This is a genomic window from Shewanella bicestrii, from assembly GCF_002216875.1.
Taxonomy (GTDB): domain Bacteria; phylum Pseudomonadota; class Gammaproteobacteria; order Enterobacterales; family Shewanellaceae; genus Shewanella; species Shewanella seohaensis.
Map to the genome: position 1 here is coordinate 2823728 of NZ_CP022358.1, position 57671 is coordinate 2881398.

The window sequence follows — 57671 nt, forward strand, 5'->3', positions numbered from 1 at the left end:
TAACACACCGTATACCCCGCCCCACTGAGCGCCAAAATACACAAATGGCACAGTGCCTAATGTGGCTTTACCGACGTTAAACAGGGTGGAATATTTGGCTTTGCCCAGATTATTAAACGAAGCATTGGCCACAAATAAAATGCCAGAGAAGGTAAAAAACACCGCGATGTAGCTACAGAAAAACTCGATAAGCGCCGCGCTATCACCTTTCATATCGAACAGGCTCACCACCTGCGATTTGAGCAAGAACAGTAGCAGCGACATCACTACCACATACAAGGTACAAAATTGAATCGCCTTGGTTAAACTTTCGCGCACCCGGTCGAATCGGCCCGCCCCAAAGTTTTGCCCAACAATCGGCCCAATGGCGCCGGATAACGCAAAAATCATCCCAAAGGTGACCGGGACTAACCTGCCAAGCACCGCCCAACCGGCCACATAGGCATCACCAAAATCCGCAATCGCGCGGGTCACAAAGGCGTTACCAATGGGCGTAGCGATATTCGTCAGCATGGCAGGCCCGGCTATGGCGAAAATCGGTTTGAGATCGGCAACAAAATAGCTGAAGTTAAATTTGCCCAGCAGTTGATGTTTTACCACTACACCGCGCCCGGCAATGATAAAGACCGCGATACGGGCAAGCACCGACGCCAGTGCCGCGCCTTCAATCCCCATGGCAAACAGGAAAATAAAAATCGGATCCAGCACCGCATTAACGCCGCCGCCCGCTAAGGTCGACATCATCGACAGCTTCGCATCCCCAACGGCACGCAGCGCGCCGCCAAGGGCCATCGCAAGGCAAATAAAGGGTAAAGAAGGCACCAAAATGTACAGATAACTCTCGGCAAGTTCCGCGGTATGGCCGCTCGCCCCTACCAAAGTCACTAATTCGGGGATAAAACAGGTCACCACCACACTCACAAAAAGGCTGATTAAGGTGGTCACCGCCGCACTATTGAGCAAGAGGCGTTTAGCCAGCTCCACATCCTTTGCACCAATCGAGCGGGAAACTAACGCCCCGAGCGCAATCGACAGGCCGATACCGATAGAGGTCGTAAAAAACGAAATACTGCCCGCATAGCCCACCGCCGCGGCCAGTTCATGTTCGCCGAGTAAACTTAAGAAGAAAATATCGAGTAAATCGACCACAAATAAGGCAGAAATCCCCACGGCGGCGGTCGAACTCATCACGAGGATATGACGAAGAATCGAACCTTCAACGAATTTGGCTTGGGTCATGGGGTTGTTTTACCTTGATCTATTGGATGGACTGACATCAAATCCAGTCTGCGGCTCTCGCCACTTAAGCAGTCTCTTGAGTAAGTAAGCCTACCATGAGGCAGCGCACATAATAAATCATTTAAACGATTTCGTTTGTTACGAATAACTTACACACTCAGGCCTTTGCTCTCACAATCAGCCTGTTTGGTACGACTGACTCCAAGCCATGTAACCCAGTCGTGCTTAAACCAAATCACTCACTCCAAACCACTTAAGCCCAATCACTTATTCCACATCCGTGGCTCTAGGTTATCGTGTCTAGCTTACTTGCTTAGCTTACTTGCTTAGCTTAGGTCGATGATAACCAGTGGATATCGACATCTCGTTTGGGGGAATTGCCAAACAGACGCGAGTATTCGCGGGAAAATTGCGATGGACTCTCATAGCCGACACGATAGGCGGCTGCGGCGGCATCTATGCTCTCGCTTAACATCAATCGGCGAGCCTCCATCAAACGTAACCGTTTTTGATATTGCAGCGGACTCATCGAGGTCAATTGGCGAAAATGATGGTGAAAGGTCGATTTACTCATTCGGGTCATATCGGCTAAATCATCAATGCTAAAATGCTGGGCAAAATTCACCTTCAGCCATTCGATAGAATGGGCGATGCGTAAACCATGGCTGCCCGCCGAGACTATTTGTCTTAAGCGCGCGCCCTGCTCACTGATAAGCACACGCCAGTAAATCTCTCTTTTAATCATAGGCGCGAGCACAGGAATCGACTCAGGCTCATCGAGTAAGGCGACTAACCGGCTGAAAGCATTCAACAAGTTTGGGGTGGAATGGCCTAAAATCATACCTTGATCGGTAACCGTATCCTTTTGCCTCGCCAAGGGCGTTTGCAACATTAAGTCACTCATCACCGCCAAATCGAGTTTTAGCACAACACCGAGGTAAGGTTTTTCAGCACTTGCCTCTAACACTTGCATGGTGGCGGGTAACTCTAAAGAAGTGATTAAGAATCGACTCGGATCGTAGATCAATACTTGCTCTCCCAAGGTCATGCTCTTCGTCCCTTGCACCACAACCGCAATACTTGGCTCGACAATACAGACCGAATTGGAGGTGGGCGCATTCTGCCGATAAAACTCGAGCCCCTCGACCTCAGACGATGCCCATTCGACGCCAAGGGTTCTTTTGGCCACATTGTCGGCAAGCCCTTGGGATAAACAGGCCATCATTTCTTCATCTTGCATCATTCGTTTTCCTCCAGTATCGCAAGGTATTAGTCCTTCTAATTTATCTTACTCGCAACTTATCGCGTTAGCATACGAAATGCCTAACTCTTGGAGAATTAGGCAAGCATTACCGACGAATGAACTACCCTGCGCGCCTGCAAGCGGCAAGAATAAAGGATCCGAATAAGTGATTTTTTAGCCATTGAATAAGGATGAATCGATGAAACCCATGCATTTTGGATTAGGCTCCCTGCTATTGTTAACGCTTGGCGTTCAGGCAGCTGAGTCAGTGCCAGCATCAGTGCCTGTATCAGGGACAAAGCCTAAAACCGTGATAGCTGCTGAGCAAATCAGTATTGCCCGCAATGGCACTCAACTCCCTGTGACAGGGCTCGAAGACTATTTTACCGGCCCAGTGCGCGTTGAGCCTTTATTCCAAGCCAAGGGCGAAGGTCGCGCATCTGGCGCCTTAGTCACCTTTGAGCCGGGCAGTCGCACCCATTGGCATACTCATCCCGTGGGGCAAACCTTAATCGTCACCTCTGGAATGGGTTGGGTACAGCAAGAAGGCCAAACACGCCTTGAAATTCACCCTGGGGATGTGGTGCAGATCCCTGCGAATGTCAAACATTGGCATGGCGCGACGAGCAACACGCCCATGACGCATATCGCCCTACAAGAAGCCAACGCGGGTAAGGTGGTCACATGGCTAGAAAGTGTCTCCCCAGCACAATACGACAAGCCCTGAATGAAGCTTAGCGACTCTTCGCCAAAGCAAGCTAAACCAAAGCAAGTTAAACCAAATCAAGCTAAAAACGCCATGACACAATCTAGGGAGACTTCGATGAACATTAGTGTGACCGCAAACGGTAAAGCGTATCGATTTACCCTCCTCGATAATCCAACGGCAAAGGATTTCTACGCCAGCTTACCCCTAAAGCTAACGCTTAAGGACTATGGCAATACAGAAAAAATCGCCATGCTCGAGCAAAAGCTCACCAAAACGCAGGCCCCCAAAGGCACCAGCGCTAAGCGTGGCGATATCACCTATTATGCCCCTTGGGGTAACTTAGCTCTGTTTTATAGGGACTATGGGTATGCCGATGGCTTAATACCGCTCGGCACTCTTAGTAACGAGACGAGTAAAGAGATGAGCAAAGCAATGAGTGAAGAATTTGTCGAACTGCTTAGCGGCAACGATCTCGATGTGGTGTTCGATAAACAGCCCTAACCATCAAAAGCACAACATCAAAAGCAAAAAAGGCGACACTGAGTTCGCCTTTTTATTTTGTTTTAATGTCGTGCACTTGCGCCAGTGATTAAGTTACTCGCCGACACTGCCGCCATTTAAGTACACAGTATCAGTAACGAGTTCAAACCAATCGACCGGTTTACCATCAAGCGCCTCTTGAACGGCCACATGCTGCATGGAAGATGATGCTGTTGCACCATGCCAATGGCGCTTACCACAATTACACCAAATCAAATCCCCTGGGCGAATGGTGGTGCGCTCCCCCCCTTCACACTGGGTCCAGCCTTCACCTTGGGTGACCAATAGCATTTGCCCGAGTGGATGGCTATGCCAATGGGTTCGCGCGCCCGCGGAAAAGTTCACTACGGCCATACCCACCCGCGCTGGTGGCGGCGCATTAAATAAGCTGCTGATCACCACCTCACCGGTAAACCATTCACTCGGTCCTTTAATCGGTTGTTGTGATCCCGCGGGGATCAGTGTCATGGATGCTGTTTCTAAGCTATTCATCAAAAACTCCTTTGCTAACGTTGTCTTAAGCTGATTTAAAACTGATGGCGGCATGTGGAATGGTCCGCAAACCGCCCTTTTAACAAATGAAATAATCTTCTTAAGCCTAGAAGGAAGATGCCTGCATATCGATCACAAATCGGTAATGCACGTCGGATTTCTCCAGACGCTCGAAGGCTTCATTAATCTGCTCCATTTTGATCATCTCGACCTCTGGCAAAATGTTCATTCGGCCGCAAAAATCGAGCATCTCTTGAGTCTCGGCAATGCCACCAATGAGTGAGGCGGCAATACGGCGACGTCCCATCACCATAGGCACAGTATTCACTTCGGCAATCGGTCCCACTTGACCGACTAAGGTGAGCGTGCCATCCACATTCAATAATGGCAGGTATGGGGTAATGTCATGCTTTGTTGGCACTGTATCGATGATAAGCTCGAAGCGATTGGCGGCTTGCTGCATGCGCTCAAGATCTGAAGAGATCAAAAAGTCACTCGCACCGAGTTCGAGCGCATCGCTACGCTTACTTTCCGAGCGGCTCAGTACAGTCACATGGGCGCCCATCGCGGCCGCAAGTTTGATCGCCATATGGCCTAAACCGCCCATACCAATAACAGTAACTTGACTGCCAGGCCCAACCTTCCAAGTTCTTAACGGCGAATAGGTGGTGATCCCCGCACAGAGTAAGGGCGCGACTTTAGCAAGGTCGAGCGATGCCGGAATACTCAGCACAAACTCTTGGCGCACTACGATATGCTTGGCATAGCCGCCCTTGGTAAGCTCTTGGGTATGCCTATCGGCACTGTTGTAGGTTTGGGTAAAACCCTGCTCACAGAATTGCTCTTCACCATGGTGACAGTGGGTACATTCCTGACAACTGTCGACCATACAGCCCACAGCGACATGATCGCCCACCTTGTATTTGTTCACTTGGCAGCCCACTTGCACCACGCGGCCAACGATTTCATGGCCTGGTACAGTAGGATAAACCGTCCAGCCCCAGTCGTTTTTCACTGTGTGTAAATCGCTATGGCAGACGCCGCTATAGAGAATTTCGATCGCGACATCGTTGTCCCGTAATTCACGGCACTCATAGTGATAAGGTTCTAGCGGGCTTTGCGCCGATGCTGCGGCATATCCAATGGTTTGCATATTTCATCCCCTGTGGATTGAGGCAGAAACGTAAAATGACACGCTTCTGCGAGAAATAATCAAGGCCAGCAAAAGCGCTGGCCCGTGAGCTAACTTACAGATATTGAGTGAAAAATTGCGTCAACTTATCGAAGGGGATCAGGTTCACTCTGTCATACAAGTCAACATGGCCAGCACCTTTTACCAGATAGAGTTCTTTAGGCTCCGCCGCTAGGCTGTAGGCTTCTTGGCTAAACTCCAGTGAGTGCGCTTCATCGCCAGCAACAAATAACAAGGGGCGCGGAGAAATAGACTCAATATCGTTAAATGGATAGAAATTCATAAACTTAGTGTTACTGCTCAGGGTCGGATGCGTCGTCAGCTCAGGCGATGATCCCGCTGGCGTAAACTCTCCCCTTGGGGTGCGATAGAAATCATAAAACTCCTTAGCAATGGGGTGAGAGTTTTCATCGATTTCATGGGGCGTGCCGCCGGTGTATTGGGTTTGACCGCCGCTAAACTCCACATAACGCTGCACGGCCGCCTCGGCGATCATGTGTTGGCGCTGCGCTAAGGTCAACGACTTGCCATAGAGATGACGGCTAAATCCGCCCATGTCATACATGCTGACGGTAGCAATGGCTTTCATGCGAGGATCGATTTTCGCGGCGCTAATGGCAAAACTACCGCTGCCACAGATCCCGAGCACGCCAATGCGCTCTCTGTCGGCAAACTCGCTAGTGCCCAGAAAGTCTACCGCAGCGCTAAAGTCTTCAGCGTACATGTCCGGCAGCACGGCATTACGTGGATTGCCCTCACTCTCACCCCAGAAGGATAAGTCGATGGCAAGAGTTACAAAACCACGATCGGCCAGTTGCTGGGCATAGAGCACCGCGCTTTGTTCTTTTACCGCACCCATAGGGTGGCCTACGATAATGGCGGCGCGTTTTTCGCCTGCCTTCATATCCTTAGGCAAATAAAGATTGCCCGTGACATTCATCTTGTATTGATTTGGAAAAGTTACTTTTTGCATAGTCAGGGTTTCACTCCGATAAAATTGTTAGCACCATGGGATAAATCACCATGATGGCCCGATGTTGCCGCAAAGGCCGGTAAGCTTGTATTTATCAACAATGCCGTTATCAGCCATGCCGCCAAAAACTGCGCGCCGTTTGATGCCTTCATATTCAGCCCTTAATAGGGAACAGACATGTCGCTTAAGCGAGATGAGTTAAGTGTCGCGGCAACTCATGCTGAAATTGTCGACAAAATGACCACGATGTTGAAGCCATGAAACTCGTGGTTACTTGCCTAAAACTCCAAAAATGCGGAAATCGCGCAATGAGAGATAAGGAAATGGTTGCCAGATAAGGCAGCAGAAATGTCGCGCTCGACTGTATGTATCGGTTTAACGCGAATACCCGCGAGGGCAAATTAGGTGTACAAAAAGGCCAACGGTAGTCGTTGGCCTAAGCGTTTATCAAATATTAAATCTATGGCGAAGAGCTGCGCCAACCAGCCTAGCAAACTACAGCGTCACGCAGCTCATCTGGGTTTGGTGATAACGCAACCGACCGATAGCTAAGGCGATTAATGCAAGGAGTGTTAATGATCCCATCACCACTCCCTGCCACTCGGCTTTATGCCAAAACAGCATCAGGTAAGGCCCGCCCAGCGCGGCGCCTAAGTAATAGCAACACAAATACAGCGAAGTCGCCTTAGCGCGGTCGCGGCTTGCGCGCATCGCCACAAAGGAGTTGCAGCAGCTGTGGGTTAAGAAGAAGCCACAGGCCGTCATCAAAAAGCCTAGGCTAATCGTGACTGGCGTATCGAACAGGGTCAATAAACTGCCCAGTAACATCAAGCACCAAGACCATTGGTATAACTTGTGCTGACCAAATTTTGCCAGCCACTTGGCGGTAAAATAAGAAGCCACGGTACCACTGGAATAACACAGGAAGATCAACGTCGCTTGGAAACGGCTCCACTCATAAGGCGCGGCCATCAAATGCAGCTGAATAAAGCTAAATTGATTCACCATCATCATAAAAGTGATCCCACCGATGGCATAGGCTAAACGCATTTGCGGATCGGTTAGGTGATGGCTAAAGCCATAAATATCCTGTAATAAACGTGCCCGTTTTGACAGTGTTGGCGAGGTGGTTTGTCCGCCCGATACCGCCTGCGCATCGGCGCCTGAAGGCAATAAATAACTGGTTAAGGCAACGCCCGCAAGCGTGACTAAAAACAGCAGCCACATGGACTCTTGCCAAGATAAAAACTGCGACATCACCCCGCCCAGTAACCGACCGACAATCCCGCCGATACTGTTGGCCATGATATAAATACCCGCGGCTTTGAGCATAGTGCTTGGCGAGAGTTGCTCCTTAAAATAGGCCATGGCAATGGCGGGCACCGCCGCTAACAGCACGCCCTGTAAAAAGCGGACGTAGACAAGAGCATTAAAATCCCCAGCCCAAATCAACAGCAGATTCGACAGCACCAGTAGCCAGAGACTCACGACAATCGGCGTGTGGCGGCCAATTCTGTCGGATACAACCGCATAAATTAACAGCGAAAACGCCAGCGAAAAGCTGGTGACCGAAAGGATAAGCGTAGCCTTAGAGCCAGATACCGCAAAATGCTCGGCGATCAGCGGTAACATACCCTGCATCAAATACAGATTGATATACACCACCACGGAAGCCACACACAGGGCCCACATCAGTCGGGTATCACGTTGTTTACTGTCGATAATAGTGTCTAACACGGCTTGCACTTTTGGCCTCGATAACGCATCACTCTCAGGATAGACAAAGATTAGCACTGGGCATAACATAACAATAATAGATAATTTATATTGAAATTATTGATTTTTGTTATAGCTAACAATTGCGATACGCCCTGTTATCGGTCAAACCATGCGAGATACGACAGGACTGGGTTGTGGCACATTGTTAATGCCCTTAAAGCACTGTGCCCTCAAGCATAAGTAGAATCGTGCATAAGTGCCCTTGAGCATAAGTACCATCCAGCATAAAAGACGAATCATCATGGACATACGCCAACTTAAACATTTAGATGCACTGGCCAATACCGGCAGTTTTACCGCCGCGGCCAAGAAGCTCAATATGGCGCAACCTGCCCTAAGCCAAAGCATTAAACGGCTCGAGCAGTCGCTTGGGGTGACACTGATTAATCGCACCAGCAATAAGAATGACAAGCACCTCGCGCTCACCGCCGAAGGCTTAGTACTGCATCAACATGCCACTTTGATCCTAAAACAAATCAAACAGGCCGAAGCGCAAATCCGCGCCATGGCGAATCTCACCTCAGGGGAAGTTAGGATCGCGGTGCCTGGCATGCTGGGCTCCTTCTATCTGCCCTCTCGACTTATGGCCTTTCGCCATCAATATCCCGAGCTAAAGCTGTCACTGTTTGAAGGCGGTACCCGTGACGCGCTACGGATGTTACAGCAGGAAGAAGTGGATATCGCCATCATTACCGCCCAAGATTTACAGAGTGACTTCGATAGCCAATTGTTGATCCGTGAGCAGATGGTGATCGCCATGGGCGCCGAGCACCCGCTCGCCGATCATCCTGCCGTCAGCCTCAACGACTTCTTTGACCATGAATTAGTGATGTTTAAAACTGGCTATTTCCACCGGGAATGGATCCTCTCTCAAGCCAAAGAATTGGGTAAAAAGCCCAATATTGCCTTTGAGACTAACCTGATTAACTTAATTAAACAGATTGTCTCCCAGGGATTTGGGATCACTAGCGTGCTCGAAATGGCCATCAGCCCAAAAGACGACATTCTCGCCAAACCCTTTGACCCACCGGTGTTTTTAAATCTGCATATCGCGTGGAAAAAGCAGCGCCCCGTCAGCCAAGCCGACCGCGCCTTTGTGGAATTTTTAATGAAAAACCGTTAACGCAAAGCAATAAAAAGGGCCGATTGCTCGGCCCTTTTAATGCGTCACCTAACGCTTAAGTTGAAATCATTTAACTCATCGCAAATTAACGCTGTTTACGGCGACCAAAGGCAAATGGCAGCAGTAATAAACTTAACCAGCCTAAAGCACCACCGTCACCCTTCTTCGGCGGAGTATCGGTAATCGATACCGACACTAAGCTCGAATCGCTGTTGCCGTGGTTATCGGATACCGTCAGTTGGAATGACACGGTTTGAGCCGCACCATTCACACTTGGCGCCACTAAGTTTAATTTGGCCGCTGCGGGATCAAAATTAAAGCTGGTGCCACCTAACTGAGTCCACTTGTAGGTCAGCGGATCATTGTTCGCATCCGATGATTTGCTCGCATCGATAAACAGCGGCTTACCTTCTTGGACTGTGGTTGGCGCGTCAACCTTAGCAACTGGCGCCACTTCAGACACATCAAACAGGTAACTTTGAGTCAGGGTTTCTGACGAGGCATTGTTGACCTTGTTTGTCAGACTTAACTGATTATCGACACTCGCCTTGCGTGGAACCAACTCAAAGCTGATGTCTTTCGCGTCAGCGCCCGATGGCATCTCGACCGTCCAAGTGATCTTATTACCATCTTGCTTACCGTCATGGCTGATGTTAGCCACTTCATGGCCTTCAGGCAGCATAGCTTCTAAGTTATACACACGTGTTTCTTGGGTTCTGTTGGCTTCGATGCGGGATTTCATCACCTTAGCCACGCCCGGTGTCAACTGACCACTTAGCGCATTGCCCAGAGGCGATAGCACATCATCACCGACACGTTCAAAGATAACGGGTAACTTCACTGGCGCCACTTTGTCATCACCCGTGGTGAGGGTCAGCATGGCTAAACCATCGTCACCCACTTTGAGCGCGTCCTTCCACGCCAGCTTGACGTCGAAGTCCTTAGTGTCGCCAGAAAGTGTCGCCGTTAGGTTATCCGCTGCGGTTTCATTGTTGTAGAAGGTCAATTGTTTCAAACCAAACACGTCATCGGCCGTCGCGGATGAGGCGCTGTAGTTTTGCACAATCACATAGTAACTGCCATTCACCGGATTATTGAGTAAGACACTTTCCTCTGAACCGTCTTTAGCCGATGAACCCACTCGCACAAGTTTGCTGCCATCGTTTTTATCGAGCAGCACATACATATCGAGATCAGGCGATGTGGTGTAACTAATTGAGGTACGGAAGAACAGTGCATTCTCATTCACGTCAAACTTAAACACTTTGACGCCATCGGCGAGATCATCAGTGTATGAGGCATTGTTTGAGTCTTGCTTCACGCTTGACTCAATGGTTTGGCTCAGCTTAAGGCCCGTCACTTCGGCGCCCACGCTGGCAAAATCTACCGCCTTTAAGCCTTCAAGATTGATTTCATCCGCATTACGGGTCGCTTCAATGTTCACTAAATTGGGCAGGTTACGCTTACCAATCTTAGCGGCAATCGGCATAGTCGCCGTTGGGAAGCTTGCCGACTCGAGCACTAAGTTGCCAAAGCCCCAATCTGCGCCCACTTGCGTCACATCGGCGGTCACGGTAATGGTTTGGCTCGCGCCTTTTTTCAGGGTAAAGCTTTCTGGCGACACTGTTAATGCTAACTTATCGGTCACCGCTTGGCCCTTCGCCGTCCAACTACCATCTTGGGTTGCAGTTACGGTGCGGGTCCAAGTACAGGTATTCACGCAGCGAGAATCGGCCATGCTGGGCACGTTTAACTTACGTGGGTCGCCGTTCACGACTGGGTTGGCTATTTCATAGTTCAGGGCACTTTCGTCCATCACTAAACCCGTTTTAGCCGCTAAATCCACACGTATACGGCCAGCACCCACGTCGAACGGATCGGCAACGGTTTTAGCATCGGCTTTTTTCATCGCCTGCGCAGTCGTAGCGGTCAGCATTAATGCGGAGCGGATATTGTCCGGTGTCCAATCCTTGTGCAGTGACTTTAACAGCGCGCCCGCACCCGCAACATGGGGGCTTGCCATTGAAGTGCCCGACATTAAGGTAAAGTCGGCAGGATTTGTACCCGATTTATCATGGCCAAATTGCTGATCAGCATAAGCAGCGTAAATGTCCGTACCCGGAGCAGCCACCGAAGGCACAATCACATCATTGGTCGCATTTGGGCCAATCAGTGAACTGGCAGATAACACATCGGCCTCACGGCTAATCGCTTGCGGTGTCGGGGTTAAAGTTAGCTCTACTGCAGGATTGGCGGCCATGGCCTCGAGTAAGGCTACGCCATCGGTATTACCAATAAATACCGCAGGGACATTTAACTTCTCCAATGCCGACATGGTTAAACGCGCATTGCCTTCACCATCGCGGTTGTACACGATAACCGCTTTAGCGCCCGCCGTTAATGCACCCGATACTTTAGTGGCGAAATCACATGAACCGCGTTTGATAACGGCAATTTTGTCTTTAAAGGCATCGGCAGGGAATACTTTACAGCCTTCGACATTGGTCGCATCAACTGCGCCTGCAAATACGGGCAGTCCTTTCACAACGTCGGTTTGCACAGGGCCAGAGCCAGGGGTGAATTCAAAGGTCTTGCCATTAAACTCCAGCTCACGTACCACTTCACGATTGTGAGTCGAGTTAGCCACCGAGGTATACCAAGGTGCGTTTTTAGACGATGAATAAGGCACCTGCGCGATGTTTGCCCGGGTGTTACCCGCCGCAACCGCAGCAAAAATACCCGCATTACGCGCCGCTAAGAAGCCCTGCTCAGTCGCGCTGTTCCATGGATTGCCGCCACCACTGATGGAGAAGTTGATCACGTCCACGCCATCTTTAATCGCATCATCAATCGCCTTTAAAATCGGCGCCGTTGAACAGCCATTGTAAGTATCTTCTTGATCGCCAGGCTTACAGACTTGATAGGCAATAATGTTTGCGTGGGGAGCCACGCCGGACATTTGCGCAAACGTTAAGCCGGTCGGGATCCCCGAACCTTCGAGTTTACCGACTTCTCCCTCAACATAAGGTACATTGAGCAGAATGTTGCCTGCCGCAGTGCTGGCAACGTGGGAGCCATGACCACCGTAATCTTCGCCGTTTTTAGCGGGCGGTGTCGCACCGAAAACCTTTTCATCATCATAGACATCAGTGATTTCAGGGTAGCTGCGCACACCAATCAGCTTGTCGTTACACATGCTGGCAAAATCGGTTTTACAGTCACCAACATAAATCCCTTGACCTAAGGGGTTGGTGTGATCGTAACCATCTTCACCCACATCGGCGAAAGAAGCGTGATCAGAGTTAATCCCTGAGTCGATAATCGCCACAATTACGCCTTCACCCATAGCCTTAGTGCCCGTTGCACTACCGTCCCACACCTTTGGGGAGCCGATCAATGCCTGACTCACATCGGTTTCGAGCTGTTCGACTTTCTCGCGCTCGATATAAACCACTTCAGGTAATTCGGCCAGTTTGATGGCTTGCGCCTGAGTCATACGCACGGCAACACCGTTGATGGCGTATTGGTAAGTGGTCAGCGGCTCAAGACGGGTACCAATGGCCGCGCTGGCACTTGTTAAAAAGCGCTCTTGCTTGACCTTGAGGAAACTGACGTAATTTTTGACTTCAGGTGCGGCGGCATTAAGTTTGACATTACCTGTCTTACCTGTGCTTTTTGCCTGCGAGGTCGACTGTACATGTTGTGGGCTGGTGGCCTTAAAGCCTGGAATATCCCCCTGATAATTCGCGACCGCGCTGTCACGTAATCTCACGATATAGGTATATTCTCCCTCGGCTAAATCTGGCTCAGGAATAAATTTTACATCTTGGTTGTTAACCGCGGTTAATTGACCTCGGGTCGAATCATTTGATAATTCCGCTGGAATATCTAACTGTAACGTTTCACCAGTTGGCGATAATACGGTTTGCGCATTTGCCGCAGCCGACAGCAATGCCATAGACACCGCTAGTGCAATTTTTGTTTTCATGTTCGCTTCCTTCGCTATATTAAAATTACTGCCGAAAGTTCCTTTTTTAATATTTATTCAGTACAGCAATATCATAAAATGACTGTAACTGAGAGAACTTTACCGCAGCGTTTTAACACGCAATGATACATATTGAAACACCTTATTAGCCGAATAATTACCCATAAAATCAATTAATAAGAATAGCGTACCCAATAAACATTCATCGCTTACCGGTTAACGGAATGTAAGCTGGTTTATGCTAAGAAAGGGAGTTTTAGCAAGTGCTTAAAAAGCAAATAAAATTTATTATCACTCATTAATAAATCCTTTTATTAATTGATAATTAACAGTATGAGAAACTGATAAATAAAGATGAAAACGGATCATATTTAAATGAAATAATTTCAAGCAGACATAATTTCTCACAATTAAGGCTGTGATGAGTTAGATAATTTATTGGACAAATAACCGGCATATTATTTAACGAATGTCGTACTTATTTATCTAAGTCACAGTCATACGAAACGCAATGTACGTAATACTCTGTACGAAATACGCAGTATGGCCACCCAATAATTGTAAGACCGCCGGATAATAGAACTGAAAAAATAGCTGGGCAAAAAACAAGCAATAAAAAAGGGGATTAACTCCCCTTTTCGATAAAATGCAATCGCGCATCCTGCCAATAGGCTTTAAAACATTCAGCCTACTGTTCAGTGCGAACCGCTTTCATCAATACTTCAGTGGTGTATTTATCATTGTTAATCACAGGGAAGCGGTCATAGGTTTGAAAAATCACCTTATCCTGATACTTGATCATCGCCACCACGCCGTAATTAATGCGTTTATCGATAGATTTCGCCGGTAATAAGAACTTAAACGGCACAGGCGCCCTAGCGATATTAAAGCTCTTTTGGGCAATGATGACGCCGGGCGTGTTCAAATCGATAATCGCAATGGTAATTTCACTGCCTTGGGGCAGGAGAATTTTTTCCAAATAGCCCGCAGCCCCATTAACCACCACCGGAGGATCGGGTTGAACCGTCACGCAGCCACTTAAGGCAAATGTCACCAGTAAAAATGAAATAAACAACTTTATTTTCATCAACATATTAACTTCCTTTTACCATACGGATCAGCCCCTCTTGAGTCGTCGAGGCGACAAGCTCACCCTGCTGATTAAAAAATTGGCCTCGTACATAACCTCGTCCACCGCTGGCGGTTGGACTGTCGATACTGTAGAGCAACCATTCTCCCATATTAATTGGACGATGGAACCACATAGCATGATCGATTGTTGCCATGCGGATCCCCGGCGTTAAAAACGACACGCCATGGGGCTGAGCCGCCGTGACTAAAAAGTTAAAGTCAGAGGCGTAGGCCAGCAAATACTCGTGAATATGGGCATCCGTTGGCATTGGCCCATTCGCCCTTAGCCACACATAGCGATAGGGTTCGGTTTCTTTGGGCGCGAAGGGATGCAAAGGATTGACTAACCGCATCTCGATCGGCGCGTCTTCCATAAACTTTTCCAGAATGCGCGCAGGCACTTTATCCCTTAAGGTCATCGCCAGCTCGTTTTGATTCAATAATCCTTCAGGACCCGGCACCTCAGGCATTTTGGCCTGATGGTCAAAGCCCGCCTCGGGTTCTTGGAAGGAGCAGGTCATATGAAAAATCGGCCGCCCCTTTTGTATTGCACTCACGCGTCTGGCACTGAAACTGCCGCCATCGCGCATATTTTCCACTTCATAGACTATGGGGAGTTTCTCATCCCCTGCGCGTAAAAAATAAGAGTGTAGCGAATGCACTTTACGCTCGGCTGGCACAGTTTGCTTAGCGGCGCTCAGGGCCTGCCCCATCACTTGGCCACCAAACACATGCCCAAATCCTAAGTCTTGGCTTTGACCACGAAACAGCCCGATTTCAATTTGCTCGAGGGATAATAATGATAAGAGATCGTCTAATACCTGACTCATGGGATCCTACTGAAAATTAGCAACTAATGCCCAAGGGTAACTCAGTTAGACTAGGGCTGACCAGTAGAGAGTCGATAGCTTATTGTATCTTGTGGCTTCTGCACGCCCAAAGCACTACTCAATCTTAATATGATGCTCAAGGGCACTCTGTTTTGACCAAGCCAACACTTTATCTTCGCCGCAGGTATGCAAATTAATCGGAAAGGCATAATGCAACTCGGGCCAGTACTTGACCAGTTTATCGGGTGTACACAGCCCCTCACTAAAATAGATGGACTGAAATTCGGCAAACATCCCATGACTCACACTGCCCGCCCCCGCGAGCAGATGCTGGCCATTAGGTGCGGCACGACTGACTAAAAATGCCATAGTCGCTGTGACCGTATCAAAGGAAAATAGCGGTTGGATCGCTGGGGCTAAGTGTTTATCTGTCATGGCCGTGAGCGCCTGCGGGCACAGGCTATTGATATGGATGTTAAACTGCTCGCCCTCTAAGGAAAGGCTATTCACCATACCGACGAGGGCCATCTTGGCGGCGCTGAACGGAACCTGATGTAAGTCGCCAAACAACGCCGACACCCCAGTGGTCATCAAAATTCGGCCATAGCCATGGGCCTTCATCAGCGGCCACAGGGCTTGGGTAAGATAAAAACTGCCGTTCACATCCACATCAAACTGTCGCTGCCAGTCGGCTTGTTGGATATGCTCGAAGGAGCACGCGCCGTAAACCCCGGCGTTATTGATCAAAATATCCACGCGTTGCCAATCTTGCTGTAGGCGATTCACCATCGCCTTGACGTCATCCTGCTGGCTAACATCCAGTTCAAAATACAGGCATTCGGCCCCGAGCTTTAAAATGGCCTGATGGGTTTGCTGCAGCTCTGCGTTAGTTGCATGAGCTAAGTTAGAAGAGCTAGTTGCCCCCAATGCCTCACCTTGGGATGAACTTCCCTTAGGTTGGTCAACTAATACCAATTTGGCGCCCCGCTCAGCCAACATAATGGCATAGGCTCTCCCTAGCCCAGAGCCTGCTCCCGTTACCAACGCCACTTGATTATCGAAACGCATCCTATCGTATCCTTATCATTGACATTAACGCTAAACGCCACACTAAACCTTTCACCTCACAGCTCTGGTTATTGCAAAAATAGGGGTGAAGTTCATCGGCTTAACCGATGTTTGGCTGTGGATCACAGGGGATATAAAAACACAGGCATAGTGGATTTTCTTTGAACTTGACGACAAATCTTTCCCCTGAAAGCGAAACATCTGTGCGCCAATTCAAACTCTATTACATGCGTGTATTAGATAGTACTCACTTTAACGCAAATTCTTGTTATGCTATGAGGCTGTTCACTACCCAATTCTTTTCTTAGATAACGACTGGACATCATGAATCCTTGGATTTTAGCCATCAGGCCCCGCACCTTACCCGCGGCAATCGGTCCCCTATTAATCGGTAATATTCTGGCACTGCACCTTGAGCGTTTTAGCTGGTTAATTGCCGCCACCTCGATGTTGTGCGCCATCCTATTGCAGATCGCCGTCAACCTCGCCAATGACTACTTTGACTTTAAAAACGGCATCGATACCGCCGAACGGCTCGGTCCGGTTCGCGTCACCCAGAGTGGTATGATCCCCCCCCATAAAGTACGTAATGCCATGATCCTATGCTTAGTGCTGGCATTAACCGTGGGCTCGTATTTGATTTGGCACGGAGGCTGGCCGATTGCGATTTTAGCGGCGGCGGCCATTTTAGGCGCCCTCGGCTACAGCGGCGGCCCGTATCCTCTGGCATCACACGGGCTAGGTGAAGTCGCCGCTTTTGTGTTTTTTGGTTTAGTGGCCGTGGTCGGCAGTTATTATCTGCAGGCGGGTGATACCAATATGAATGCCTGGCTACTTGGCTGTGCCATTGGCTTATTTAACGCCGCCATTATGTTGGTGAACAACACCCGCGATATTCGCACCGACACCCAAGCGGGCAAACATACGCTCGCGGTGAGGATTGGCGAGGCGCAGGCCAAAGTTTTGTATCAAGCCTTAATTTACTTGCCCTTTGGTTTAGTGATCGCAGGATTCTTACTGGGTATTCTGCCGGGCTTACCGGTACTGCTCGCGGGCTTATCCCTGCTTATCGCCCGTAAACTCAGCAGCGATTTCTATGCCGTATCGGGTGAAGCACTGAATCCACTATTGGGACGCACGGCAAAACTCACCATGATATTCAGTACCCTATTCAGTGTGGGACTGGTGTTTACCGCATAAACGGGAATATCAAGGTTTCGGGATTGCCCCAAAGTTGAGTGAAAAACCAGCCCACAAGGCGGCTAGGTTAAAAAAGACAAGGCTTTAAATACAAAAAGGTTCGTCACGATGCGTTTAATACGCAACATGACGAACCTTTTGCTTTTAGAGGCTGATTAGGACCAGAGGTAACCCGATATTGCTGTGTTAAATAACAGGCCACTAAATTGATGTGTGGCTTTTGGCGTCTGCAAATGCGCCGCCCCAAAACACACATGCAAAGGAATTAAGTGCTCTTCCCTTGGGTGGCTAAAACGTGCCTCCGGCGCCGATTGCCAATCGATTAATTGTGCCTTGGCCTGGCTATCGCCAGATGTCACGACATCGGTTAACCAAGTATCAAACCCTTGGCTGCGAGGCAACACCTTAGGATCGCTGGAGAAAAACGCCCGCATATTATGAAACGACATGCCAGACCCCACAATCAACACCCCTTGCGCGCGCAATGTCGCAAGAGCCTCGCCGATAGCGATATGGGCGCTCGGGTCGAGGTGCTGCACTAAGGACATTTGCACCACAGGAATATTCGCCTCCGGATACATCAACTTAAGTGGCACAAAGGTGCCGTGATCGAATGCGCGCTGATTGTCGAGCCGCACCTCAATTCCACTTGCCTTGAGCAAACCAGCAATGGTTTCGGCAAGCAGTGGCTCACCGGGCGCGGGATAAGAAAGCGTATAGGCCTCAGGTGGAAAACCATAGTAATCAAACAACATGCCTGGATGGGGATGGCTCGACAGTGTCACCTGTGCCTCTTCCCAGTGTGCCGTCACCAATACAATGGCCTTGGGTGTTGGGATAGTATCCGAAACCTTAGATAAAAATGCCCTTAACTCCAGATGATTTGCATCATTGAGTAGCGGTAATGGCCCGCCACCATGGGGAACAAATAACACTGGCATTAAAGCGGAATTCGCGTGCGTCATAATAAACTTCTCTTGATGAAACCGTTAGTTGTCACTTGTAAATCAGACTTTGCCAGCCTTGTGGCTAAGATTAAAAAGCTGCTTTCATGTCCACCAGCTGACGTTGAAAACGCACCAATCTATCAACGGTTTCATCGAGCTTGATGATTAAAAACAACAGCGCAGATAAAGACAGTGCGGGTAACGCGCTCAGGGTGGTTTCGTAATTAAAGTGGTAGTAAATGGCGCCCATCATCACCGACAGTAATGCCGTCGCCGACAGGACTCGGTATTCACGCCAGCCAATGCCAATGGCGCCCAGCACTTCAATCACCCCGATAAAATAGCCAAAACCCGTTGGCAAATTCATCACGCTAAAGGGCACATGGAAAAACGGCACGCTGAGTAACTTGCCCATGCCCGAGAATAAAAACACTATGCTCATCGCAAGTGTCACCACCACCGCCGCACGATTTAAGGTATTGGCACAGATAAAGAGTTTTTGAGGGTCAGTCTCGGCCACGGTTTTATCTGCATTGCCTTTGGCTAAACATAATTGATTTATCGACATAACTACCTCATTACTCATCTCTTTTTGACTCAGTTCAGCGTGAACCCTCGCTAAACGGCACCCTAAACGCAAAGTAGTGGACTCGCATTGAGCCCACTACTGTCATATGGCGGAATTATGCGCCCACAAAAAATAAATAAATATGGAATAATATCTAACATCTCCTAAAATAATTCTTTATTTGTTTAAGAGTCTTGCCATGACCTTAGAACAACTGCTGATGTTCAATACCGTCGCCCTCGCCGGCTCGCTAAAGGCCGCCAGTGATAAACTCCATAAGACCCAACCGGCGATCAGTCAGAGCATTAAACAGCTGGAATCCCAGTTAGATTTAGTGCTGTTCGACCGCCAAGGATATCGCTTGACGCTCACCCAAGAGGGACGAAAGCTGCTGCAATACGCCCAGCGCGTACTGAATGAAGCGCAGGAGATGCGACAAGTCGCTAAGCATTTGGCTAAAGGTAACGAGGCCAGTATCACCTTGGCCTTCGAAGCCTCCTTTAACCTTACCCGCATCTTGCCGATGCTGGAGCGAACACAAAATGAATTTCCGCACACTCAAATCATTCTTAAACAAGAATATTTAACCGGCGCACTCGAAGCCTTAAATCAAGGCGAAGCCGATATTGCGATTTCAGCGGGCGGCATTGATCCTGTCCGTTCCAGCCATTTTGAGCTGGCCTACTTATTTTCAGGCAGTCTGTTAGATGTGGCCTCGCCGCGTTTACTGAGTCGGCACCCCACCCTGAGCCATGTGCGCGAATTGGTGAACGAGTACCAAATTGTGATCCAAGATACTGGCACTGGCACCGCCAATATCGAATTTGGAGTGCAAGCAGGGCAACGCCGTTGGTACGTTAATGATTTTTATACAAAGAGAATGCTCATTCAGAGCGGCATGGGTTGGGGAAAATTACCACATTATTTGGTGGAACAAGCCCTTGCGGATGGAAGTTTACTGCCACTGGAGCTACGGGAAAGGCAAAATCTTATCCAACTCGATTACTATGTAATGCGCCCGCCCCACTCGCCCTTAGGCCCTGTGGCGCAGGCACTGTGGGAAAACTTAGTCCAATTAGCCGCAAAGCAAAGCGTCTAAGCAATCTATCTAGGTAACACACGCTCAAGATATGTCGACTGAATAAGCCTTTATGGAGCAGCCGCGCAATTGTTGAGTTAATGACGGAGCAAATTCAACCATTCTTGGGAATTGGCCAAAATAAATTGATACACGCTGCCATCATCCAAGGTGATTTTTATCGCATCAGAAGTCACTGGTAAAATGCCGCCGCCCTTACCCCAACAGGATTCAACCTTGGCGATAGCCTTTCTTTGCAGTTGATATGGCCCAAGTCCTAAGGTTTTATTGTAGGGGGAAAAACAAACCATCTGATCGGTGACAGTTAACTGGCCATCGGCTCGTGCCACACCATCTTGCGCCGTCGCGATAGCAGATCTGATTAGGTTTTCTTGCATAGCTTCACTCCATTGAATAGTGCTAACAGCATAATTTCCAATCTACCAAACACTGCGGCTATGTCAAGTTTAAGGGCAATCCTGTCATCTGCGGCCACTGTGACCTAATTTGTCCCAAATCACGCTCAGTTATGCCTACACTGCGAATACATTCGCTCAGCATTGATAATAAACAATTGACCAAAAATCAAACTGTTCACCTTTGGCGGCGCACCAATCCGGAAAAGGCTCATCCCCAGCAAGCGTGGAATACTCCTCCCAGCAATTAACCATCGACAGGTAATAATCATGCCTGTTTTGCAGCCTTGATTTACGCTCAATCGTCGGTAATCGCGCAATTAATGCTTGTGCTGACGCTAGCGAGTCTTTTGCCCGTGATATATCACCCAGCAACACAGATTCCGATAGATGGTGGGTCTGAAAATCGACACTGTTTAAGTGAGACAACGCGACTTGAGTGAGGCAAATTTCATCGGTAGGCTCGAGCGCTAACGCTCTTTCATAGGAATCGGTATCCCCAGCAATATAGCCTAACCATTTGTAGGGGATGGGATTGTTGGGCTCATCTAACGTCCATTGGATGAGCACGCCTTTTAGTAGAACGATGAGGGGATAAGCGAGTAATTGGTGTGTTTCACGATGCCAAAAGCCTAAGGAGGATAGCTCCTCTGCGATGTGCCTCTGCTCTGCCAAGGACAGGCTCTTACAGTGCGACACGAATTGGTTTACCGTCGCAATTGCTTGCTTCTTTAGCCCTTGCTCTTTTTGCAGGCAATATTGACCAAAAAGTTCATACCCCTTCAAGGCCGAATACTGAGTCCCTATCGCCTTTAATCCTTCAAAGTTATCGCTATTCCAGTAGTTCATAGAGGTGTTTAAGTTAAGCGCTTGAGTTAGGAGTTTAAGTTAGGTGCTTGAGCTGCGTGATCTTCAGCCGCAAGGTATTGGCTGCAGTCAGTAAAAACATAAGCCTTAAGAGCTGATTGTAATCACCAAGCCCGCCTAGAACCACATGATTTACCATTAAGCAGTTAACTATCCAAGGTTTTATCTCAACTTGCTCAACTTTATCACTTCTATTGAGCAGGCCATCAGAATAATAAAGGGCCTTGCGGCCCTTTATTCGATGTTAACCTAACAAGATGATTATTGGATTTCTTGCTTGGCGAGTGCGCGGTCAAGTTTGGCGCGCTCAACCTCAGGAGAGGCTTTAACCGCTTGGATTAAACCGAGCAGATCTGTGCCCTCTTCGGCAGCAAGCAACAATAAGTTGTTGTTATTTTGCCAATCTACTTTTAGACCATGGGCCTTAGCAAAATCAGCAGCCGACACACCAGGTTTTAACTTAACCACTAATTTACCGGTCATTTCGGCAAAGGCCTTACCCGATTGGGTCACCACTTTTTGCCCTTTGACCAACTGCTTAGCCTGCTTAACCCCTGACTCAGTTTTTACAAAGTAAGGAGTATCCAAACCTAAAAACTCGGCACGGCTAACCTGAACACCTTTAGACTCGGTTTGAGGCTCAGTAAATTCGACTTTGTCATGCGCCATCGCCTGCACCGACAGTGAAAGGGCCACAGCCACTAACGATAAATTTAACGCTTTCATTGATTACTCCTTAAGATGCAGACTTGGCAGCATGGCCATGGAAACGAATTGACCAACCTTCCAGCTTGCCATCGGCTTCGTTAGGGATAGAGATATAGCCCTGATCGTATTTAACAAATCGGTAGCTACCGCTATTCACATCAATCAGCTTGATTGTCCATTCACCCTTTGATGATTCGCCATAGAAGGCATTCGATAACATAGGTGTTGCATCGTAGCCAGTAACGAGATCTTCAGGGTTATTTTTGTCCATCACACCTTGGTAAACTAAACCGTTATAAGGTGTCATCAACACACTCTTAGTGCCCGAAGGTGAAATCAGCTCGACCGCTAAATCAGGTAGACGCAGATGGTCGGCCGTCAGCTCAATTTGCACGGCTTCAATGACTAAATCGTCTGCAACCACTTGGGTATCAGTCACACCGTTAACATCCGCATCAGGAATCGCCTTAGTGAGCTCGGGGCTTGCTTGCCACTCAGTGACCACATAGTCACCTAAATCTTCGGCATAGGATTTAGCCAGTTTAACGGCTTCGGTAAGATCCACACGACCAAAACCATAGAGGTTATGGAAAGAGAACCCGGCCGCGTTTTGCAACCAGCCAGGGATAGCCGTATACACTGGAGCGGCTTCGCCCTCACCTATGGTCACCGTTTTCGGCGCAATATCCGCATCCACTTTGGTAGCTGTCTTGGCAAGAATATAGCGAACATCACGCCAAGAGAGATCTGGATTCGCACTCATGATCACCGCCACTGCACCCGAGGTATTTGGCGCCGCAGACGAGGTGCCATTCATGGTCGATGTGTAATCACAGTTAGGATTTAATGGGTTCAACCCACCGTGGAATGGCGTGCTTGGTCTATCTTCTGCAATCGCGGAACCATTCTCACAGCCCATACGGTCGGTGGTCACAATCGCTGGATCGTCATCACCATATTCACCACCCGGTGCGGTGACGAAAATGTTCGACCCCACTGATGAGTAGCTAGAAAGCTCGCCCTTAGCGTTAATTGCGCTGACCACTAAGTTATAAACGTTAGCATTGTCAGAGGACATGTTGGAGTTATGGAAAGGTAAGCCATGGTTAGCTGGATTTTCCGCCGTTGCAGTGAAGTAATCCCCTGGCAACCAGAAGGTACGGTAACGGTAGTAGTTATAGCCGTTGCCAGCAGATTTCACGAAAATACTGCCTTTACCATCGAAACTTTGCGTTGCAATATCTTGATAAACTTCGGTTTCATCCTCATCAAAACCATGGGGGAATGGCACACTGTAGCCATAGCTTTGGTTAAAGACTCGCGCGCTATCACTATAGGCACTGGCACCATGTGATTTAGCAAAGTTTTCAAATGTTTGAACGTTCTCGACTTTACCCGTTGGGTCTTGATCTAAAAAGTTAAAGCCGATCAATTTAGCCTTAGGTGCAACACCCCGACCGCCGATACCATTCCAGCCCTCGGCCGCGATAATCCCACCAACAGCAGTACCGTGGCCCGATTCACCCGAGAAAGGCGTTGGATCCACTGTGCCAGTAATCAAATTGTAAGAACCGCCATTGACCGTGTTGTTCATCAAATCTGGGTGCGCAATCTCTAAGCCATCGTCCACCACAGCAACGGTAATGCCCTGTCCCATGGCTTGAGCAGACATAGCCCCGCTTACATTCATATCTTCACCGGCAACACCGCGATGAGCCGCAAAGGCATTCTGTCCGGTGTTTTTTAAATGCCATTGGTAGGTAAAGAGTGGATCGCCATGCTTGATATTGATTGTCAGATTGGCTTCAGCCTGTAATTGGCCGTCGGATACTTTAAACCGAACCACTTCGGTGCCTTCACTGGCATCGGATGCATAGGTAAATTCGCCAGTGTTTTTATTCACTAGCGTAAAGGTGCCCAATTTAAGATCGGCCGGGTCAACCAATGAATAAGTCAAACCACCTTCGGCATCACTCGCTTCCAGTTTTCCAGTAAACAGAATTGACTGTGACACATCAACAGTCATATCCGCCGTGGTCGGGGCTGTATTCACTTTAGGCACAGGTGCCGGAGCCTTCTTATCATCGCTCCCACAGCCAGCCAATAAGGCCGCCGTGATGCTCAATGCAACAATGGACATACGCATAGTAGACATTCCTTCTTGTCATTACTTATTGCAACTTAATTTGGCGTGATAATTGTGATTAATCTTATTCCGCATTAAGTTCTGTTATTTTAGTTATTCCCTATGATTCCCGATAAAACACAAGCACCAAATAGGAAGCAAAGATTTAACACAGAAGAAATAATTGTGAAAAGAAATATAAATAGAATGGCAGACCGATTAAATGTTGGCGGTTATTTTATCGACAAGAAATAAAAGAAATCAGGATAAACAAAATCTAAACGAAGCAACATAAAGATTAAACAAAACAACAAATTGTATGAGATTTAATTATCTACTTTTTACAGTACGGCAAATCATTAAATACACATACTTTTTTACATTTTTAAATTTTCAAACTCTTTTCTGATGTTACATTTAAAAAATTAACCATTCTATAAATGCAGTAAATATTATAAATTAGCAGCACAAAAATTAACATTAATACAACATTGTTATTTGTAAAAATAATTCTAGGCAATAAAAAGCCCCTATTTAGGGGCCTTTGTACTATTTATTTAGAGTTTGATTAATACCCGATTTGGGGCACTCCAATCTAAATGATATTTCTCGCCAGCGGGCTTATCTAAGCGCTCAAAGGTGTGGGCACCGAAAAAGTCCCTTTGACCTTGAAGCAAGTTTGCTGGTAGGGTTTCGCTGCGGTAACTGTCGTAATAGGCCAATGCCGAACTAATACAAGGCACGGGGATCCCTTGCATCACAGCCGCCGCCACCGCACTGCGCCACTCGGTTTGTTTTTCCGACAAGGTAGTTGCAAAGGTGTCGGCCATCAATAAACAGCTTAAGTCCGCATTCGCTTGATAAGCTTGAGTGATAGATTGCAAGAAGGTGGCACGAATAATACAACCCGCACGCCAAATCTTCGCGATTTCAGCAAAATCGAGCTGCCATTTTTGCTCCTGCGCCGTCATCGCCATGAGTTGGAAACCCTGGGCGTAGCAACACACTTTAGCGCAATAGAGCGCACTCTCTAAGGCATCGATTAAGACGGCTTTTTGAGCATCATCCATCGCCACAGAGGCAGGACCTGCGAGCTTTTTACTAAGCTCTACACGGAGGGATTTTTGGGTGCTCACTGCGCGCGCATAAACCGCTTCGGCAATAGTGGGAGCCGGACAACCAATTTGCAAACTGCTTACAGCAGTCCAAAGGCCTGTGCCCTTTTGCCCTGCTTTATCGAGGATCATCTCAACTAACGGTTTACCCGTTAGCGGATCCGCCTGTTTGAGCACCTCGGCGCTGATCCCCATCAGATAGCTGTTTAAACTGCCCTTATTCCAGCGTTCAAACACCTCACCCACTTGTGCTGCACTCATGCCTAAGCCATCGTGCATTAACTGATAGGCTTCGCAAATCAGCTGCATATCGGCGTATTCAATCCCGTTATGCACCATTTTCACATAATGTCCGGCGCCAGCAGGACCAATATAGGTCGTGCAAGGCTCACCTTCGGTCACGGGATTACCCGGCTCAAACCGCTCAATCGGCAGCCCTGTTTGAGGATCAACCTTAGCGGCAATGGCCTTCCAAATCGGCGCCACATGCTGCCAAGCACCAAGATCGCCACTTGGCATTAATGAAGGGCCAAAACGAGCACCCACTTCCCCGCCCGAAACCGCCGAGCTAAAGAAGATAAATTTCCCTTGGTAACGCTTTTCGCGCTCAACGGTATCCGTCCAAAGACTGTTGCCTGTATCGATAACGATGTCGTCCGCTTCGATACCGGCAGAAATCAAGGCATGACATACTCCATCCACAGGCGCACCCGCTGGGACAGACAGCACGAGAATACGGGGTTGAGCGAGGCTTGCTAACATTTCTGAAAGATTAGCACAGCCTGTAATACGCAGATCCTGTCCTACACGTTCTTGTTTTTCTTGCTGTAAAACACCGTTGACTTTAACAGGATCGAGGTCGAAGGCACTGACGCGATATTGATTGTCGGCAATGTTTAGCGCGAGGTTTTTGCCCATCACGCCAAGGCCAATCACGCCAATGTCATTAAGATTGCTGTGGTTTTGCATTATATAATTCCCACGGGTCACAGAGGTTAGAAATAACCAATTTGGAGGTGTAATTATATCGGGCTTTGTAACTTAATTACCAGAGACAATAGACGATGCATACGATTGGCAATCTCGATTACCGTCTAAGATGCGTTGTTTTTTCAGGAGAATATTCCTAGATTTCATCAAACATCTTTACCAATCGTATACATCTGGGGCGAGCGCTTCCTTGGGGAAGTGAATTGATTAATGAGCGAGTTTTAAACCAAGAACACCAAGCAAAATGAGGATTAAACTGACGATTTTCAGCAGGCTCACCCCTTCGCCTAAGAGAATAATACCCGCAATCGCGGTGCCCATGGCACCGATGCCGACCCAAACCCCATAGGCCGTGCCTATCGGCAGCTGTTTAACCGCCAGCCCCAATAACAGCACACTCACCGTCATGGAGAACACAGTAAAGACGCTCGGCCACAGGCGGCTAAATCCGTCGGTGTACTTAAGCCCGATGGCCCAACCAATCTCAAATAGCCCAGCAAGAATTAATAGAAACCAGCTCATAGAGAACTCCCATACCGGGTCGTCCCCAAATTGATATCGGCGTATTTAGGGTCGTCCCTAAGCCGTTGTGAAGTATGTTTACATCGAATGTTTATTTAGATCGAAGTTTGTTTAGATCGAAAGTTTGTTTGGATCTAAAGCATTGAGGCAGACAAAGGTGCCTGATGAGGAAGCTAAGATCCAATGTCCTAAACGCCCAATGCCAAAGCAGAACCTTTAGGATGCGGGCTAGACTAGCAAATAGTGATGTATAAGAGCAAGCCTTGGACTTTAGCGATTTCATCCAAAATAAAAGCGATAGTCTGATGGGACTCTCTCATCAGACTATTGCTTTATCTTGGCTTTACGGCCCCTATTCAAGGACGCTCACGACTACCTAGTCAGATTACCCCACGAGAGCATCGGCATAACCCATCCTAGTTAAGGTCGTGCGGACTAAATCGAGGGTCTGCGGATCTTCAATGGTCGCTGGCGCCGTATATTGCTGATTATCGGCAATTTTACGCATAGTGCCGCGCAGGATTTTGCCCGAGCGGGTTTTCGGCAGCTTTTGAATCGCACTCACTAACCTAAAGGACGCGACGGGACCAATTTCTTGGCGAACGAGGGCAATTAACTGTTTATGCAGCTCCTCGTCCGTAATGGTCACGCCCTTTTTTAGCACCACTAAGCCCAAGGGCACTTGGCCTTTGAGTTTATCGTCGACACCAATCACGGCCGCTTCGGCCACATCGGGATGCTGGCACAACACCTCTTCAAACCGCCCGGTGGAGAGTCGATGGCCAGCTACGTTAATAATGTCATCGATACGGCTCATGATATACAGATAGCCATCCTCATCCATATAACCCGCATCCCCCGTAAGGTAATAACCTGGGTACATAGATAAGTAACTATCTTGATAGCGTTTATTATTTTGCCAGAGTGTAGTGAGTGTGCCCGGTGGCAGCGGCAATTTGATGACCACATTACCAGAGACATTCGCCGCCACTTTGGCGCCCATCTCATCGACCACATCGACCTCATACCCTGGGACGGGTCTGCCAGGCGATCCCGCTTTAACGGCAATCGGTGCCACACCCATCAGGTTTGCCGCCACTGGCCAGCCCGTTTCAGTTTGCCACCAATGGTCGATAACCGGTTTATGCAGTTTGGCTTCGGCCCAGTGCAAAGTATCGGGATCGCAACGCTCCCCTGCCAAAAAGACATTCTTCAAGTAGCTTAAATCGACACCTTGGATAAATTCGCCGTCGGGATCTTCACGCTTAATGGCGCGGATCGCCGTGGGCGCGGTGAAAAAGCTTTTGACTCGATACTTAGCAATCGTGCGCCAAAAGGCGCCGGGATCCGGCGTACCTACGGGTTTTCCTTCGTATAACAAGGTTGTCGCCCCAACAAGCAGCGGACCATAGACAATATAGGAGTGTCCCACAACCCAGCCCACATCCGATGCAGCCCAAAACACATCCCCTTGGGCAATATCATAAATATTGGCCATGGACCAAGCCAATGCCACCGCATGGCCGCCATTGTCTCGCACCACGCCCTTGGGTTGACCCGTGGTTCCTGAGGTATAAAGCACATACAGGGGATCGGTGGCTTTTACCGTCACACAATCGGCACTATCGCTAGTACATAAGGCGGTTTGCCAATCCTTATCGCGCCCCGTTTGCATCTGCGCTTCATATTGGGGGCGATTTAAAATCAAGCAGTGCTCAACTTTGTGAACAGCTTCATTTAATGCTTTGTCCAGTAAGGGTTTATAGGGCACCACGCCTGAAGGCTCAATCCCGCAGGAGGCAGACATGACCAACTTTGGTTTGGCATCATTGATCCGGGTCGCCAGCTCATTGGCCGCAAAGCCGCCGAAGACCACCGAATGAATAGCGCCAATGCGCGCGCAGGCAAGCATGGCATAGGCGGTCTCGGGCACCATGGGCATGTAGATGACCACACGGTCTCCCTTAGTCACGCCAACACTTTGCAAATAGCCCGCAAGCCTTGCCACTTGGGCCTGCAACTCACGGTAAGTAATGCTGTATTCGGTTTCCGTCACCGGGCTCACGTAATGAATAGCAATTTGCTCACCACGCCCCGCCAACACATGCCTGTCCACCGCGTTGTAGCAAGTGTTTAACTCGCCATCGCTGAACCAGTGATAAAACGGTGCCTCGCTTTCATCTAATATTTGTTTGCTCGGCGTCACCCAGTCTAAGGCCTTGGCTGCTTGTTGCCAAAATGCCTGTTTATTCGCAATAGATGTCTGATGTAATTGTTGTCCAACATCTGTCATAAGGCCTCCCATCATGACACTCACCCGTGTCACCACAGATGAAACTCTCCCCTTCCTTCCCTCAGGGATTATGACCTGCCCTGCGCTATTCCCCCATTAGACTAAGGGATATAACCGCTAAAATTGTTAAACATGTTGGATAATTGTACATCTCGCTTGCTGTGCGAAATGATTCAACATAGTCTTATGTCTTTAATGGTTTTTTTCATGGAAAGAAATACTCATTATGATGCGCTTCAAACAATTCAAACCTGCCTTACTCCTGATCCTCAGTCTCGTTAGCGCGAGCAGCTTTGCATCAACCCAACAGCTAGAGACTTTACTCGAACCCTTATCTATTGGTGAGCGAGCCAAAGTCGACAACACTCAGGTGATTAGTGCCAAGTTGCTGTCGCGGGTCTACCAAGTGCGTCAATATCAGCCGCTTTGGCAAGACAGAGACTACGCGGGCACTATGCTCGATGTGATAAAAAGTGCCGATGATGAAGGGTTGTCGAAGGAAGATTATCACTACTCCAAGCTAGTCGAACTTTACCAACAGCTCAGTGCCTCGAGTTGGCAGGATGAATACCGCAGCAATGTATTTGAAGTGCTGCTCAGCGATGGGATCATCACCTACGCCATTCATTTACTGAATGGCAAAGTGAACCCCAGCATGCTAGGCAAAACTTGGAATTATGATGAAACCCATCTCGATTTCGACACCACATTAAAGCAGCTCGAAGAACACATTAAAGCGCACACTGTGGCTGACGCTATTGCAGGTTTAGCGCCTAAGATTGCGCCCTATCACCAACTTAAACAGTATCTTGCTCAGTACAAAGACTTAGCGGCGCGTTATCCTTTTAGCCCAATTCCCTATACGGAAGTCATCAAACCGGGTAGTACTTCCCCCTCGGTACAAGGCATTGCCACACGGCTAACCGAGTTAGGTTACTTAGCTGCAAGCGCGCCAGCGGACAATAGCGCCGCCGTGAACCAGCCCTTAACGTACGACAGCACACTTGAAGCCGCGGTGCGTCAATTCCAAACCGACCACAGTCTCAAAGCCGATGGAGTGATTGGTGCGGGTACTATGGCGGCACTCAATGTGCCCTACTCGCAAAGGGTCGATCAGATCCGTATTAACCTTGAGCGTGCGCGCTGGTTATCGGCAAACTTGCCCGCCAATTACCTGATCGTCAACTTAGCAGGATACGAGCTGTTACTCTTTAAAGACAACAGCTTAAGCTGGCGAACCGACATTATCATCGGCAAAATTAACGCTAAAACGCCGCTGTTTAAATCCAAGCTAAAATACGTGGTCGTTAATCCGACTTGGACTGTGCCCCGCAGCATCTCCACTGAGATCATCAATCACTTACGTAAAGATCCCGATTATTTACAGAAGAAACACTTTAAAGTGGTCGAAGGCTCTGGTACGCCCGTGGATGCAAGCGGTATCGATTGGCATAGCATGACGCGCAAAAACTTCCCCTACTGGTTTGTGCAAGACCCGGGTGAAGATAACTCACTGGGTCTAGTTAAGTTTATCTTCCCTAACCAATACTCGATTTATCTGCACGATACACCAGCTAAAAGTCTGTTTGAACAAACGGATAGAGCCTTCAGTCATGGCTGTATTCGAGTCAAAGATCCACTCGTGCTGGCGGATAAATTGCTGAGTGCCAATGCCAATTGGTCAAGTAACACGCTCAGTAGCAAATTGAGTGAGGGAAAAACGGAAAACCTGTTCTTAGATGAACCCTTAGACATTTTAATCATGTATTGGACCGTCACCTTAAAGGACGGGAAAATCAAGTTTTACAATGACATATATAAACGCGATCCGGTACTTATTGAGGCGTTAAACCGCCCAACCTATGAGGGTGTATTAGCCGATGATGGTTTACTCAACACCATGGAGTAAGCGCTAATAATCGCGGCATTTGATACAAGTTGTTTGCTCAATCCACTGCGCTGCGTTGCCCAATAGTAAGACGAAGGCAACGCGGCACTTCCCCGCTTCACCTAAGCCTTTTACTCTCGCGCTTACATCATTAATATCAATAGTTTGAACTGATGCCGCTCGAGCGAGTGGCAACAAGAATTGACAAAAAAATCAGACTAACCACGCCGCAATCTTTACCTTTACGTAAACTTCATATATCTTGCATAAAAATGATTAACTAAGGTGCCTGAATGAGCGCAACTAACACGCCACAAACGACTTATTCGATCAGTGATCTCTCCAAAGAGTTTGATATCACGACCCGAAGCATTCGTTTTTACGAAGACCAAGGCTTACTTAAGCCAAAACGTCGCGGTCAAACCCGTATTTACAGTCTCAAAGACAGGGTTCGACTCAAACTAATTCTGCGCGGCAAGCGCCTTGGGTTTTCTCTCGCAGAAACCCGTCGCCTGTTCGAACTCTACGATGCCGACAAGAGCAGCACTACCCAGCTCAATACCATGCTTGCCCTAGTGGAAGAGAAAAAATCCGCACTGCAGCAACAAATGGACGACATTAAAGTGGTACTGATGGAGCTGAATTCGGCCGAGCAGCAATGCCGCCTCGCCCTAGAAGAAAGCAAGGCCAAGGCCTAATTCCTTCGAGGCTTGCGAGCATAGCATTAATCACCACCTCAGTTGGTACGACCGCGTGACAGGGATAAATCACGCACTGTAAGACGGTTTTAAAGACTCAAGCACCTAATAATCATAAAAATATAAATTAGAACCTAAGATAGGACACAAGCAATGAACTCACTCTACACCAGTCTCAATTTTGGCCTAGGCGAAGAAGTCGATATGCTGCGCGATGCGGTGCAAGATTTCGCTAAACACGAAATCGCTCCCATTGCCGCTAAAGTCGACCACGACAACGCCTTCCCTAACGAAATTTGGCCCGTGCTCGGTGGAATGGGACTCTTAGGTGTCACAGTGCCTGAGGAATACGGCGGAGCAAATATGGGCTATCTTGCCCACGTGGTCGCCATGGAAGAGATTTCCCGTGCCTCGGCCTCTATCGGATTAAGTTACGGCGCCCACTCTAACCTGTGCGTCAATCAAATTAACCGCAACGGTAATGCTGAGCAAAAAGCCAAGTATTTACCAAAGCTGGTCAGCGGTGAGCATATCGGCGCACTGGCGATGAGTGAACCCAATGCAGGCTCAGATGTGGTTTCAATGAAGCTGCACGCCCGTAAAGAAGGCGACCGTTACATCCTTAATGGCAACAAGATGTGGATCACTAATGGTCCCGATGCCAATACCTATGTGATTTATGCCAAAACCGACTTAACCAAAGGCGCACACGGTATCACGGCCTTTATCGTTGAGCGTGGTTTTAAAGGTTTCAGCCAAGCGCAAAAACTCGACAAATTAGGCATGCGCGGTTCAAACACCTGTGAACTGGTGTTTGAAGATGTCGAAGTGCCAGAGGAAAACATTCTCGGCGGCCTCAACAATGGCGTCAAAGTGCTGATGAGCGGCTTAGATTACGAACGCGTCGTGCTGTCAGGCGGCCCGCTGGGGATCATGAACGCCTGTATGGACATCGTCGTGCCTTATATCCACGAGCGTGAGCAATTTGGCAAATCCATCGGTGAATTCCAATTAGTACAAGGCAAATTAGCCGATATGTACACCGGCATGAACGCCGCTAAAGCCTATGTGTATAGCGTGGCGAAATCCTGCGATCGCGGTGAAACCACCCGCAAAGACGCCGCGGGCGCCATTCTCTACAGCGCGGAGCTGGCGACCAAAATGGCACTGGATGCCATTCAATTGCTCGGCGGTAACGGTTACGTCAACGAGTATGCGACTGGCCGCTTACTGCGCGATGCCAAACTCTATGAGATTGGTGCTGGCACCTCAGAAATTCGCCGTATGCTGATTGGCCGCGAGCTCTTTAACGAATCGAAATAAGCAGCCTAGGGCGAGAGGCGCATGATGAGCTTTTGCCTTTCATGCCCCTCGCCCACCGAGCCAACTGATACTGAGTTACCGCTTTATAAGGACAATCAAAGTGACGCAATTAAGCAGTCGTATCAACGCCCGTAGTGATGAATTTAAAGCCAAATCCGACGATATGGCCGCCCTCGTGGCCGATCTCAAAACTAAACTCGCCAAAATTGAGCTCGGCGGCGGCCCCGTTGCCCTTGAGCGCCATTTAGCCCGCGGTAAACTCCTGCCCCGTCAACGGGTTGAGAAACTCCTCGACGCAGGTTCGCCCTTTTTAGAATTGTCGCAATTTGCTGCATTTGAAGTCTATGACGAAGAAGTGCCCGCCGCAGGGATTATCGCCGGTATCGGCCGAGTGAGCGGCGTAGAATGCATGATTATCGCCAACGATGCCACGGTCAAAGGCGGCACTTACTACCCTATCACGGTTAAAAAACACTTAAGGGCACAAGAAATTGCCAGCCGCTGCCATCTGCCCTGTATCTATCTAGTCGACTCGGGCGGCGCTAACTTGCCCCGTCAGGATGAAGTGTTCCCAGATCGCGACCATTTCGGCCGGATTTTCTACAACCAAGCGCAAATGTCTGCCAAGGGTATTCCGCAAATTGCGGTGGTGATGGGTCTGTGTACCGCGGGCGGCGCCTATGTTCCTGCCATGGCCGATGAATCGATTATCGTTAAAGAACAAGGTACTATCTTCTTAGCGGGTCCGCCGTTAGTGAAAGCTGCGACTGGTGAAGAAGTCAGTGCCGAAGAACTCGGCGGCGCCGACGTACACACTAAAATTTCAGGTGTGGCGGACCACTTAGCCCAAAACGATGAGCATGCCTTAGAGCTTGCCCGCCGCGCAGTGCTGCGTCTGAATCATCAAAAACAAATCAACAGTTTACTGAGCCCGGTTAAGCCACCTAAGTTTGATATCAGCGAACTCTACGGCATCGTCGGCACCGATCTGAAAAAGCCCTTCGATGTGAAAGAAGTGATCGCCCGCATTGTTGACGACTCCGATTTCGATGAGTTTAAGGCCAATTATGGCGCGACTTTGGTCTGTGGTTTTGCCCGTATTCACGGCTATCCCGTAGGGATTGTGGCTAACAACGGCATTTTATTCTCAGAATCAGCCCAAAAAGGCGCGCACTTTATCGAGCTGTGCTGCCAGCGCAAGATCCCGCTGCTGTTCCTGCAAAACATCACCGGCTTTATGGTGGGTAAAAAGTACGAACACGAAGGTATCGCTAAGCACGGTGCCAAGATGGTGACCGCAGTCTCCTGCGCCAATGTGCCTAAATTCACTGTGATTATCGGTGGCAGCTACGGCGCGGGTAACTACGGCATGTGCGGCCGCGCCTTCGAACCGACCATGATGTGGATGTGGCCCAATGCGCGCATCTCTGTGATGGGTGGCGAGCAAGCCGCTGGCGTATTAGCCACAGTACGCCGCGACGGTTTAGCCCGTAAAGGTGAAGAATGGTCTGCTGAGAATGAAAAAGCCTTTAAAGCACCGATTATTGCCCAATACGATAAAGAGGGTCATCCCTACCATGCCAGCGCCCGCCTGTGGGATGACGGCATTATCGACCCGGCGCAAACCCGTGATGTGGTGGGCCTTGCCCTGTCAGCCGCATTAAATGCCCCTATCGAAGACACCCGCTTCGGCGTCTTCCGTATGTAACGCAGCTTGCGATGCCTTACGTATCACTCATAGAGGGAATTACTATGACGGGAATAATAATGACTGACACACAACACCAGAACACTAGCACTCAATCCTTAGCTCATTTGCAGCACGTCAGCTATGCGCTGAATAATGGCGTGGGCGAGTTAATCCTTAACCGCGCTGAAGTGCACAACGCCTTCGATGAGGTGATGATCAGCGAAATGATCGCCGTCCTCGGTTATTTTGCCGAGCACAAAGACTGCAAACTGCTGGTATTAAAAGCCAATGGCAAAAACTTCAGCGCAGGCGCCGACTTAAACTGGATGCGCAAACAAGCCAAGATGGATTTTGATCAAAACCTGAATGACGCCAAGGCGCTGGCTAAGCTGATGCAGGATTTAGATACCTTTCCAAAACCCACTATCGCCTTAGTCCAAGGGGCAGCCTTTGGCGGCGCACTTGGGTTAATCTGCGCCAGTGATATTGCCATCGCCACCGAGCGCGCAAGCTTCTGCTTAAGCGAAGTCAAACTTGGGCTGATCCCTGCGGTGATTAGCCCCTACGTTGCCCGCGCCATGGGTAATCGCGCCTCACGCCGCTATATGCTGACCGCGGAGCGTTTTGATGCGCAAACGGCGCTCAAACTCAATGTTATCCATGAGATAAACGACGATTTAGCGGCCGCAGCAAAGCCCATTATCACCGCGCTGCTCGCCAATAGTCCGCAGGGAATGGCATGGGTGAAGACCCTACTCGCCCGCCTCGAAGATGGCGTGATAGACCAAGATACGATTGATTACACCAGCGAGCGCATCGCCCGCATTCGGGTATCTGATGAAGGCCAAGAAGGTTTAAACGCCTTCTTCGAAAAACGTCAGCCGAACTGGCACACGCCAACAGATACTCAAGGAGTTCTTTGATGTTGACTAACAGCATGTTCACTAAGCTTTTAATTGCTAACCGTGGTGAAATTGCCTGCCGCATTATCAAAACCGCGCAGGCCATGGGCGTTCGCACCGTAGCCTTATATTCCGATGCCGATAAAAACGCGCGCCATGTTGCCATGGCTGACGAATCGTTTTACTTAGGTGGCAGCGCCCCAGCAGATTCTTACCTCAAGGGCGACTTGATTATTGAAATCGCCAAAAAAGCTCAGGCGCAAGCCATTCACCCAGGTTATGGCTTCTTATCGGAAAACGCCGACTTTGCCCGCAAGTGTGAGGCGGCCGGAATCGTGTTTGTTGGCCCTGGCAGCGATGCTATCGATGCTATGGGTAGCAAGAGCGCCGCCAAAGCCATTATGACGGCGGCGCAAGTGCCTTTAGTGCCGGGTTACCATGGCGACGATCAAACCGATGCCACCCTCAAGGCCGAAGCCTTAAAAATCGGCTTCCCCATGCTGATTAAAGCCGCCTACGGTGGCGGTGGCAAAGGCATGCGTATCGTTGAGCATGAAGGCGAAATCATGGACGCCATCAACTCGGCGCGCCGTGAAGCGGCCTCCTCCTTCGGTAATGATAAGTTATTGATGGAGCGTTATTTACGCCAGCCCCGCCATGTCGAAGTGCAAGTGTTTGCCGATACCTTTGGCAATGCAATTTACTTATCGGATCGCGACTGCTCGATTCAGCGTCGCCATCAAAAAGTGGTCGAAGAAGCGCCAGCGCCCGGTTTAAGTGATGAGCTGCGCACCCAAATGGGTGAAGCCGCCGTAGCGGCCGCTAAAGCTATCGATTATGTTGGTGCGGGAACCGTTGAATTCCTATTAGATACCGACAATAGTTTCTACTTTATGGAGATGAATACTCGTCTGCAGGTAGAGCATCCAGTGACCGAAATGGTGACGGGCCAAGACTTAGTCAAATGGCAGTTAATGGTTGCCAGTGGCCAGCCGTTACCGCTCAAACAGGACGAAGTGCGTATCCATGGACACGCCTTTGAGGTACGTATTTACGCCGAAGATCCGCAAAATGAGTTTTTACCCGCCAGCGGTAAGCTCAATTTCCTGCGCGAACCCGAGCAAAGCAAATACGTGCGTATCGATTCCGGCATCCGTGAAAACGATGTGATCAGTAACTTCTACGATCCTATGATCGCCAAGCTCATCGTGTGGGATGAGTCGCGTCCGCGTGCGCTACAGCGCCTAGTGCATGCACTCGAGTCCTACCAAATCAGCGGGCTTAAGCACAATATTGAATTTTTGGCCAATATTGCCGAGCATCCTGCCTTCGCCAAGGCGGATTTTAGCACCGACTTTATCAACCGTTACGGCGACGCGCTGATTGGCAGTGCTTCGAGCGAAACCGATACGGCTATCGCTTTTGCCGCGCTGTATCAAGTACTTGCCCGTAAAGAAGCCGCCAAGGCACAGGCCATTAATAGCGCCGATCCTTACTCGCCTTGGGGCCAAGTCAGTGGCTTTAGACTCAACAGCGTTAGCCAGCATACTATTGCCCTGCTCGACGATGCCCACGAGTTACAACAATTGGTGCTATTAGACTTTGGCGATCACTATCAGCTATCTCTGCCAACGGAAGAAGGTCATGTCAGCAAGTCACTTAGTGGTGAGCTTAAGCAGGATTTACTGTTAGCCGAAATCAACGGCCATAAGAGTAAAGTGCCTGTCAGCGCTCAGGGCGATGATTTTACGCTGTTTTTACCCTCAGGCAGTTATCACTTCAGGGCGGTTAAAACCCAAGTGGTTGAGGCAGAGTCCAGCAATGAAGATAAGCTCAAGGCCCCGATGAACGGCACAGTCGTCACCCACTTAGTGGAAGTCGGTGCTGAGGTTAAGGCAGGACAAGGGCTACTGGTGATGGAAGCGATGAAGATGGAATACACCATCGAAGCGCCCTTCGACGGTATTGTTACCGAGTTCTACTTCAAGGCGGGCGAGTTAGTGAGCGATGGCGCTGTGCTGCTCCATGTTGAGCCAAAAGCCCAGAGCGAGGAAGCCTAAATGTCTGCGCTGGATCTTTCGAACTTAAGCGCCAGCTCGGATAGGGTTAGCCTATTCGAGATGGGGCCCCGTGATGGCTTGCAGAATGAGGCCGCCGTCCCAACACAGGCCAAAGTCGCCTTAATCGAATCCCTGGCCGATGCGGGCGTGATGCGAATTGAAGCAGGCAGTTTTGTGTCACCCAAATGGGTGCCACAAATGGCCGATAGCAGTGACGTATTGCGCCAAATTCGCCGTCAAGCGGGCGTGGTTTACAGCGCCCTCACCCCCAATGTCAAAGGCTTAGAGCTGGCGCTGGATGCAAAAGCTTCCGAAGTCGCTATCTTTGGTGCGGCGTCACAAAGCTTTAGTCAGCGCAATATCAACTGTTCGATTGAAGAGTCGATTGAACGCTTTATCCCGTTGATGGACATGGCAAAAGCCGCCAACATCCCAGTGCGTGGCTATGTGTCCTGCGTTTTAGGTTGCCCCTATGAAGGGGAAATCGCGGCGAGCGAAGTGGCAAGAGTGTCTGAAATCCTTTACAAAATGGGCTGTTACGAAATTTCGCTCGGCGACACTATCGGTGTAGGCACGCCGTTAAAAGCCCGTAAAATGCTGCAAGCCGTGATGGAGCGAGTCCCGGTTGAAAAGCTCGCCCTGCACTTCCACGACACCTATGGCCAAGCATTAGCCAATATTACCGCCTGCCTCGACTTAGGTGTGCGCAGCTTTGATGCCTCAGTAGCGGGCCTAGGTGGCTGCCCATATGCAAAAGGCGCGTCGGGCAATCTAGCGAGTGAAGACTTGGTCTATATGCTCCATGGGCTCGGTTTGAAAACGGGTATCGATTTAGAAAAACTGGCATTAGCGGGTTTTGGGATCAGCAAACAATTAAATCGTCTTAATGGCTCTAAAGTCGCCAATGCAATCTTGCAGGGCGCTAAAGCTTAGACTCAAGCGTCGAGGCGCTAAACATACCTAGCGCCTTGGGGACTGAATAACAGTAAAAGGACATCAAAATGGCAGGACTCAATAAAGTCGTCAGCAGCTATGAAGAAGCGTTAGCAGGTTTATCCGATGATATGACCATTATGGTTGGCGGTTTTGGCCTGTGCGGTATTCCTGAAGGCTTAATCAATCAAATGGTTAAGATGGGCGTTAAGGGCTTAACCGCCATTTCAAACAACGCTGGTGTGGATGATTTCGGTCTGGGCTTATTGTTAAAACATCGCCAGATTTCGACCATGATCGCCTCCTATGTAGGAGAGAACGCCACCTTCGAACAGCAAATGCTCTCGGGCGAACTCAATGTGATTTTAACGCCACAGGGCACGCTGGCGGAAAAAATCCGCGCGGGCGGCGCAGGTATTCCGGCATTTTTCACCGCCACAGGCTACGGTACCCCCGTGGCGGAAGGCAAAGAAACCCGTGAAATCAAAGGCCGTCATTATGTGTTAGAAGAGTCTCTGACTGCCGATTTTGCCCTCGTTCGCGCCTGGAAGGCCGATACTATGGGTAACTTAGTGTTCCGCAAAACCGCCGCTAACTTTAACCCTATGATGGCGACTGCGGGCAAAATCACGGTAGTGGAAGCCGAGTTTATTGTGGAGCCGGGCGAGCTCGATCCTGATCATATCCATACTCCCGGCATTTATGTTGATCGCGTCATCCAAGGCAAGTTCGAGAAACGTATCGAGCAGCGCACGGTAAAAGCGGCGAAATAAGCAACGCTGAACGATTAACAACGCAAGCTAAAGCGATAGAGTCTAAGCCCTAAATAAAGACCGAAAAATTAAGGCCAATAGCGACTCTAGGTAAAGGAAGGATAAAGATCATGGCATTATCAAGAGAACAACTGGCACAGCGTGTTGCCAAAGAATTACAAGACGGCTACTACGTCAACCTCGGTATTGGTATTCCCACGCTCGTGGCCAACTACATTCCCGCAGGTATGGAAGTGATGCTGCAATCGGAAAACGGCCTACTCGGCATGGGGGAATTTCCGACGGAAGAAACCATAGATCCGGATTTAATCAACGCCGGCAAACAAACCGTTACCGCGGTAAAAGGTGCCTCGTTTTTCTCCTCCGCCGAAAGCTTTGCCATGATCCGTGGCGGCCATGTGGACTTAACCGTACTCGGCGCCTTTGAGGTCGATGTGAATGGTTCTATTGCCTCATGGATGATCCCAGGCAAGCTCATCAAGGGCATGGGCGGCGCAATGGATTTAGTTGCGGGTGCGGAAAATATTATCGTCACTATGATGCACGCCGATAAGTACGGTAACTCTAAGCTGTTACCCGTGTGCGAATTGCCCCTCACAGGTTACGGCTGCATCAAACGTGTTGTCACCGATTTAGCCTTTATCGAGATTAAAGATGGCGCCTTCCATCTGTTAGAACGCGCCCCCGGTGTCAGCGTTGAAGAAATTGTTAGCAAAACCGCTGGCAAATTAATCGTGCCAGACCATGTACCAGAAATGGTGTTTTAAGCGTTCTTTAAAATGCGCAAATAACCTATAGCAATAAGGCTTGAAACTTACGTTAGATTGAAGCTTTAGCTTAAAAAGTGTTGAGCGTTAATAGGTGTGATGCGATAGCAAAAGCCCAGAAGAGAATTCTGGGCTTTTTATTGCTTTGCTTAATCCATTGAATCTGACGAGTGCTACTGCACTTATGCTCTGGCGACACGCCGTAAACCCATCCTTGGGGGCTCAGCGAAAAAGTTCCTTTTTTCGATGGTCGCCAACGCATCAGCGCTGTTTGCTGCAATGTTCTGCGTATTCAACCCTACTTTATAAATCGTGTGCATGGATGACTTGTATAGTCGTTTTACTTCACAGTTAGCCACCCTGTATGCAGTTGCGGTAAACTTGCCGCAGCCTAAATACTAAGGATGCTCAAGTTGTTAGCTAAATATCTCAATAAACGCAGTCGCAGTCGTAAGCATATGCGCGATTATGCTCAAGATGTATTTCCCCGCAATCAACATCTACTAACCGATTATATCAATAGCGGGAAGACTGATAGTTTTGAAAGAGTAAAGCAATACCGTGAATTCGATAAGGATTTTCGTCAATGGCAATTATTTGGGGCTGAGTTTGGTGTACCCAAACGCCATTGGGGTTATCTGGCCCAGCTTACCTATATCGAATCAGGTATACTTGAAGCTAAACCATTGATGTGCTCACTAGCATATGGTTATTTTGATACTGCGATTGACTACTATCGTTTTTACCGCGAGATTGAAACAAAAGGTGAGATTGCTAATGCCATGTGGGCAACAGAGCGAGCATTTCAGCTTGTGATTATGTTGTTAGTAGGACTAAAAGCTGAAGCGGATGAGTTATATAATGCGAACGCCACCGCCTGGCGCGCTGGCTGGATAATTCGTTCCCACGGGTTTATCGGTGATTTTTTGGTGTTGTTATATGGGCGATATTTGGGTGTTATTGAGCCGCCTTTTACTAGTGAAGTGCAAGTGACATTGCGAAAAACGGCTCCTTTCCCCTATGCGCCCTTTTTAGATAACTGGGACACACAGGATATCGAATTCATCAGCACTATGTTGCAAACCCTGTGTGACCATCAGGTAGAGCAAGCAGTTATCGGCGATAAAAAGTGCTTTTTTGAGTTTGATAGTGGGCCACACGCATATTTACCATTGACTGCGTTAATGCTGCTAAAACTGCGATCCCTTAAGGGGTTGCCTAACCCGCAATTCAGTCATCCCGCATTTGGCGATATAACAGCGTTGTTTGAGCAAGTCTCCACAGCCTTTAGCGACTATGTCGCAGCAGAGAAGATCCAGCGGATTGAAGATGCGGCTGATGACGTGTTAACCCAGACATTAACCAGAATGCAAAGCCAAGATTTCGATGCCCATGCTATTTTTGCCAAGCGACTCCCATAGTTAAGTGCTAGTTAAGATGTTGATTAACCATGTATTCCAATAACCCCATATTGATAACCCTGACTTAATGCTGAGCCTATTCAAGCCTTAAGTCATTCCAATGCAAACAAGAGGACAAAGGATGTACCAGATTGCGATTGTGATATTCGATGAATTTACCGATATCGATTTCTTTTTAATGCGCGATATTCTCGGCCGCACAACAACCGATTGGACAGTCAAAGTGCTAGGCACCAAACCTAGCCACAGGTCGAGTTTGGGAATGACGGTAGAAACCCATGGTCATGTCGCGCAAGTCGCCGATGCTGACGTGGTATTATTCAGCAGTGGCTACAAAGGCGTACCTGCCGCACTTGCGGATCCTGAGTTTATGTCGGCCCTTAAATTAGATCCCTCGCGGCAATTACTTGGCAGTATCTGTGCGGGCTCATTCTTCTTTGCCAAGTTAGGCTTACTCGACAATATTTCGGCGACGACGCATCCCGATGCCAAACCCGCATTAGTGGCCATGGGTGTGGAGGTGGAAGACTGCGCTCTGGTGATCAATGGCAATATTGCCACTGCGGGAGGTTGCCTGTCCTCACTCTATTTAACGGGTTGGGTAGCGGAGCGTTTATTTGACAGTACAAAGCGCCGCGAAATTCATCGGCAACTGCTCCCCGCAGGCCAAGCCGATGTGTTTGACGCCTTAATCGAATCCTCGATTGCCTCAGCGATTCGCTAACACAGCTCCTCAGGATAAAAGGCCTTCAATAATGACACTCAAAGCACTACTCAATCAGTTAAAAACCGAGCACAAGCTCACCAGCGCAGCCGAACTGGCAGCCTTATTGGCGCAAGATGAAGCGCTAGTCCAGCAGATAAAACAGGCGGATGCGCAGTATTGGGTCAACTTTAGCAAGCAGACCTTTGATGGTTGGTACTGCATCGCTACGCCATCGAATGCCAGCTACCATGTGTACTATCAAGAGCGTGGGCAACATTGCTGGGAAGAAGAAGAAGTATTTAGCGATCAATACTTGGCCATAGCCACCGCGATATTTGCTTCAGGAGTGTTCCATGCTGAATAAAGGCATCAGTGCTAAGTCTTAATAATATTTGATAAATCTAGCGGCATAACAATTAATGCCAAGGCTATCTACCAAAACCAATTCAGACCACATAATAAAGCCAATCAATCTGCCGCGACTTACAATATTGATGGCTTTTCATCTGAGTAACTTACTGTTAAGGTGATGTTTTTATAAGCAATTGACGTTCAACTTCTACACGTCAATAGCAGCGGAGCATTCACTATGGATTGGTTACTGATCGCCCTCGCAGGCTTACTCGGCGGCATGCTAAATGCGGTGGCGGGCGGTGGCAGCTTTATGACCTTATTTGCCCTTGTGTTTGTTGGCGTACCGCCACTGTTGGCTAACGCGACGGGCACCGCCGCCCTGCTTCCCGGTTACCTTGCCAGTGCTTGGCGTTTTCGAAAAGAGATTGAATATCCTGCAAATCTTAATCTAAAAACCCTGTGCCTGATTGCGATTGCTGGCGGATGCCTAGGCGCGGCGATTCTGCTAAGCACCAGCGAGCAAGTCTTTGCTTATCTCGTTCCTTGGCTGATTTTGCTGGCCACACTCGCCTTTATTGGTGGACCTTGGTTACTGAAAAAACGCTTAGCGAATGCCAGTATCACTCGTATGAATACCGTCAAGCCACTGACTGCAATGATGATTCTGAGTCTTGTCTGTATTTATGGTGGCTATTTTAATGGGGGATTAGGGATTATTTTACTCGCCACCTTTGGGCTACTCGGCCAGACCCAATTACATGGGATGAACGGGCTTAAGAATTTACTCTCCGCCTTACTCACCACCATTGCCGTGGTGATTTACGCCCTAGGTAATCTGATTGACGGGCAATATCTGTTACTGCTTGCCATTATGGCGATTATTGGCGGCTATCTTGGCGCCGCGCTGGCTTATCGCATACCTCAATCCCTGTTGCGGGGTTTTATTGTGCTTGTCGGTTTCGCCATGAGTGTGGGATTTTTTATGCGTTAACCCCTTTGCGTTAGCCTAAAATATCTCAACCTCAAGAGTCATGTATTGGCAGACTACCTGCTTAATAGAAATCTAGGGACTGGGCAAAATAAGGAAGCTTGATGGGCTTTATTGCAATTAGACAAGCACAGATAACAGACCTTAACGCCATGGCTAACTTACTGTTGCAGCTGGGTTACAGTGCCAGCGAGGCACAATTACATCAATATCTCGATGCTCCTAAAAGATCGGATGAAATCTATCTCGCCGAGTCTGAGGGATTTGTGGTTGGGTTGATAAGTATAGGGCGTGTTGGCGTTTCAGGGTTATTTTTGCAGCTATTTGGCTGACGTTTATGCAAGGCAAAGTCCGTGCAGTGTAGTTATTCTACATAAACGGACGATAACGCGGCAGAAACGCCAGCCAAATGCTGCCCGAAGGGTTCGCCTGGCAAGCACTTGCTCTTACTTTCAGTCATAAGAGCCGCTCGTCATTTGAGTAGGATAACTACACATCATTCCTCGTTTCGCGAGCACGAGCTTGCCAGAACCAACAAAATTTAATCTCGAAACGTCAACACGCCCTAATCTTTTTGATTATTTTCCATCACAGCAGCAAATCTGCCGCATTACCGCCTTAGTGGTGGCTGAAGCGAGTCGAGGTTTAGGTGTGGGGACGCAACTGATTGACTTTGCCAAAGACAGAGCAAGTAAGCGGGGTTGTCACCAGCTTGAGGTCACCACCTCTATACGCCGCGAGCAGACCCAAGCCTACTATGAGTCCATTGGCTTTGAGAAAACCTCCTTTCGCTATATTCAAGCCGTTGACGTTAGCACAAAGTGATTTAGCCCAAATAAAATAGGCGCTTAAGTAAACTTAAGCGCCTATTTTGGCTAAGCGTTCGCGTGGGATTAATCCTGCGCCAACTCCTTATCTAATTGTTGGGCAATCGCTTCTGGCGAGCCGCTGTTACGGGCAAAGAGACCGTAGGCGGTTGGGATCACAAAGATAGTGAACAAGGTCGCCAGCATAATACCCGAAAGTACCACCACACCAATCACGAAGCGGGTTTCCGCCCCCGCACCAGCGGCCAATACCAGAGGTACGGCGCCTGCGGCAGTGGTAATCCCCGTCATTAGGATGGGGCGCAAACGCTGACAAGAGGCTTGAATAATGGCGCGGTCGAAATCGACGCCCTTATCCCGTAACTGGTTGGCAAATTCGACGATAAGAATACCGTTTTTCGCCGCAAGGCCCACCAGCATAATAATCCCAATCTGGCTGTAGATATTGAGACTCTGGCCCGTAAACCACAGCCCAATCAAGGCGCCAACTGTGGCAAGCGGTACCGTCAGCATGATCACCATAGGGTGAATATAGCTTTCGAACTGCGCCGCTAATACTAGGAATACAATCCCCAGCGCCAGCAGGAACACAAAGTACATTGAGCTGCCAGACTCTTGATAATCCAAAGATTGTCCCTTGTAGCTGATCACCGCTTCCGCAGGCAGGTAAGCACGCGCCACTTGATTGAGGTAATCCAGCGCCTCACCTAGGCTATAACCATCCGCCAAGCTGGCCTCAATGGTAATCGCCCGCATACGGTTATAACGGTTAAGGGAGCTGGCATCGGCAAACTCTTCGACCGTGACTAAGTTTGATAGCGGGATCAGCTCCTTGGTCCGTTCGGAGCGAACATAGATATTTTGCAGATCGGCCGCAGTATTTTGGTTACTGCGCTCCCCTTCCACAATCACATCATACTCTTCGCCATCACGCATAAAGGTGGTGACTAAACGCGAACCCAGCATCGATTCTAAGGTGCGACCGATATTGGAAATCGATACCCCAAGACTGGCCGCCCTGTCCCTGTCGATCACGACTCTAAGCTGCGGTTTGGTCTCTTTATAATCGTGGTCAAGGCCAAGCAGTTTAGGATTTTCCGCCGCCTTTTCCATCATAATGTCGCGCCAGCGGGCCAACTCTTCATAGCTTGGCCCACCAATCACAAACTGCACAGGTTTACCCACGCCACGGCCAAAGGCTTGACGCATCACAGGGAAAGCTTGCACACCGGCTAAATCCGCGAGGCGCTTGTTAATATCGCCTATCACTTCTTTCATCGGGCGACGTTGTCCCCAATCTTCGAGCACGATAATCGCCATACCATTAGAGAAGTCGGCGGCGCGGCCAAAGCCACGGGGCGCACGGATCAGCAAGCGTTTAATGTCGCCCGAGTCCACCAACGGCATTAAACGGTTTTCCACTTCGTTCATGTAGGATTCGATATATTCATAACTCGCGCCCTGCGGCCCGTTCACCATCAAAAATAACGAACCCCGGTCCTCCTGGGGCGCAAATTCCTGCGGCACTTTTTGGGCGAGCAGCACACTGCTCCCGAGCGCAATCAAGACTAATACCGACATCAGCACAGGCCTTGCCATCGCCTTCTCAAGCGAGCTTTGATAGCCACGGGAAATCCCCGTCATTATGCTATCGACCTTACGCACTAACCACGAATCCTGCGACGCGGGTTTAAGCAGCTTAGAACACATCATCGGGCTTAAGGTTAAGGCCACTATACTGGAGAAAATCACCGCCGCGCTCATGGCCACCGCAAATTCCTTAAAGAGCTTACCTAAGTCCCCTTCAAGAAAAGTGATCGGCATAAATACCGCCACGAGCACTAAGGTGGTGGCGATAACCGCAAAGGCAACTTCACGGGCGCCCAAGAATGCCGCCTTTAAGGGTGAATCCCCTTCTTCGATACGGCGGTGAATGTTTTCCAGCATCACAATCGCATCGTCGACCACCATACCGATAGCGAGGATCATCGCAAGCAGCGTCAACAGGTTGATTGTGTATCCCAGCGCATAGAGCACGATAAACGTTCCGAGCAAAGACACGGGCACGGTAATCGCGGGGATTAACATGGCGCGCACGCTGCCAAGGAACAGATAAATCACGATGATCACCAGCACCATGGCGGTGAACAGGGTTTGGTACACCTCTTTAATCGAGGCTTCGATAAACACTGAGCTGTCGTAGCTGCGTTTAATCGACATGCCAGCGGGTAAGGTTGGATTGATTTTATCGACTAAGGCGTTAACGGCGCGGGCCACTTCTAAGGTGTTGGCGGTCGACTGTTTCGATACCCCAAGACCGATCATGGCCTCCTTGTTGCCGCGGAACATGATGCGCTCTTCTTCCGAGCCAATTTCCACCTTAGCCACATCGCCAAGTTTGACTAAATAGCCGTCTTCACCTTGGGAAATCACCAAATTGGCAAAATCCTCGGCGGTGCGATAACTACGCTCTAAACGCACGGTAAAGTGACGCTCCTTGGACTCGAGCGAACCTGCGGGCAACTCAACGTTTTCAGCCCTTAACGCGGCTTCAACATCGGCCACAGTAAGGCTTCGGGATGCAAGGGCTTGTCTGTCCAGCCACACGCGCATGGCGTAAACTTTGCCACCACCAATACGGATCATCGACACCCCGTCCACCACGGACAGACGGTCGGATAAATAACGACGGGTGTAATCGGTCAGCTCTAATGTGGTCATTTGATCCGACACTAGGTTGAGCCACATAATCACTTCATCGCCACCGTTGGCCTTTTGTACCTCTGGGGGATCGGCTTCTTCGGGTAAGTTATCTAACAGGCCCGAAATTCTGTCGCGTACGTCGTTGGCCGCATCTTCAATGTTGCGGCTGATATCGAACTCTAAGGTCACCTGCGAGCGACCATCGCTGCTCGATGAACTCACATGGCGAATACCTTCGACGCCGCTGATCCTATCTTCAATCAGCTGGGTGATACGGCTCTCAACCACGGCGGCACTGGCGCCGCGATAGTTGGTTTCAATCGAAACAATCGGCGGGTCGATGTTAGGGTATTCCCGTAGCGGTAACTTATCGAATGCCACTAAACCAAAGGCCACCAGCAATAAGCTAATAACCGAGGCAAATACCGGTCGTTTAACGGAAAGATCTGTCAGGATCATACACTTGGCTCCGCATTAGCATCGGAAAGATAGCTAAACTTCTCAGCCAATTCGGTTTTGACCACATCGCCTGGGTGCACTTTGAGTAACCCGCGGATCACCACATTTTCACCAATCTCTAAACCACCGAGGATTTCCACCCAGCCGCGGGTCCGAATACCAATGGTGACTTGCTTACGCTCAATCACATTGTCTTTATTAACGCTGTAAACAAAGTGCTCTTTTTGGATTGGGATAATCGCCGACTCAGGCAACATCAAGGCCTCACGGCTGCGCTTGATGAGTTTCACCTTCATCAGCATGCCGGGCAGTAAACGTAAATCCGGATTTGGGATTTCGGCGCGCACAATCACGGCACGAGTGGTTGGATTAACACGGCTATCGATAGAAATCACTTTGCCTTTAAAGATTTCATCGGGAAACGCCACGGCTTTGGCTTCGACTTGTTTACCGGGCTGTAAGTCTTGAATAAAGCGCTCAGGCACCGAAAAGTCCAATTTAATCTTAGAGATATTATCGAGTGTGGTGATCTCAGTCCCCGGAGTCACAAGGCTACCCACACTCACTTGGCGCAGGCCTAAACGACCATTAAAGGGTGCCACTATGCTGCGATCATTTAGAGATGATTGTGCCTGCTCTAACTCGGCGCGGGTGGTATCGATTAAGGTTTGCAGGCGGTCACGTTCTAACTCCGCCACAGTGCGGCTGGTCACCAGAGAGCTGATCCGCGCTAACTCGCGCTGGTTGTCACTCACCTTTACCTGCGCCACTTTCACTTTGGCTATCTGCTCGGCATTTTGCAGTTGCACCAATAAGTCGCCCTTCTTGACGATATCGCCATCATCAAACTTGAGAGAAGTAACCACATCGGTGACTTTAGGCGTGATAGTGACAGACTCATAGGCCTTGTTGGTGCCTATAGCTTCGACTTCGTCACGCACGGGTGCCATAGCGGCAGTCGCGATGACCACATTAGGGGTGAGCTTAACGTTAGCTTTCTGCGGTGCTTGGGGTTGCATACTTTGGTATCCAAACCAGCCCGCAGCCAAAATAGCGATGATAATTATGATTTTTTTCATCTGGCTTCCAAATGATGATGACTCGCATTAGTGACGGCTAGTTTACCCACTCGCATCATTGCATCAATACGTTTTACTTTTTCTTACAAATTACGCCAACTGCATAAAATATGTAATAAACGGCGATTCGAGTCAGAAAGGGGAAGATGGATTAAGAATACAGTAGGATAATTGGCATTTTTAGCGAATTGCTTCAACAAATATCAAAACTAAAACCAATTTATCTAAAACCATGCTTTAAATATTGATATACGCCAGAAATATTCTGAAACATCATTCTGTATAGTTAACGCGCAGGGCGAGCACAGCGGTGCTCAAATGGCAGGCACAAAAAAGGGCGATAAATCGCCCTTTTTTGACTGAGATAGAATTAACGCAGTTTGCGCTCTTCTTTCATCAGGCTAGACAATGATTGGTACACATTCGTGACCACCTCATTCGACAGCGGTTGGTCTTCACCGTCGCGCAGCAGGATTTTAGTTTCCTCTAGGCTATCACCGTCTTCCAGCAGTATGCGGTAACTGCCTTCCTTCAGGGCCAATTGCTTGTCGTTCCACAACGAACTCCAGAAACCAGAGTTGTCGGTAAACTTAATGAAGTATAAGCCCTTGGCGCTATCCATATCGGCAATTTCAAAGCCCATTTCTGGCAGCACGATACGCAGACGTTCCCACACTTGCTTGTATGGCGCTTTCGCGGACCAGTAAGCAGCCCCTTCTTCAGGCGTAACTAAATCCACATTGATCCCTAAGGTCTGCTTCAGACGGTTCGCTTGAATCGCTTGCTCGCGCTTCACACTCATGTAAGCGATAGAGCTGTTTAGCATGTCGATGGTGTAACGCTGTTTATCTTCACTGCTTAACAGGACATCTTGCTCTTTACCGTCGTAAAACTCTTGGTGTTCAACCAAGTGAATAACGATATTCGCGGTACGGCCGTGTGGACGGGTTTCGACGTCGAAGCGATAACGTTGACGCAGCAGATACTCTTTATCCGAACCCCAGAGGCTAGACTCCAACACTTCCGTGTTTTCAATCCAATCGGTTTCGATAGTACCTTTATCGAAATCGCGGTTGCGGATGCTAATGCCTTGCTTAGCAAAGAAACCATCTAAGTTAGTGAAGATCTCTTGCTTAAGATCGACGCTGTTATCAATCGATTCAACCACGATCTTAATGTTATCGCTGCCCTCTTCCACGTGCGTACCTTCTGCCATTGGCAATACTTGCAGTGGAGGACGGATATCGAGGTTTTTACCAACCAGCGCGGAATTCGCCTTTGGCCCTAAGTTAGGCACTTCAAATTCTTTATTGTATGGCGGTGCTTTTAATCCCTCGGGGATCTTCAGCATTGGCGCTTGCTCGGCCTGCACATAGTCTTCACCGCCGTTTGCTTGGCGACGCTCTAATGGCGAGCTACAAGCTGCAACGGCAGCAACTAGGAACAGTGGGGTGACTTTCTTTAACATTAATTATTTAACCTCTATCTGGGCGCGAGTCATTGCATCTAACAACAGACCATGACATTGCTCAGAAAGTTCAGTCAAAGGTAAACGAATATGGCCACACTCAATCAGTCCCATACGGTGGGCGGCCCACTTCACAGGAATTGGGTTCGCTTCACAGAACAGTGTGCTATACAGACCACGCAGCGGCTCATCGATGCTCGCCGCTAATTCGGCGTTGCCCGCCAGTGCTGCATCACACATGGCTTTAAATGCTTTTGGCACTATGTTGTTAGCAACCGAAATCACGCCATTACCGCCAAGGAGTAAAAACTCCCTCGCCGTTGCGTCATCGCCGCTGTACAACATAAAGTCATTACCGCAAAGCTCACGTAAACGCTGTACGCGTGATACATCACCCGTGGCTTCTTTAACACCAATAATATTGCTCACAGCGACCAATTCGGCCACGGTTTCGGGCTTCATGTCGACGGCGGTGCGTCCTGGTACGTTATAGAGAATTTGCGGAATATCCGTGCTCGCCGCGACCGCTTTATAGTGCGCGACTAAGCCCTTTGGCGTGGGCTTGTTGTAGTAAGGTGTCACGCCTAACATGGCGGCAACCCCTACTTTAGATAAAGACTTGGTGAGTTCGATAGCTTCAGATGTCGCATTCGCGCCATTGCCACCAATCACAGGAATACGGCCTGCGGCAAACTTAACCGTTTGCGCGACCACAGTAACGTGCTCATTCATTGGCAGAGTCGCTGACTCGCCGGTAGTGCCCACGGCGACGATGGCGTCTGTGCCTTGGTCAATATGGAATTCGACTAACCTTTCAAGACTTGCAAAATCTACTGAGCCATCACTGTTCATTGGCGTGATTAAGGCTACGATGCTTCCGTTTATCATCTGACTTCCCCAAAATTTCAGGATTCGCTATGGTACTGATGCCAACCATTAATGACAAGCACTAACGGGGCTCTCAAATTGAATTAGTTATGGTAGCATTACATCCCGCACAAAAACTCGGCACTCAGTCTCGAGTTTTCGCTCTATGATATCGAAAAAGTGAGGACAATTCATGACCAATTTCCTGGTCGTAACCGCAATGGGCGTAGACCGTCCTGGACTCGTAAGTAAACTAGCTCGGCTTGCCAGCGACTGTGACTGCGATATCGTCGACAGCCGTATGGCATTATTTGGTAACGAATTTACCTTAATCATGATGTTGTCAGGTTCGTGGGCATCCATAACGAAAATTGAAAGCCTGCTCCCGAGTCTCAGTGTTGAATTAGAACTGATGACAGTGATGAAGCGCACCTCTAAACATACGCCGCAAAACTACCTTTCACGCCTTGAAGTGCGCTTTACCGGTAAGGATCAGCGCGGCACCATGAAGCTTATCACCCAGTTCCTCGCCGACCGTTCCTTAGACTTAGCCGCAGTACGCTCTTTCTCTGAAGAACTCGACAACGGTGAGCAAACCCAGACGATTTCGTTGACCATCAATATTCCTGAAAAAGTTGAACTAGAAAAGCTCGAAAAGAGTATCTATCAACTCTCTGAAGAAATGGCACTGGATTGCACCATTAGACGCATGGAAGGCACCACCTCAAGAAGCGATAGAGGATAATTGATGAACACATTAACCGCTGGCGCGAAAGCGCCGCTATTTACCCTTCAAGATCAACAGGGTAATGCTGTTTCTCTACAAGAATGCTTAACGCGCGGCCCGGTTTTAGTCTATTTTTACCCTAAGGCTTCAACCCCAGGCTGCACAGTGCAAGCCTGTGGTTTACGTGACAGCAAAGCTGAACTGGACAGCCACAAAGTGACCGTGCTTGGCATTAGCCCAGATCCCGTGGCTAAATTAGCTAAGTTTGCAGAAAAACAGTCGCTTAACTTTACTCTGCTCAGCGATGAAGACCATAGCGTGGCCGATGCCTTTGGCGTTTGGGGCGAGAAAAAGTTTATGGGCAAAATCTACGACGGTATCCATAGATTGAGCTTCCTCATCAATACAGACGGCACCATTGCCCACGTGTTCGATAAGTTTAAAACCAGCGATCATCACCAAGTCGTGCTGGCGCAAATTGCCGGTTAATTGCGCATTTTAGTGCCGCATTAATGCCTCTCGCCTCAAAACAGCGTACAAAAAATTAGCAGTTGAACGCAAAAAGGCCCTTTATCAGGGCCTTTTTTCATGAAAAATTTTCAGCTTGCGTCTAAAAATCAACCTAATTTGCGGAATAAATTCAAGCGGATGCTGCTTAGTTGCCCAAGATTAGGCCAGATAAGGCCAAATAACTGCCGCGGCAATGCTCCACATGGTCAACCAAATAAAGCGGTCTAAGTATCGCCACGCCGCTGGGCGACTAAATATCGGCGCCAATAAACGCGCACCAAAACTTAGGCTGAAGAACCAAATAAACGAAGCCAGTACCGCGCCCGCACCAAACCAAGGACGATGGGCATCTTCGAACTGAGTACTAATACTCCCCAGCAGCACGACGGTATCTAAATAAAGGTGTGGATTGAGCAGGCTGATCCCAAGCGTGGTCAGCATGGCCTTACGCAAAGTATCGGCATTTTGCGCATTGCCCATCTCCATCCCTTTAGCGACAAACGAGGCCTTAAGTGCATTAGCTCCGTACCAAATCAAAAAAGCGGCGCCACCAAAACTGGCTACATGTTTGATGGTCGGGAAGGCTTCGATAATGTGCCCAAGCCCCGCCACACCCGCAGTGATCATTAAGGCATCGATGATTGAACAAAGCAGCGCAATCGGCAAAGGATACGCTCGCTTAATCCCCTGCTTTAGCACAAAGGCATTTTGCGCCCCTACGGCAATAATCAAACTACCACCAATGCCCATACCTTGTATAAACGCCGTTTGCATAACTACCTCTCATGTCTGAAGAAGGCGCTAGCATAGACAAAACAACAAAATTAATATAACTAATGTTTTTTATGTATCATAAGTAAAATTAATAATTTTAAGGAGGACAAAGATGTTGGAATACGCCAATCTTAAAGCGCTTGCGGTCGTCGTCTCCGAAGGTGGTTTCGAGCGCGCCGCCAAAGTGTTGCATATCACCCAATCGGCGGTGTCACAGCGCGTTAGGCAGTTAGAAGAACGAGTCGGCCAATCCTTACTTATTCGCTCAACGCCCGTGGTGGCTACCCCTACGGGTAAACGTTTATTGCGCCACTATTCACAGGTGCAACTACTCGAGAGCGAGTTGAGAGCCGAGTTAGATGCCGATGACCCAAACCATCCCACGACAGTGCGAATTGCTGTCAATGCCGACAGTTTAGCGACATGGTTTTTGCCCGCCTTGGCCGATATGTTCAGCCGCCATGCTTGGCTGCTGGAATTGATTGTCGATGATGAGTCCTACACCCATCACCTACTGAAAAACGGTGAGGCCGTCGGTTGCGTGACCACAACAGCCAACCCCATGGCCGGTTGTAGCAGCGAGTTTTTAGGAACCATGGAATATATGTGCGTCGCCACCCCGGCATTTGCGGCGCGTTATTTCGAATGGGTAGAAAATAGCGATGATGTCGGCGCTCAAATTACCCAAGCGCAGCTAGCGAAAGCCCCGGCCGTGGTGTTTTCAACTAAAGATAAAATGCATGAAAAGTATCTCGCCCAGTATTTTCAAATGTTGCCAGGCCAATGGTGGCAACACAGCATTCCCTCATCGGAAAGTTTTTTGGAGGCGATTAACTTAAGTCTGGGTTATGGCTTAGTGGGACACTTACAGGCAAAACCTCTGATAGACAAAGGCATATTAATTGAGCTCACCCCAGAAAAACGCATTCGAGTGCCCCTATATTGGCAGCATTGGAATATAAAGGCCAAGCAAACGACCTTGGTGTATCGCGCCCTCGCCGCCACCGCGCAGCATCTATTACAGCAATAATGGGTACATCAAGAGTGAGTAAAACAATTGTTAGTAGAAATAGTTAGCGGACAAAAAACTGAGCACTCAGGCCCAGTTTTTTTCTATTCGTTTTTACCTACTGCCAGCGGCTTAGGCTTCTGCCGAATCCGCCTTCACCTGCGTTATCGCCACGGGTTCAATCTCGGTTTTCGGCCAAGCGTTGATCACCGCTTTCACCAAGGAGGCTAATGGAATAGCAAAGAAAACGCCCCAAACGCCCCATAAACCACCAAACACCAACACGGCGGCGATAATGATGACTGGGTGTAAATCCACCGCATCGGAAAACAAAATAGGCACCAGCACGTTACCATCTAACGCCTGAATAATGCCGTAACCTAACATCAAATAGCCAAACTCGGAGCTAAAGCCCCACTGGAAGAAGGCCACCAAGGTGATAGGCAAGGTCACTAAAGTTGCGCCCACATAGGGAATAAGCACCGACAAACCAGTCAATACCCCGAGTAAAGCCGAGTATCTCAGCCCCATAAAGGCAAAGAAGATGTAGCTCGCCACCCCGACAATCACAATCTCAATCACTTTGCCGCGGATATAGTTGAAGATCTGCTGGTGCATCTCAAACCATACCTTGCGGGCTAATTGTCGATTAGTAGGGAAAAAACGTTTGCTACCACTGATCAGCTGGTCTTTATCCTTCAGAAAGAAAAACACTAATAAGGGCACTAAAATGGCGTACACCATCAGCACCAATAACGAGGCAGAATAACCAATCAACTGCTTGGCAATATCGAGCAGATGCTGGGTATCGAGCAGTTTTTTAAGCTCGGCGACCATTAAATTGAGCTGCTCAGAGCTGACAAACTGCGGATACTGGGTCGCTAATCCCTGCAAGGTTTGTAAGCCCTTGTCGATCATACTCGGCAAATCTGTCATCAAGCTCACGCCTTGGCGCCACACGCTCGGGATAAGGCCAAAGGTCAGCAGCACCACTATCCCTAAAAACAGCACGAGTACTAAAGAAGCGCCAGTCGTGCGATTAATCCCCAATTTCAGCATTTGCGCCACGGGCCATTCGAGCAAAAAGGCCAGCACTAACGCCACGAGTAACGGCGCTAATAAGCCACCCGCAAAATACAACACTAGGGCAAGGCCGACGAGAATGGCGAGCAACGTCACCGCCTGAGGATCGCTAAAGCGCTCTTGATACCAACGAGAGAAAAAACTAAACATGAATTCGTTCCAATGAGGTGATTGGCTTTCCGAAAACGCAGGAAAGATGCTTATGCTTTGGTGGTTAACCTTATCGCATCCGTTTTACTGTGTATATGCTTGAAAATCAGTTAACTGCTACCTATGACCGACACGCAAAGGCGAAGTTGCAGCTAGCTAACTCGCCATTTTGACTGCGGCATTGAATCATGCTTTGTGTATGATTATCCCTGCGATAAATCAACTTTTGTAATTAATAGGCCTAACTGGCTTGCATCATCGTGTAACGTCACGACCTGATGCCCCTGTTTTTTTAAAAAAGTGGGAACATCTCGGCGGGAACCTGGGTCTGAGAGTAGGATATGTAAGCTGTCACCAGCAGACACAGACTTCAACGCAAGTTTGACCTTAACCAAGGGAACGGGGCAGCGCAATGATGTTAAATCAATAAAAATCATAATTAACTTGCTATGAACGAACTTGGGCTATTATCCTAAGTTGCAATTCAAACTACAAGCTAAGGGCTACCTAAGCCTTAGTTGAGACACTTAAAAGAAATAAAGGATCCACTTGCGTAATTTGACGTTTTTGACCCGATGTAAACCCCTTGCGGCGAGTGTGCTTTCATTAATGTTACTCGGTGGAGCCGCAAAGAGTTTTGCCAACAACGACTTGCCCGATCTGGGTACCGCCGCCGTCAATACCTTCAGCCTAGAAAAAGAAATGGTCTATGGCGATGCCTATATGCGCGTTATTCGCTCATCGGCGCCCATGCTGAACGATCCGGTATTGAGCCAATATTTAACTGAACTGGGCAACAAATTGGTCGCCCACGCCACGGGAGTCAAAACGCCCTTTTATTTCTTCTTGCTGCAAAATGATGAAATCAACGCCTTTGCCTTCTTTGGCGGCCACGTTGCGGTGCACACAGGGCTATTTCTTAATGCTGATAACGAAAGTGAACTGGCCTCAGTATTAGGCCATGAAATCACCCACGTGACCCAGCGTCACTTAGCACGCTCCCTCGAAGCGCAGCAAAAAACCGGACCAGCGACCGTAGCTGGCTTACTCGGCGCCATTTTATTAACGATCGCCGTTCCTCAAGCAGGGATGGCCGCGTTGGCAACCACCCAAGCCATGGCGACACAATCAAAAATCAACTATACCCGCCTGCATGAAAAAGAAGCCGATCGTATCGGCATGCAAATTTTAGTCGATGCGGGATTTGATCCTAATGCCTCCGCCGATTTCTTTGGCAAACTCGCCAGTCGTTACCGTTTTACGACTACGCCACCGCAAATGCTGTTAACCCACCCTTTACCTGAATCACGGATTTCCGAAGCGCGGGATCGTGCCCAGCAATATCCCCACCGTTATGTGCCGGATAATCTGAACTTCCAGCTCGCTAAAGCCCGTATTCAGGTGCGTTTTTCCAGTTATAGCGACGATGCGGTATTGAGCATGTTTGAAAAGCAGCTCAATAAGCAAACCTACGGCTTTAAAGAGGCTGCTCTCTACGGCAAAGCCTTAGCACTGTTTAGATTGAAGAAGTTTGATGAATCCGAAAAAATTGTCGATGATCTATTAAAAATCGATGATAACAACTTGTTTTATCTCGATACTAAGACGGATTTGCTTAACGAACGTAAGGATTATGCCCAGGCAACTAAGTTACTCGAAACTCAGCGGAAGATGAAACCCACTTCGCAGGTGATCAACGCTAACTTAGCCAATATCTATATCGAGGCTGGTGATCCCGCCAAAGCGATTCCGCTGCTCGAAGATATGATTTTCCTCGATAAGCAGAATCAACTGCCCTATCAGTTGCTAAATCTTGCCTACAAGAAACTTGGTAACCAAGGGATGGAGTATTTCTCCAATGCCGAGTTAATGGCACTGGGGGCGAATTATAAAGGCGCAATCGATCAACTGAACTTTGCCTATCGCGCCTCGGAAGGTAATCCATTACAACTGGCGCGAATCGAAGCACGTATCCGTCAATTTAAACAAGCGGATAAAGAGATGGATGCTCTGAAGTAAAATCGGCTCTGTTATTTAATCTATTGCTAATCCCTGATAATCGCGCCCCGAACACCCTGACGGGGCGCTGTTTTTTCTGCTATCATCCGCGCCATTGTTTTAGCCGATTGAGCATGAGAACTATGACCCAAGCAACGATTTACCATAACCCACGTTGTTCAAAGAGCCGCGAAACCTTAGCCCTACTCGAGCAACAAGGCTGCGATATCACAATAGTGGAATACCTTAAAAATCCTCCAAGCGCCGCTGATATTCGTGGAATTTTAGCCACGCTCAAACTCAGCGCCCGTGAGTTAATGCGCACTAAGGAAGACGAGTATCAAGCACTAGGTCTTGCCAATCCGGCTTTAACCGAAG

The 57671-nt window shown here is 48.9% G+C and carries 50 protein-coding genes and 1 pseudogene (2 of these 51 running past the window's edge); 25 read left to right on the forward strand and 26 right to left on the reverse strand.

The window, feature by feature from the left end; translation table 11 throughout:
• Positions 1–1239: the 5' portion of an MATE family efflux transporter gene (locus tag CF168_RS12240; protein WP_089068007.1), read on the reverse strand. Its footprint begins 324 nt before the window's first position; only the first 1239 of its 1563 coding nucleotides appear in the window; the start codon lies at positions 1237–1239; its stop codon lies off the left edge, out of view.
• Between the two features lie 331 nt (positions 1240–1570).
• Positions 1571–2482: an AraC family transcriptional regulator gene (locus CF168_RS12245; RefSeq protein ID WP_240520024.1), complete on the reverse strand. Its 912-nt coding sequence runs from the start codon at positions 2480–2482 to the stop codon at positions 1571–1573.
• Between the two features lie 199 nt (positions 2483–2681).
• Between CF168_RS12245 and CF168_RS12250 the strand changes: the two genes are divergently transcribed.
• Positions 2682–3209, forward strand: a complete 528-nt coding sequence (locus CF168_RS12250) for a (R)-mandelonitrile lyase (protein WP_206191644.1) — start codon at positions 2682–2684, stop codon at positions 3207–3209.
• A 96-nt stretch (positions 3210–3305) separates the two neighbouring features.
• Entirely contained in the window at positions 3306–3692 is a 387-nt protein-coding gene (locus tag CF168_RS12255; protein ID WP_167373630.1) for a cyclophilin-like fold protein, read from the forward strand.
• 93 nt (positions 3693–3785) lie between these two features.
• Here CF168_RS12255 and CF168_RS12260 read toward each other — a convergent pair whose 3' ends face one another.
• From CF168_RS12260 to CF168_RS12275, 4 genes are all read right to left on the reverse strand, one after another.
• Positions 3786–4223 carry a (R)-mandelonitrile lyase gene (locus tag CF168_RS12260; RefSeq protein ID WP_089068008.1) on the reverse strand — a complete coding sequence of 146 codons (438 nt, stop codon included), beginning with the start codon at positions 4221–4223 and terminating at the stop codon, positions 3786–3788.
• A 106-nt stretch (positions 4224–4329) separates the two neighbouring features.
• Positions 4330–5376, reverse strand: coding sequence for an NAD(P)-dependent alcohol dehydrogenase (locus tag CF168_RS12265; RefSeq protein ID WP_089068009.1), 1047 nt, complete (start codon positions 5374–5376; stop codon positions 4330–4332).
• Between the two features lie 94 nt (positions 5377–5470).
• Positions 5471–6388 carry an alpha/beta hydrolase gene (locus CF168_RS12270; RefSeq protein WP_240520025.1) on the reverse strand — a complete coding sequence of 306 codons (918 nt, stop codon included), beginning with the start codon at positions 6386–6388 and terminating at the stop codon, positions 5471–5473.
• 495 nt (positions 6389–6883) lie between these two features.
• Positions 6884–8134, reverse strand: coding sequence for an MFS transporter (locus tag CF168_RS12275; RefSeq protein WP_089068010.1), 1251 nt, complete (start codon positions 8132–8134; stop codon positions 6884–6886).
• Between the two features lie 274 nt (positions 8135–8408).
• Between CF168_RS12275 and CF168_RS12280 the strand changes: the two genes are divergently transcribed.
• Positions 8409–9290, forward strand: coding sequence for a LysR family transcriptional regulator (locus tag CF168_RS12280; protein ID WP_011622400.1), 882 nt, complete (start codon positions 8409–8411; stop codon positions 9288–9290).
• A gap of 85 nt (positions 9291–9375) precedes the next feature.
• On the opposite strand, the gene CF168_RS12285 is transcribed toward CF168_RS12280, so the two are convergent.
• The 4 genes from CF168_RS12285 to CF168_RS12300 all read right to left on the reverse strand — a co-directional run bounded on the left by CF168_RS12285 (position 9376) and on the right by CF168_RS12300 (position 16307).
• Positions 9376–13278 (reverse strand): S8 family serine peptidase, encoded by a 3903-nt coding sequence (locus CF168_RS12285; RefSeq protein ID WP_089068011.1) that lies wholly within the window; start codon positions 13276–13278, stop codon positions 9376–9378.
• A 688-nt stretch (positions 13279–13966) separates the two neighbouring features.
• Positions 13967–14371: a YbaY family lipoprotein gene (locus tag CF168_RS12290; RefSeq protein WP_089068012.1), complete on the reverse strand. Its 405-nt coding sequence runs from the start codon at positions 14369–14371 to the stop codon at positions 13967–13969.
• Between the two features lies 1 nt (position 14372).
• The gene (gene tesB / locus CF168_RS12295; RefSeq protein WP_023265842.1) at positions 14373–15239 is read right to left on the reverse strand and encodes an acyl-CoA thioesterase II; all 867 of its coding nucleotides are present in this window, start codon (positions 15237–15239) and stop codon (positions 14373–14375) included.
• A gap of 114 nt (positions 15240–15353) precedes the next feature.
• Positions 15354–16307 (reverse strand): SDR family NAD(P)-dependent oxidoreductase, encoded by a 954-nt coding sequence (locus CF168_RS12300; protein WP_089068013.1) that lies wholly within the window; start codon positions 16305–16307, stop codon positions 15354–15356.
• Positions 16308–16631: 324 nt separating this feature from the next.
• On the opposite strand from CF168_RS12300, the gene CF168_RS12305 reads away from it, so the two are divergent.
• The gene (locus tag CF168_RS12305) at positions 16632–17507 is read left to right on the forward strand and encodes a 1,4-dihydroxy-2-naphthoate polyprenyltransferase (protein WP_086904432.1); all 876 of its coding nucleotides are present in this window, start codon (positions 16632–16634) and stop codon (positions 17505–17507) included.
• Positions 17508–17662: 155 nt separating this feature from the next.
• Here the strand turns inward: CF168_RS12305 and CF168_RS12310 are convergent, their stop codons facing one another.
• Entirely contained in the window at positions 17663–18472 is an 810-nt protein-coding gene (locus CF168_RS12310; RefSeq protein WP_089068014.1) for a DODA-type extradiol aromatic ring-opening family dioxygenase, read from the reverse strand.
• A 70-nt stretch (positions 18473–18542) separates the two neighbouring features.
• Complete coding sequence (locus tag CF168_RS12315) at positions 18543–19022, reverse strand: DoxX family protein (RefSeq protein ID WP_011716713.1); 480 nt, start codon at positions 19020–19022, stop codon at positions 18543–18545.
• 199 nt (positions 19023–19221) lie between these two features.
• Here CF168_RS12315 and CF168_RS12320 point away from each other — a divergent pair, with 199 nt between their 5' ends.
• Positions 19222–20121 carry a LysR family transcriptional regulator gene (locus CF168_RS12320; RefSeq protein WP_089068015.1) on the forward strand — a complete coding sequence of 300 codons (900 nt, stop codon included), beginning with the start codon at positions 19222–19224 and terminating at the stop codon, positions 20119–20121.
• A 77-nt stretch (positions 20122–20198) separates the two neighbouring features.
• On the opposite strand, the gene CF168_RS12325 is transcribed toward CF168_RS12320, so the two are convergent.
• From CF168_RS12325 to CF168_RS12355, 7 genes are all read right to left on the reverse strand, one after another.
• A complete protein-coding gene (locus CF168_RS12325; RefSeq protein ID WP_167373632.1) occupies positions 20199–20498 on the reverse strand; it encodes a hypothetical protein in 300 nt (99 codons plus the stop codon).
• Positions 20499–20654: 156 nt separating this feature from the next.
• Entirely contained in the window at positions 20655–21365 is a 711-nt protein-coding gene (locus CF168_RS12330) for a hypothetical protein (protein ID WP_089068016.1), read from the reverse strand.
• A 279-nt stretch (positions 21366–21644) separates the two neighbouring features.
• Positions 21645–22109: a hypothetical protein gene (locus CF168_RS12335; RefSeq protein WP_089068017.1), complete on the reverse strand. Its 465-nt coding sequence runs from the start codon at positions 22107–22109 to the stop codon at positions 21645–21647.
• 10 nt (positions 22110–22119) lie between these two features.
• Positions 22120–24237, reverse strand: a complete 2118-nt coding sequence (locus tag CF168_RS12340; RefSeq protein WP_089068018.1) for a S8 family serine peptidase — start codon at positions 24235–24237, stop codon at positions 22120–22122.
• 536 nt (positions 24238–24773) lie between these two features.
• The gene (gene gndA / locus CF168_RS12345) at positions 24774–26300 is read right to left on the reverse strand and encodes an NADP-dependent phosphogluconate dehydrogenase (RefSeq protein ID WP_089068019.1); all 1527 of its coding nucleotides are present in this window, start codon (positions 26298–26300) and stop codon (positions 24774–24776) included.
• 228 nt (positions 26301–26528) lie between these two features.
• Positions 26529–26843 (reverse strand): quaternary ammonium compound efflux SMR transporter SugE, encoded by a 315-nt coding sequence (gene sugE / locus CF168_RS12350; RefSeq protein WP_011625939.1) that lies wholly within the window; start codon positions 26841–26843, stop codon positions 26529–26531.
• Between the two features lie 385 nt (positions 26844–27228).
• The gene (locus tag CF168_RS12355; protein WP_089068020.1) at positions 27229–29136 is read right to left on the reverse strand and encodes a propionyl-CoA synthetase; all 1908 of its coding nucleotides are present in this window, start codon (positions 29134–29136) and stop codon (positions 27229–27231) included.
• A gap of 226 nt (positions 29137–29362) precedes the next feature.
• On the opposite strand from CF168_RS12355, the gene CF168_RS12360 reads away from it, so the two are divergent.
• The 15 genes and pseudogenes from CF168_RS12360 to CF168_RS12430 all read left to right on the forward strand — a co-directional run.
• A complete protein-coding gene (locus CF168_RS12360; protein ID WP_089068021.1) occupies positions 29363–31045 on the forward strand; it encodes a L,D-transpeptidase family protein in 1683 nt (560 codons plus the stop codon).
• Positions 31046–31317: 272 nt separating this feature from the next.
• On the forward strand, positions 31318–31722 hold the full coding sequence (locus tag CF168_RS12365; RefSeq protein ID WP_011623082.1) for a MerR family transcriptional regulator: 405 nt from the start codon (positions 31318–31320) through the stop codon (positions 31720–31722).
• A 153-nt stretch (positions 31723–31875) separates the two neighbouring features.
• The gene (locus tag CF168_RS12370; protein WP_011716702.1) at positions 31876–33045 is read left to right on the forward strand and encodes an isovaleryl-CoA dehydrogenase; all 1170 of its coding nucleotides are present in this window, start codon (positions 31876–31878) and stop codon (positions 33043–33045) included.
• Between the two features lie 100 nt (positions 33046–33145).
• Positions 33146–34753 (forward strand): carboxyl transferase domain-containing protein, encoded by a 1608-nt coding sequence (locus CF168_RS12375; RefSeq protein ID WP_089068022.1) that lies wholly within the window; start codon positions 33146–33148, stop codon positions 34751–34753.
• Between the two features lie 59 nt (positions 34754–34812).
• Complete coding sequence (locus CF168_RS12380) at positions 34813–35658, forward strand: enoyl-CoA hydratase-related protein (protein ID WP_041416887.1); 846 nt, start codon at positions 34813–34815, stop codon at positions 35656–35658.
• Positions 35658–37697, forward strand: a complete 2040-nt coding sequence (locus CF168_RS12385; RefSeq protein WP_089068023.1) for an acetyl/propionyl/methylcrotonyl-CoA carboxylase subunit alpha — start codon at positions 35658–35660, stop codon at positions 37695–37697. Before CF168_RS12380 ends, CF168_RS12385 begins: the two co-directional genes overlap by 1 nt.
• Positions 37698–38630: a hydroxymethylglutaryl-CoA lyase gene (locus CF168_RS12390; protein ID WP_089068024.1), complete on the forward strand. Its 933-nt coding sequence runs from the start codon at positions 37698–37700 to the stop codon at positions 38628–38630.
• A gap of 68 nt (positions 38631–38698) precedes the next feature.
• Entirely contained in the window at positions 38699–39403 is a 705-nt protein-coding gene (locus CF168_RS12395; RefSeq protein ID WP_011623088.1) for a CoA transferase subunit A, read from the forward strand.
• 110 nt (positions 39404–39513) lie between these two features.
• On the forward strand, positions 39514–40170 hold the full coding sequence (locus CF168_RS12400; RefSeq protein WP_011623089.1) for a 3-oxoacid CoA-transferase subunit B: 657 nt from the start codon (positions 39514–39516) through the stop codon (positions 40168–40170).
• Positions 40171–40574: 404 nt separating this feature from the next.
• Positions 40575–41591, forward strand: a complete 1017-nt coding sequence (locus tag CF168_RS12405; RefSeq protein ID WP_240520026.1) for a hypothetical protein — start codon at positions 40575–40577, stop codon at positions 41589–41591.
• Positions 41592–41712: 121 nt separating this feature from the next.
• Positions 41713–42315 carry a DJ-1/PfpI family protein gene (locus tag CF168_RS12410; RefSeq protein WP_086904916.1) on the forward strand — a complete coding sequence of 201 codons (603 nt, stop codon included), beginning with the start codon at positions 41713–41715 and terminating at the stop codon, positions 42313–42315.
• A gap of 31 nt (positions 42316–42346) precedes the next feature.
• Complete coding sequence (locus tag CF168_RS12415) at positions 42347–42661, forward strand: cytoplasmic protein (RefSeq protein ID WP_086904917.1); 315 nt, start codon at positions 42347–42349, stop codon at positions 42659–42661.
• Positions 42662–42886: 225 nt separating this feature from the next.
• On the forward strand, positions 42887–43642 hold the full coding sequence (locus CF168_RS12420) for a sulfite exporter TauE/SafE family protein (RefSeq protein ID WP_086904918.1): 756 nt from the start codon (positions 42887–42889) through the stop codon (positions 43640–43642).
• A gap of 101 nt (positions 43643–43743) precedes the next feature.
• A complete protein-coding gene (locus CF168_RS12425; RefSeq protein WP_232015280.1) occupies positions 43744–43971 on the forward strand; it encodes a hypothetical protein in 228 nt (75 codons plus the stop codon).
• A gap of 241 nt (positions 43972–44212) precedes the next feature.
• Positions 44213–44464, forward strand: a pseudogene (locus CF168_RS12430) (GNAT family N-acetyltransferase); the annotation flags it as partial.
• Positions 44465–44532: 68 nt separating this feature from the next.
• Here CF168_RS12430 and CF168_RS12435 read toward each other — a convergent pair.
• From CF168_RS12435 to dapA, 4 genes are all read right to left on the reverse strand, one after another.
• A complete protein-coding gene (locus CF168_RS12435; protein ID WP_011626494.1) occupies positions 44533–47628 on the reverse strand; it encodes an efflux RND transporter permease subunit in 3096 nt (1031 codons plus the stop codon).
• Positions 47625–48707: an efflux RND transporter periplasmic adaptor subunit gene (locus tag CF168_RS12440; RefSeq protein WP_089068026.1), complete on the reverse strand. Its 1083-nt coding sequence runs from the start codon at positions 48705–48707 to the stop codon at positions 47625–47627. The genes CF168_RS12435 and CF168_RS12440 overlap by 4 nt, the downstream gene beginning before the upstream one ends.
• Before the next feature lie 370 nt (positions 48708–49077).
• Positions 49078–50175, reverse strand: a complete 1098-nt coding sequence (gene bamC, locus CF168_RS12445) for an outer membrane protein assembly factor BamC (RefSeq protein WP_011716688.1) — start codon at positions 50173–50175, stop codon at positions 49078–49080.
• A 3-nt stretch (positions 50176–50178) separates the two neighbouring features.
• Entirely contained in the window at positions 50179–51063 is an 885-nt protein-coding gene (gene dapA, locus CF168_RS12450) for a 4-hydroxy-tetrahydrodipicolinate synthase (RefSeq protein WP_011716687.1), read from the reverse strand.
• Positions 51064–51235: 172 nt separating this feature from the next.
• Between dapA and CF168_RS12455 the strand changes: the two genes are divergently transcribed.
• Positions 51236–51787 (forward strand): glycine cleavage system protein R, encoded by a 552-nt coding sequence (locus tag CF168_RS12455; RefSeq protein ID WP_011716686.1) that lies wholly within the window; start codon positions 51236–51238, stop codon positions 51785–51787.
• A gap of 3 nt (positions 51788–51790) precedes the next feature.
• A complete protein-coding gene (gene bcp, locus CF168_RS12460) occupies positions 51791–52258 on the forward strand; it encodes a thioredoxin-dependent thiol peroxidase (protein WP_011716685.1) in 468 nt (155 codons plus the stop codon).
• Positions 52259–52438: 180 nt separating this feature from the next.
• On the opposite strand, the gene CF168_RS12465 is transcribed toward bcp, so the two are convergent.
• Complete coding sequence (locus CF168_RS12465; RefSeq protein ID WP_011716684.1) at positions 52439–53053, reverse strand: LysE/ArgO family amino acid transporter; 615 nt, start codon at positions 53051–53053, stop codon at positions 52439–52441.
• 112 nt (positions 53054–53165) lie between these two features.
• On the opposite strand from CF168_RS12465, the gene CF168_RS12470 reads away from it, so the two are divergent.
• Positions 53166–54083 carry a LysR family transcriptional regulator ArgP gene (locus tag CF168_RS12470; protein ID WP_011716683.1) on the forward strand — a complete coding sequence of 306 codons (918 nt, stop codon included), beginning with the start codon at positions 53166–53168 and terminating at the stop codon, positions 54081–54083.
• 111 nt (positions 54084–54194) lie between these two features.
• On the opposite strand, the gene CF168_RS12475 is transcribed toward CF168_RS12470, so the two are convergent.
• Both CF168_RS12475 and CF168_RS12480 read right to left on the reverse strand, forming a co-directional pair.
• Positions 54195–55295, reverse strand: a complete 1101-nt coding sequence (locus CF168_RS12475; RefSeq protein WP_089068027.1) for an AI-2E family transporter — start codon at positions 55293–55295, stop codon at positions 54195–54197.
• Positions 55296–55498: 203 nt separating this feature from the next.
• Complete coding sequence (locus CF168_RS12480; protein WP_037419895.1) at positions 55499–55732, reverse strand: sulfurtransferase TusA family protein; 234 nt, start codon at positions 55730–55732, stop codon at positions 55499–55501.
• A 112-nt stretch (positions 55733–55844) separates the two neighbouring features.
• Here CF168_RS12480 and CF168_RS12485 point away from each other — a divergent pair, with 112 nt between their 5' ends.
• On the forward strand, positions 55845–57314 hold the full coding sequence (locus CF168_RS12485; RefSeq protein ID WP_089068028.1) for a beta-barrel assembly-enhancing protease: 1470 nt from the start codon (positions 55845–55847) through the stop codon (positions 57312–57314).
• Positions 57315–57436: 122 nt separating this feature from the next.
• Positions 57437–57671: the 5' portion of an arsenate reductase (glutaredoxin) gene (gene arsC / locus CF168_RS12490; protein ID WP_047535240.1), read on the forward strand. 116 nt of this gene lie beyond the right edge of the window; only the first 235 of its 351 coding nucleotides appear in the window; it begins with the start codon at positions 57437–57439; its stop codon lies off the right edge, out of view.

Coding starts and splice junctions, on each gene's coding strand:
- CF168_RS12425 (WP_232015280.1), top strand. CDS start 43,744: ATGGGCTTTATTGCAATTAGACAAGCACAGATAACAGACCTTAACGCC.
- sugE (WP_011625939.1), bottom strand. CDS start 26,843: ATGAGCTGGTTTCTATTAATTCTTGCTGGGCTATTTGAGATTGGTTGG.
- CF168_RS12265 (WP_089068009.1), bottom strand. CDS start 5,376: ATGCAAACCATTGGATATGCCGCAGCATCGGCGCAAAGCCCGCTAGAA.
- CF168_RS12320 (WP_089068015.1), top strand. CDS start 19,222: ATGACCTTAGAACAACTGCTGATGTTCAATACCGTCGCCCTCGCCGGC.
- CF168_RS12335 (WP_089068017.1), bottom strand. CDS start 22,109: ATGAAAGCGTTAAATTTATCGTTAGTGGCTGTGGCCCTTTCACTGTCG.
- CF168_RS12480 (WP_037419895.1), bottom strand. CDS start 55,732: ATGATTTTTATTGATTTAACATCATTGCGCTGCCCCGTTCCCTTGGTT.
- CF168_RS12395 (WP_011623088.1), top strand. CDS start 38,699: ATGGCAGGACTCAATAAAGTCGTCAGCAGCTATGAAGAAGCGTTAGCA.
- gndA (WP_089068019.1), bottom strand. CDS start 26,300: ATGCAAAACCACAGCAATCTTAATGACATTGGCGTGATTGGCCTTGGC.
- CF168_RS12415 (WP_086904917.1), top strand. CDS start 42,347: ATGACACTCAAAGCACTACTCAATCAGTTAAAAACCGAGCACAAGCTC.
- CF168_RS12245 (WP_240520024.1), bottom strand. CDS start 2,482: ATGATGCAAGATGAAGAAATGATGGCCTGTTTATCCCAAGGGCTTGCC.
- CF168_RS12285 (WP_089068011.1), bottom strand. CDS start 13,278: ATGAAAACAAAAATTGCACTAGCGGTGTCTATGGCATTGCTGTCGGCT.
- dapA (WP_011716687.1), bottom strand. CDS start 51,063: ATGATAAACGGAAGCATCGTAGCCTTAATCACGCCAATGAACAGTGAT.
- CF168_RS12470 (WP_011716683.1), top strand. CDS start 53,166: ATGTTGGAATACGCCAATCTTAAAGCGCTTGCGGTCGTCGTCTCCGAA.
- bcp (WP_011716685.1), top strand. CDS start 51,791: ATGAACACATTAACCGCTGGCGCGAAAGCGCCGCTATTTACCCTTCAA.
- CF168_RS12270 (WP_240520025.1), bottom strand. CDS start 6,388: ATGCAAAAAGTAACTTTTCCAAATCAATACAAGATGAATGTCACGGGC.
- CF168_RS12315 (WP_011716713.1), bottom strand. CDS start 19,022: ATGTCGATAAATCAATTATGTTTAGCCAAAGGCAATGCAGATAAAACC.
- CF168_RS12390 (WP_089068024.1), top strand. CDS start 37,698: ATGTCTGCGCTGGATCTTTCGAACTTAAGCGCCAGCTCGGATAGGGTT.
- CF168_RS12385 (WP_089068023.1), top strand. CDS start 35,658: ATGTTGACTAACAGCATGTTCACTAAGCTTTTAATTGCTAACCGTGGT.
- CF168_RS12435 (WP_011626494.1), bottom strand. CDS start 47,628: ATGATCCTGACAGATCTTTCCGTTAAACGACCGGTATTTGCCTCGGTT.
- CF168_RS12360 (WP_089068021.1), top strand. CDS start 29,363: ATGATGCGCTTCAAACAATTCAAACCTGCCTTACTCCTGATCCTCAGT.
- CF168_RS12380 (WP_041416887.1), top strand. CDS start 34,813: ATGACTGACACACAACACCAGAACACTAGCACTCAATCCTTAGCTCAT.
- CF168_RS12300 (WP_089068013.1), bottom strand. CDS start 16,307: ATGCGTTTCGATAATCAAGTGGCGTTGGTAACGGGAGCAGGCTCTGGG.
- CF168_RS12465 (WP_011716684.1), bottom strand. CDS start 53,053: ATGCAAACGGCGTTTATACAAGGTATGGGCATTGGTGGTAGTTTGATT.
- CF168_RS12260 (WP_089068008.1), bottom strand. CDS start 4,223: ATGAATAGCTTAGAAACAGCATCCATGACACTGATCCCCGCGGGATCA.
- CF168_RS12255 (WP_167373630.1), top strand. CDS start 3,306: ATGAACATTAGTGTGACCGCAAACGGTAAAGCGTATCGATTTACCCTC.
- bamC (WP_011716688.1), bottom strand. CDS start 50,175: ATGTTAAAGAAAGTCACCCCACTGTTCCTAGTTGCTGCCGTTGCAGCT.
- CF168_RS12400 (WP_011623089.1), top strand. CDS start 39,514: ATGGCATTATCAAGAGAACAACTGGCACAGCGTGTTGCCAAAGAATTA.
- CF168_RS12340 (WP_089068018.1), bottom strand. CDS start 24,237: ATGCGTATGTCCATTGTTGCATTGAGCATCACGGCGGCCTTATTGGCT.
- CF168_RS12280 (WP_011622400.1), top strand. CDS start 8,409: ATGGACATACGCCAACTTAAACATTTAGATGCACTGGCCAATACCGGC.
- CF168_RS12310 (WP_089068014.1), bottom strand. CDS start 18,472: ATGACGCACGCGAATTCCGCTTTAATGCCAGTGTTATTTGTTCCCCAT.
- CF168_RS12475 (WP_089068027.1), bottom strand. CDS start 55,295: ATGTTTAGTTTTTTCTCTCGTTGGTATCAAGAGCGCTTTAGCGATCCT.
- CF168_RS12440 (WP_089068026.1), bottom strand. CDS start 48,707: ATGAAAAAAATCATAATTATCATCGCTATTTTGGCTGCGGGCTGGTTT.
- CF168_RS12330 (WP_089068016.1), bottom strand. CDS start 21,365: ATGAACTACTGGAATAGCGATAACTTTGAAGGATTAAAGGCGATAGGG.
- CF168_RS12370 (WP_011716702.1), top strand. CDS start 31,876: ATGAACTCACTCTACACCAGTCTCAATTTTGGCCTAGGCGAAGAAGTC.
- CF168_RS12455 (WP_011716686.1), top strand. CDS start 51,236: ATGACCAATTTCCTGGTCGTAACCGCAATGGGCGTAGACCGTCCTGGA.
- CF168_RS12365 (WP_011623082.1), top strand. CDS start 31,318: ATGAGCGCAACTAACACGCCACAAACGACTTATTCGATCAGTGATCTC.
- CF168_RS12250 (WP_206191644.1), top strand. CDS start 2,682: ATGAAACCCATGCATTTTGGATTAGGCTCCCTGCTATTGTTAACGCTT.
- CF168_RS12325 (WP_167373632.1), bottom strand. CDS start 20,498: ATGCAAGAAAACCTAATCAGATCTGCTATCGCGACGGCGCAAGATGGT.
- CF168_RS12405 (WP_240520026.1), top strand. CDS start 40,575: ATGCTCAAGTTGTTAGCTAAATATCTCAATAAACGCAGTCGCAGTCGT.
- CF168_RS12410 (WP_086904916.1), top strand. CDS start 41,713: ATGTACCAGATTGCGATTGTGATATTCGATGAATTTACCGATATCGAT.
- CF168_RS12305 (WP_086904432.1), top strand. CDS start 16,632: ATGAATCCTTGGATTTTAGCCATCAGGCCCCGCACCTTACCCGCGGCA.
- tesB (WP_023265842.1), bottom strand. CDS start 15,239: ATGAGTCAGGTATTAGACGATCTCTTATCATTATTATCCCTCGAGCAA.
- CF168_RS12290 (WP_089068012.1), bottom strand. CDS start 14,371: ATGTTGATGAAAATAAAGTTGTTTATTTCATTTTTACTGGTGACATTT.
- CF168_RS12355 (WP_089068020.1), bottom strand. CDS start 29,136: ATGACAGATGTTGGACAACAATTACATCAGACATCTATTGCGAATAAA.
- CF168_RS12420 (WP_086904918.1), top strand. CDS start 42,887: ATGGATTGGTTACTGATCGCCCTCGCAGGCTTACTCGGCGGCATGCTA.